The sequence below is a fragment of the Agrobacterium sp. OT33 genome (assembly GCF_017313365.1).
In the GTDB taxonomy this organism is placed as follows: domain Bacteria; phylum Pseudomonadota; class Alphaproteobacteria; order Rhizobiales; family Rhizobiaceae; genus Agrobacterium; species Agrobacterium rhizogenes_A.
In genome coordinates this window covers 1-55,702 of the sequence record NZ_JAFLMZ010000002.1, presented here as the reverse complement: position 1 = coordinate 55,702, position 55,702 = coordinate 1, and the positions used below count along the sequence as shown (strand labels likewise).

The window sequence follows — 55,702 nt, the reverse complement described above, 5'->3', positions numbered from 1 at the left end:
ATTCAAGGCCGGGCGGGCGGAAAAGGTCTTCCACCGTGTCCGCATCAGCTTTTCCGGGCCTTCCAGCCGCGAGGAACTGACACACGCCTTCGGCATTCTTCGCCATCTGCTCGATAATGGTTCAGCCGGCTATGAAAGCGTGGCCTGATACCGGCCCCGGCCCTGCGGGCACCGCCCGCAGGTCGCCAATATCGGCATAAACCGCCAATTAGCGGACAAAGCGGCGCATTTTCCTGTCGCACCATTGAGCCTCTTGCGCTAAAGAACCGGAAACTTTCCTCGGCTCGAACCGCGTGAGACCTATGTCGATTCCAAACTCCATCAAGATCACCCCGGAACTCGTTGCATCCCACGGGCTGAAGCCCGACGAATACCAGCGTATCCTCGACCTGATCGGACGGGAGCCGAGCTTTACCGAGCTTGGCATCTTCTCGGCCATGTGGAACGAGCACTGCTCCTACAAGTCCTCCAAGAAGTGGCTGAAGACCCTGCCGACCAAGGGCCCACGCGTCATTCAGGGCCCCGGTGAAAATGCCGGCGTGGTCGATATCGACGATGGCGACTGCGTCGTCTTCAAGATGGAGAGCCACAACCACCCGTCCTACATCGAACCCTATCAGGGTGCGGCAACCGGCGTCGGCGGCATTCTGCGTGACGTCTTCACCATGGGTGCGCGGCCCATCGCGGCCATGAACGCCCTGCGCTTCGGCGCGCCTGACCACCCGAAGACCCGCCACCTGGTGGCCGGCGTCGTCGCCGGTGTCGGCGGTTACGGCAATTCCTTCGGCGTGCCGACGGTTGGCGGCGAAGTGGAATTCGACCCGCGTTATAACGGCAACATCCTCGTCAACGCCTTTGCCGCCGGCCTTGCCAAGTCCAATGCGATCTTCCTTTCGGAAGCCAAGGGCGTCGGCCTGCCGGTCGTTTATCTCGGCGCGAAGACCGGCCGCGACGGCGTCGGCGGCGCGACCATGGCTTCTGCCGAATTTGACGAGTCCATAGAAGAAAAGCGCCCCACCGTTCAGGTCGGCGACCCCTTCACCGAAAAGTGCCTGCTGGAAGCCTGCCTCGAGCTGATGAAGACCGGCGCGGTCATCGCCATTCAGGACATGGGTGCCGCCGGCCTCACCTGCTCGGCCGTCGAAATGGGCGCCAAGGGCGACCTCGGCATCGAACTCGACTTGAACGCCGTGCCGGTGCGCGAAGAGCGCATGACGGCTTACGAAATGATGCTGTCCGAAAGCCAAGAGCGCATGCTCATGGTTCTCGAGCCCTCCAAGGAAGAGGTCGCCAAGGCGATCTTCGTCAAGTGGGGTCTGGACTTCGCCATCGTCGGTAAGACCACCGATGATCTGCGTTTCCGCGTGCTGCACAATGGCGAGGAAGTCGCCAACCTGCCGATCAAGGAACTGGGCGATCAGGCCCCGGAATATGACCGTCCGTGGACGCCCGCCAAGGTGCCCGCACCGCTTTCGGAAAACGACGTCCCCGCCGCCGATATCGCCGATGCGCTGGTGTCGCTGGTCGGTTCGGCCAACAATTCCTCGCGCCGCTGGGTCTACGAACAGTATGACACGCTGATCCAGGGCAATTCACTGCAGCTTCCCGGCGGCGATGCCGGTGTGGTTCGCGTCGAAGGCCATGACAAGAAGGCGCTCGCCTTTTCCTCCGACGTCACACCGCGTTATGTCGAGGCCGATCCCTTCGAAGGCGGCAAGCAGGCTGTGGCCGAATGCTGGCGCAACATCACCGCAACCGGCGCTCTGCCGCTGGCGGCCACCGACAACCTCAATTTCGGCAATCCGGAAAAGCCGGAGATCATGAGCCAGCTGGTCCATGCCATCAAGGGCATCGGCGAAGCCTGCCGCGTCTTGGAATTCCCCATCGTTTCCGGCAACGTCTCGCTCTATAACGAGACCAACGGTCAGGCGATCCTGCCCACCCCCACCATCGGCGGCGTTGGCCTCCTGAAGGATTGGGGCCGCATGGCGCGCATCCGTTTCGCCGCCGCTGACGACGTGGTGCTGCTCGTCGGCGCCCCTGCCGGCCTCGGCACGCATATCGCCCAGTCGGTTTACATGCGTGACATTCATGGCCGCATCGATGGTCCGGCGCCACATGTCGATCTGGCCGCTGAAAAGAACAACGGCGATTTCGTCCGCAGCCTCATCAACGATGGTCTTACCACCGCCGTTCACGATTGCTCCTCGGGCGGTCTGGCACTTGCGGTTGCCGAAATGGCGATTTCGTCGGGCATCGGCGCAACCATCGACGCGGTCGAAGGCCACAACCCGGTACTCACCTTCTATGGCGAAGATCAGGGCCGTTACGTTCTGACGATCAAAAAGGACGATCTCGACGAGGTACAGGCAGCGGCGAAGGCGGCGGGCGTTTCCTGCCCGGTCATCGGCGTTACCGGCGGTTCCACCGTAAAGCTGGGCACGGCGCGCGCCGTCGAGATTAAAGAATTGCACTTGGCCTATGAATCGTGGTTCCCTCAATTCATGGACGGCGAAACTTTGCTCGCCGCAGAATGAATTAAGGAGAAACACCATGCCCATGAAACCCGGCGACATTGAAGACATGATTAAGGCGGGAATTCCCGGGGCAAAGGTCACGATCCGCGATCTGGCCGGTGATGGCGATCATTACGCGGCGGAAGTCGTCGCGGAAGCATTCAAGGGCAAGACCCGCGTGCAGCAGCACCAGATGGTCTATGACGCGCTGAAGGGCAATATGGGCGGCGTTCTGCATGCCCTTGCCCTGCAGACCTCGGCTCCCGAATGATTGCGCCCGTGACGGCGATGCCGGCGAGACAGCTTCACTGTCCCGCCGACGCATAAAGGCTCAGGACTAAATCAAAGGCCCGCGTGACACTCTCACGCGGGCCTTTCCATGTCAGGCAAAGGGGAAAACGCCGCTTACAAGGCAGGCGGCGTCTGTGAATCCAGATCGGCGAAAGACGCGACCGGCAAAGGCCCCGCCGTCAGCAGCGTAAAATCGTAACCGGACCTGCGATCCGGGCCTAGAACATATTGCCGGTGCATGCGCAGGAAGTTGCGCTTGTTCTTTTTATAACGCTCCGGCGAAAGCGAATGCTTGAAGCGGATCGGCACGATCTTCGGCTGCGGCGCATCCGCGTGACCGGTCAGGGCCACGGTATTGCACCGGTAAAGATGGATTGGATCGGTCAGACACTGGATGTCGAACCATGTCACCTGCCGGTGATGCGCGATCGTGCCGACGCTCTCACGAAGCCTGTCCGCACTCGACAGGAATGCACATTGCAGCGCCGCCCCACCCAATGTCGCAAAGGACAGTTTCCGGCCGTCCAGCGCGTCCGGTTTCAGCTCCAGCACGCGGCCGATAGTGGCGAGCGCAAGACTGGCGCCCATACTGTGCGAAACCACCAGAACCTCGTCCGAGGGCTGTTCGAGCGCCGTCAGGACAAGCGCCGCCCTCTCCTCGATCCAGTCACGCGCAATCGGCTCATCGCGGCCGACCGCAAGCGCGAACCGCCAGTCCGCATAAAGATGCAGGGTGTGAAACCGCTCGGCAAACGGCAGAAACGCCTTCACGAAAAACAGCGCGGCGACGGGAAGGCTGATCGCAAACAGCCAGAGTGGCAAGCCGAACAGCCACGGCGACAAGGCGATACCCGCAGCAAGCGCACCACCGGCAAGCATCAGCAGGAACGGAAAGATGAAGAACAGGCCGAAACGCCAGGCATGGCGAAAGTAGCGCGCCGCGCCGCCTTCGGCGATGATGCCCACCCCGGCCCTGAACCCGAGCCAGATCTGCCGCCAGACCGGTTCATCCCGCAGCTCGGAGATGACCCCATTATGATCATAGACAAAAATCTCCGAACGGGTTCGCCAGTCGCCCGCCGAGGCCTCCACCGTGAATGTTTCACCTCCCGGCGCATTCTCCAGCGGCCCCACCGCATAATCCACATCCCAGGTCTTGCCGGCCAGTGCCGCCGCCCGCTGGTAACGCAGATGATGGGCGGCCGCATCGAGCGGATCGAAACCGGGGAAATAAAGAACAAGTCGTGACTTGACGGTCGGCATGCACAAACCTTCGGGCGGGAGCATTTCCAGTAAAAGCGGGACCGCTTTTACGTCAGGACAATGCGTAAAAACAAATAGATAGAGCATTTCCGCGTTTCAGAGAAACGCGGAAATGCTCTACAGCCACCCGAAAGGATCGCTTGATACAGTGGGCGATGCACGTATAGTAAAAATCACGACGGAAATATGATTTATTTATCGGTGAGGGAAATTTGTCTGGCATCGTCGATCAAGTGCTCAACGGCGTCGTCAAGGGCGCGCTGTCTGAAATCCTCACCAAGACCGGTATCCGCAAAACCCGCCGCACGCGCCGGACGAAAGGCACCGGCTCGCTGGCCGGCGGCATTGTCGGCTCCGTTCTGGAAGCCGCGATCAACGCCGCCATCAAACCGAAGTCGGCCAAGAAGCAGGTGAGCAAAAGGCGCACCGCCGCCGCCCGCAGCCGGCAGAGATATAAATGATGGGCCGTCTCCGCCTGCTCCCCATTTTTTTGCTGCTGGCGATTTCGGGACCGCTGCGAGGCACCGCAGAAGTTGAGGACGGCAAAGACGTCAAGGTCGGCTTCATCGTCACGCTCGCTGGTGCTGACAGGATATCTGGCACAGCCTTCTGCAAAACCGGCAAAACTTGCCGGCTCGTAGAACAGGAAAGCCCAAAATTAATTATCGATCTTAAAGCGGGTCGCTCCTATAGCGAGATCAAAATCCATTGCGAGAATGACTGCTCGTTTAACAGCGACCACGAAACCGTGATATTCGAGAACAAACAGGAACTTGATTTCTACAACGGTAAAACAGGTCCGATAGTGAAGTCAGTCTGGAGGCGACGGGAGCCGATTGGAAAGATCATGCTCAACTTTTCTGATCCGTCTGGGATGACGCGCTGGTAGCCAGAGCTTCGAGCTGCAATCAGCAATGCCACATCAGTACATTTTTTACGCTTTCCAGGTGGAAATCGCGCCGCGACATGTTATCTAGGAACAAACAGAAAGCAGCGGCCTTGAACCGCATGTGAAAGGAATAAGCCTATGAGCGGCATTAACGACATGATCGACAGTGAAGTGAAGAGCAACGACATCGTTCTTTTCATGAAGGGCACCCCGCAATTTCCGCAGTGCGGTTTTTCCGGCCAGGTGGTACAGATTCTCGATTATCTCGGCGTCGACTACAAAGGCATCAACGTGCTTGCCGATGCTGACATCCGTCAGGGTATCAAGGACTATTCCAACTGGCCAACCATTCCGCAGCTCTACGTCAAGGGCGAATTCGTCGGCGGCTGTGACATCGTAAGAGAGATGTTCCAGTCCGGCGAACTGCAGAATCACTTCCAAGAACAGGGTATCAGCGTCCGCGGCGCGGCCTGATTTCGGCCGGTTCATCCGGCCCACCCTGATTGTCAGAAATGTATGCCAGGCGTTGCTTCATGCAACGCCTTTGCCGTTCTTTTTGGGGCAATCCTGTGACAAATCTTTCACAATCCACCGCTTCGCGCGCAGGCTCGATGGGGCGCACGGAATTTATTGCGCTGGCCGCAATGCTGATGGCGCTGAACGCGCTTGCCATCGACATCATGCTGCCCGGTCTTCAGGAAATCGGTGCCTCGCTGGGCGTCGAGAACGAAAATCACCGCCAATACGTGATTTCCACCTATCTTCTCGGCTTCGGCATCGCCCAGCTTCTGTATGGACCGATCTCGGACCGTTTCGGCCGCCGCAAGCCGATGCTCGTCGGTCTGGCCATCTATATCATCTCCGCCATTGCCGTGGTCTTCGTACCGTCATTCTCCGGCCTCTTGGTCCTGCGCTTCATCCAGGGCATCGGTTCGGCGGCGACGCGTGTCATCACCATCTCGATCGTCCGTGACATCTATGGCGGCCGTCAGATGGCGGAAGTCATGTCGCTGATCATGATGGTCTTCATGGTCGTTCCGGTCATCGCGCCCGGCACCGGCCAGATCGTGCTTTTCTTCGGCAACTGGCATCTGATCTTTGCCTTCATGGCCGGCATCGCCGCCGTCGTGACGGCCTGGATGTATTTCCGCCTGCCGGAAACCCTGCATCCGGACGATGTCCGCCCTTTCACTGCCCGTTCGGTGCTCGGCGGCTTCAAGATCGTGCTCACCAATCGTATCGCGCTCTGTTATACGCTTTCGAGCACCTTCATCTTCGGCGCGCTGTTCGGCTTCATCAACTCGGCTGAACAGGTCTATAAGGGCATTTATGGCCTCGGCGCATGGTTTGCGGCGGCCTTTGCCGGCGTTGCGCTGTTCATGGCCTTCTCGTCCTTCATCAATGCAAGGCTGGTCGGCAGGTTCGGCATGCGCAAGCTGTCGCACGGATCGCTGCTTGGCTTCATCGCCATCACCTTTATCTGGCTGGTGGTGCAGATGCTGGGACCGGAGCCGATGCCCTTTGCCATCTTCATCGTGTTCTTTGCACTGGCCATGTTCCAGTTCGGCTGGATCGGCTCGAACTTCAACTCGCTTGCCATGGAGCCGCTCGGCCATGTCGCCGGCACCGCTTCCTCCGTCATCGGTTTCATGGGAACCGTCGGCGGTTCGCTGATCGGCGCCGGCATCGGCCAGGCTTTCGACGGCACGGCGCTGCCGATGGTGGCCGGCTTCTTCGTCGTCTCCATCATCGGCCTGATATTCGTGTTGATCGGCGAAAAGGGCATGCTGTTTCAGGCTCACAACAAGCCGACACGGTGAGAGCCATTGGAAAAAGGAAAGGGCGCGGAATTCTGTTCCGCGCCCTTTTTGTTTGGTACAAGCTGACCTCATCCGCCCGCCGTCACCCCGGACCTGGTCCGGGGTCCAGCCAGCCCAAGCCCCTGGGCTGAGAAAAGTCTTTCCACCGCGCAGACGCGCCGCGGCTGGATGCCGCATCAAGTCCGACATGACTGTGGAGGGTGTTGCCGCCCATCCCCACGAATCCGAAGATTCACACCGTAAAAATCTTCTCGCGCAGCAATTCCCACGTCTCCTGATCCGGCGCCAGCAGCAGCCCGCCATCCACATGGCGCGGCAGATAGGGCGAGCCATCGAGACGGGCAGCATAGGCGCCCGATTCCTGCGAGATCAGCGTACCGGCCAGATGGTCCCACGGCATCAGCTTGTTATACATCAGGAAGTGCATGTGGCCGCCGCAGAACAGGCGATATTCATGCGCCGCGCAGCGATAGCTGGTGAAGAGCCGCACATCCGCAAGGTTCAGCAGCACCTTGCGGCGGGTCTCTATGTCGAAATAGCCGGTATTGGCAATGCCGACCATCTGCGACAGTTCCGGCGCCGGCACGACCGACATCTGCGTCTGCGCGCCATCGGCGCTGCAAAGCCATGCGCCGGAGCCTTTTTCAGCAATCGCCCAGTCATTGCCCATCGGATCGAAGATCAGGCCGGCAACGGTCTCGCCCTTGGAGATGACGCTCATCATCACGCCGAAGAGCGGCAGGCCGGACGCGAAATTATAGGTGCCGTCGATCGGATCGACCACCACGGCCAGATCGGCATCGGCAAGCTTGCCGAGCAGCGAGGCATCCGCCGCCACCGCCTCTTCGCCGATGAACAGCGCATCGGGCATGATGTCCTGTACGCGGGTGCGGATCAACCGCTCGGCGGCCTCGTCGGCCTCGGTGACGAGATCGATCGCCTCGGACTTTATCCTGATGTCGCCATCGCCCAGATTGCGGAACCGCGGCAGGATTTCCACTGCCGCCGCCTCCTGAAGCGCGTTGGCGAGAGAGGCGATGTCGAGTTCGAGGGCCATGGGCGATATCCTTCTTTCTGAGCGCAACGACTATAATGCGACGATTTCCCGTCGCAGCATCTTCCAGCTTTCCTTGTCGGGGGCAGACAGGATGCCACCCGCCATTTGTCCCGGCCGATAGGGCGTATTGTCGAAACGGGCCGTATAACCGCCCGCCTCCTGATGAATGAGCACGCCGGCGAGGTGATCCCAAGGCATCAGCTTTTCATGGCCGATAAAATGCAGCTTGCCGGCCGAGACGAGCCAATATTCGTGCGCCGAACAATTCAGCGAAAACGCCATCCTGGTCTTCGCCATATTGGCGGCAATCACCGGACGGCGATCCTGATGGCTGTGGCCCCAGGAAAAGATGCCGACCATTTCGGACAACGGCACGGGATCGGCAACCCGGAGCTTCGCCTGCGAGCCGTTCCTGCGATTGAGAAACGCACCCTCGCCCTTCAGTGCAAGGATGGTATCGCCCATGACAGGATCGTGGATGATGCCCGCCACCGTTTCGCCCTTGACGGTGACCGCAAGCAGCGTACCGAAAGCGGGAAAACCGGAAGCATAGTTGAAAGTGCCATCGATGGGATCGATCACGAAGGCGAGCGGCGCATCGGCAAGGGCGGGAACGACGGACTGGTCGGCGTCATAGCTTTCCTCACCGACGATATGGGCCGTCGGAAACCGCTGCAACAACGCGGCGGTAATCGCCTTTTCCGCGAGAATATCGGCCTCGGTGACCAGATCGACGGCGGAGGTTTTTTCCGATACGGCGCCGGCGCCCAGGTTTCGGAAGCGGGGCAGGATGACATCGGTACCGGCAGCGGCAACGGTGGAAACGAGGAAGTCGATATCTTTATCGGAAAGGCTCATGGCGCGGGGCACTTCTTCATCAGGGAGGGCTGGCCTCCCTACGCTCTTCAGGTGACGCCCCGGTGACAGCAAGCGCCGAAAAATCAAAAAGCCTGGGATCAAGCAGATGCGAAGGGTTTACATGCGCAAGTGCCCGCAGCATCACATCCTTGCGGCCCGGCATACGCCGTTCGATATCCGCCAGCATCTCTTTCATGGCATTGCGCTGAAGCCCGTCCTGCGAGCCGCAGAGGTCGCAGGGAATGATCGGGAATTCCATCGCCGCCGCGAATTTCGCCATATCCTCTTCGGCGCAATAGGCAAGCGGGCGCATGACCATCAGGTCGCCCTCGTCATTCAAAAGCTTCGCCGGCATGCCGGCAAGACGGCCGCCGTGGAAGAAGTTCATGAAAAAGGTCTCGAGAATATCCTCGCGGTGATGACCGAGCAGCAATGCGTCGCAACCCTCCTCCCGCGCGATGCGGTAGAGATTGCCACGCCGAAGCCGCGAACAGAGCGAACAGTAAGTGCCGCCGGAAGGCACCTTTTCTTTCACCACCGAATAGGTATCACGATATTCGATGCGATGGGCGACACCGATCTTCGCCAGATATTCCGGCAGCACGTGCTTGGGAAAATTCGGCTGGCCCTGATCGAGATTGCAGGCCACCAGTTCCACCGGCAAAAGGCCGCGCCATTTGAGATCGAGCAGCAGCGCCAGAAGACCGTAGCTGTCCTTGCCACCGGAAAGACCGACAAGCCAGCGCTTCTGGCCCTTCAGCATGCCGAAATCTTCAAAGGCCTGGCGCACATTGCGCAGCAGCCGCTTGCGCAGCTTGTTGAACGAGACTGAGCGCGGCGCGTTGTCGAACAGTGGATGCGAGCTGCCGTTTTCCTCGGACGCATCCTGATCCGCCCCGATTGGTGCGGCCCCGGCCTGATCTACAAAGTCATCGATCTTGGTGAGAATGTTCATCATCCGCTCGCTCCGGCACGACTGCCGTTCTTCATGCAGGCAATGCCCCCATCCGCTGGCAATATCAAGCCCCGAATACCGACCAGCCGGTTTTCGTCGCCAGCAATTCCAGCGCCTGTGACCCGAGCGCCGAATTGCCGACCTTGTTGAGACCCGGCGACCAGACCGCAATCGACGCCTTTCCGGGCGCCACCGCCATGATACCGCCGCCGACGCCGCTCTTGCCCGGCAGACCGACATGATAGGCGAAATCGCCCGATCCGTCATAATGGCCGCAGGTCAACATCAGCGCATTGATGCGCCGCGCCCGGCGGTCCGAAACGACCGTGTGGCCGGTCAGCGGATTGCGGCCGCGATTGGCGAGGAAGAGGCCAGCGCGGGAAAGCTGAGCGCAGGTCATGGAAAGCGCGCACTGATGGAAATAAACACCAAGCGTATATTCCACCGGGTGGTGCAGATTGCCGAAGGAGCGCATGAAATTGGCGAGTGCGAAATTGCGGAAACCCGTCGCCTGCTCGGATTTCGCCACCGTATCGTCAATGCTGATCGTATCGTCGTCAGCGAGATAACGAACGAAGCGCAGAAGCTCGCCGATCGCCTCACGCGGCTGGTGGCCGGCAAGCACGATATCGGTCACCACGATGGCGCCCGCGTTCACAAAGGGATTGCGCGGGATTCCGTGCTCATGTTCCAGCTGGACGATGGAGTTGAAGGAAGAGCCTGAAGGTTCGCGCCCCACCCGGTTCCACACCGTCTCACCGGCCTTGCCGAGCGCCAGCGTCAGCATGAAGACCTTGGAGATACTCTGGATCGAAAACGGCACAAGCGCATTGCCGGCCGTATAGGTGGTTCCATCGACGGTGGTGATGGCGATGCCGAACTGGTTGGGATCGACCTTGGCGAGTTCGGGAATGTAATCCGCAACCTTCCCCTCGCCCAGTCTTGGCAGCATGCTGTCATAGATGGAATCGACGATACCCTGAATGTCCTGCATGCACAGCCTTCCCCAGCAAACAAAAAAGCCGCCCCGAAGGGCGGCTTTCTGAATACTGAAACGCGTCGATTAACGCGAGTAGAATTCGACGACCAGATGCGGTTCCATGACGACCGGGTACGGAACGTCGGAGAGAGCCGGAACGCGGGCGTAGGTCGCAACCATCTTGTTGTGATCAACTTCGATGTAGTCCGGAACGTCGCGCTCAGCGAGCTGAACGGCTTCCAGAACGGTTACGAGCTGCTTGGACTTCTGGCGAACTTCGATGACGTCGCCCGGCTTGCAGCGGTAAGAACCGATGTTGACGCGAACGCCGTTAACCGTGACGTGGCCATGGTTGATGAACTGGCGCGATGCGAAAACGGTCGGAACGAACTTGGCGCGGTAGACGATGGCGTCCAGACGCGACTCGAGCAGGCCGATGAGGTTTTCGGAAGTATCACCCTTGCGACGGTTTGCTTCGTCGAAAGTGGCGCGGAACTGCTTTTCGCGCAGTTCGCCGTAGTAGCCCTTGAGCTTCTGCTTGGCGCGCAGCTGCGTGCCGAAGTCGCTCATCTTGCCCTTGCGGCGCTGGCCGTGCTGGCCCGGGCCGTATTCGCGGCGGTTAACCGGGGACTTCGGACGACCCCAGATGTTTTCGCCCATGCGGCGGTCAATTTTGTACTTAGCCGATTCGCGCTTGCTCATCGTATTTCCTTCTCAAAAGGTTATGCCGGTCCGTTGCCAAACCGGTTTAAGGAAACACGCCCTCCTCTGAAGCCCGTTTCAGGGCCTCTGACAGGCTTCTCACATGCAAATGGAGAAACCACGGGACATGTCGGTGATATTGACCGCCGAACGTCAGCCTTTAAACTGCAAGGCAGTCAACAAAACACACCGGACATCACTGCCCGGCGTTGGGGCGGCTTCTATAGTCGTTTTACAAATTTGTCAAACAGCGCCTGCCGATTTTTTCTCGGCCCTGCCCTTGAAAAGATCGAGGGGCCACCCATTTACCCATCGTGATCAGAACTCGGGCCCCTCTGACGTGTTACCGGACAACACGTGATGTCGAGTTTCTTTAGGTTGGGGCCCACGTATATTCTTGACACACGTTCCCCATCCGCAAAGCCAACCTCGTCCGGCTAAAGGTTGACTGATGGAGTTTCTCCTCAACGATTTTCTCGGTACCCCCACATGGATGTGGGCGGTCTTCATTTCTCTCGTCCTTAGCCTCTTGGCGCTCGATCTCGGCGTGCTGCACAAGAATTCCAAGGAAATCGGCATTCGCGAAAGCCTGCTGATGTCCGGCTTTTACATCGCCATCGGTTTGGCCTTCGGCGGCTGGATCTGGTATCAGTCCGGCCAGCAATCGGCGATGGAATATGTCACCGGCTTCGTAGTCGAAAAAAGCCTGGCGATGGACAATATCTTCATCATCGCCATGATCTTTTCCTATTTCGCCATTCCCCGTCAGTACCAGCACCGCGTCCTGCTCTGGGGTATCCTCGGCGTCATCATCCTGCGCGGCATCATGATTGCCGGCGGTGCGGCCATCGTCGAAAACTTCCACTGGGTGCTTTATCTCTTTGCGGCCTTCCTCGTCTTCACGGGCCTCAAGATGCTGTTCTCGTCCGACCATGACGAGGCCGATATCGGCAATAACCGCATCCTGAAATTCCTGCGCAGCCGCCTGCCGGTGACGGAGAAGCTGCATGGCGAGAAATTCTTCGTCAAGGAAACGGATGCGACCACCGGCAAGCTCAAGACCTTCGTGACACCGCTCTTCCTGGCGCTCATCATGGTTGAAATCGCCGATCTGATCTTCGCGGTCGATTCGATCCCGGCGATCTTCGCGATCACCACCGATCCGTTTATCGTCTACACCTCGAACATCTTCGCGATTCTTGGCCTGCGCGCCCTCTATTTTGCGCTCGCCGCCCTGATCCACCGCTTCGCTTATCTGAAATATGCGCTGGCTGCGGTTCTGGTCTTCGTCGGTTCGAAAATCTTCGTCGCCGATATGCTCGGCATCGCCAAGATCCCGCCCGCCGTCTCACTCGGCGTCACGGTCACCATCCTCGCAACCGGCATCATCGGTTCGCTGATCGCGACGCGAAAGGAAGTGAAGGCAGTCGAGTAATGATGAGCAAGGAGGAGGCGGTGACGCCTCCTCTTTCTTTTTTGATAGTGAAAATATAAACTTCGTACTATTGCTGCCGAGACGAAAATCTATTTGCTCCGATATAAGAAACTCATTGCGTTAAAATGACCTTTGAACCCGTAGATCAGGCCATTTCCGAACAGAAATTCTGGCGCGCGAAGGAAATCCTTCAAGGCAGGCTCAGCCATCCTGAAGTCAATCTGGCGCTGTTTCAAAAATATGGCGAAGTGCTGCTTGAGATGAATGATCTCATCGAAGCGGGGCGTATGTTGTTCTGCTCGGGCGCAAGGGACGAGCGCTTCCGGGAAGCGATTGATATCTTCCTCTCAAGAAATGACAGGCGCGAACCGCAACGCTTTCTGGCGCGGTTGCCCTCTTCCATGAGACGGCAACGGCATCTGGCGGAGTTTATCGCTTCGCCGGAATTCGAACGCAGCGGATGGACCGCGGCGCAGCTCTCCCACATCCTTCCAATACAAACGGATATCGGCGCTCGTCCCTATCAACGGTCGCATCGCATGACCTCGATATTGGTGATCGTCTCTTTGGTTTGCGTCCTGGCCCTCAGCCTTGTCGGCCTCTACGCGACAATCGGCTCCGCAATGCGGCTTTTTGCAGAATAGCGATTACTCCGCCGCAAGCCGCGCATCATCCTCAGCCGCATCCGCATCGCCGGGTGCGGTTTTTGCGTCGAGATCGGGAAACGCCACGATGCGCTTGCCGGAGAAATCGGCATGCACCACCACGAGCTCCTTCTCCTCGAAATAACCGAGGAGACGCCGCGCGCGGCGGGCGGAATGGGTGCCATAGGCGCGGGCAATGCGGGCATCCGACGGGCAAGGCTCTTCACCCAGCGCTGCCTTGACGAGCAGCAGGAAAACGCCCTGCAGATCGTCGGAAACCGACATGGACAATTCCAGCGCCTTTTCCCAGCCTTCGCTTGCCGCCATCGCCGCATCCACGCCGGAGCGGGCAATCGCCACCTGCCGGCGGAATTCCGCCAGTGTCATCGGCGTGCCGGGAATGCGACGCATACGGGCGCGCACCAGAAAATCCTGATAAAGCACGGCATCCGTGCGATAGGCTGATTGCGGATCGTCGAGAATTTCAACGAGAACCGCACCGATCTTTTCCTCGCGCTCTTCCGGCGTCAGTTCCGGCTGACCTGCACGCGGCGATTGCTCCGGTGTAGGGCCGACGGCGGCGGGAGTGGAACGGGAGAGCTCTGCCAGAATATCCGTGGTCGGACGCGGCGCGGGCGGCGTGCGGCGCACGGCGGCGCGCGTGAATTCTTCCGGGTCCGGCGTGAAGATCAGGTCTTCCACATCCTGGGGCGCATCTGGCAGCGGCATCAGCTTCGGCGAGGATGAGCGCGCCGAGGTTTCCACCGCCCCGATGACGATGGGCAGCGGGCGACGTGAGAGCGCCGGGCCGAGCGCCACGAAATTGCCGCGCTGCAGATCGCGGAACATTTCCGCCTGTCGCCGGTCCATGCCGAGCAGGTCCGCAGCGCGCGCCATGTCGATATCGAGGAAAGTACGGCCCATCAGGAAGTTCGAGGCTTCAGCCGCCACGTTCTTGGCGAGCTTCGCAAGACGCTGCGTGGCGATGACGCCGGCAAGACCGCGCTTGCGGCCACGACACATCAGATTGGTCATGGCGCCCAGCGACGCCTTGCGGGCGTCCTCCGTCACTTCACCGGCAACGGAGGGCGCAAACATCTGCGCCTCATCCACCACCACAAGCACCGGATACCAGAATTCGCGGTCGGCATCGAACAGGCCGTTGAGGAAGGCGGCCGCGGCCCGCATCTGCTGCTCGATATCGAGACCTTCCAGCGTCAACACGCAGGAAACGCGGTGCTGGCGAATGCGGTTGGCAATGCCGGCAAGCTCGGCTTCGGTGCGCTCGCCATCCACCACCACATGACCGAACCTGTCGGAAAGCGTGACGAAATCACCCTCGGGATCGATGATGACCTGCTGCACCCATGGCGCCGATTGCTCCAGCAGCCGGCGCAGCAGATGCGACTTGCCGGAACCGGAATTGCCCTGCACCAGCAAACGTGTCGCAAGCAATTCCTCGATATCGAGCTTGGCCTGCTGCCCGCCCGATAGGGTTCCCATGTCGATGCCGACCTGCAATGTTTAATTCCTCGTGCTGTATCCGATCCGGCCGATTCCCCTGGCGGCGGCCGAACATGCTCTTTACCAAAAAATCGCCGGTTGCGTCTGCCCCGTGCCGATAATGCACAGGCAATTGCACCGCCTCTAGGCAGCCCCGGACGAGACCCGCAAAAATGCAAGCCGCCTGCCGAACACATTCAGCATCAGCCCGATGATGACCAATGCGGCGCCGACCACTTCAAAGACGGTGATATGCTCCGCAAAAGCGAGATAGGCGCTGACGAAACCGACAATCGGCACCAGCAGCGAAAACGGCGCCACCGTTCCGGCCGGATAACGCAGAAGCAGGTAACTCCAGATGCCCGCACCGACAATCGTCGCACCATAGGCCATGTAGATCACCACGAGAGCCATCGTCGGCGTCGCATTGAGCACGCCTTCCGCAATCGCATCAGGTCCCTCCACCACCAGCGAAAGCAGGATCAACGGCAGAACCGGCACAAGGCTCGTCCATGCGACAAAGGAAACCGCATTCACCTGGCCGATGCGGCGATTGACGATGTTGCCGCAGGCCCAGGCAATTGCCGAGCCGACCCCCATCAGAAGCGGCACCAGGGCAGCGACCGTCATGCGTTCCACGCCGATGACCGCCAGCCCGCCAAAGGCAATGATCGCGCCGACGATCTGTGAAGGCAACGGCCGCTCGCCGAGAAACACCACGGCAAGCGCCAGCGTGAAAAAAGCCTGCGACTGCATGACGAGCGAAGCAAGCCCCGCCGGCAGGCCGAGCTTGATGGCCGGATAAAGCAGGCCAAACTGCACGAAACCCATCGCCATGCCGTACACGATCATATGCCGCCACGGCACATTGGGTTTCGGCAGGAAAAACACCAGCGGCACGGCAGCGAAGAAATAACGCACACCCGTCAGAAACAAAGGCGGCATGTCGGTGACGCCGACCTTGATGGCGACGAAATTGAAGCCCCACAAAAACACGGTGATCAGGGCGAGAAGTATATGCGGCAATGCCATTTTGTTATGTCCGAATTTCAGGCGATAGAGAGGTGCCTTACGGCGCGACCGCCCTCTTCCAGCCAAAGGCAATGAGACCGGCGCCGATCAGGAGACCGCCACCCGTGCGGTTGACGATGCGCTGAACCTTCGGCTTGCGGATCGTATTGCGGGCGGCACTTGCCAGAAGTCCATAAAGCGCCGCATTCACGGTGGCAAGCACCAGGAACGTTACCTCGAAAATCAACACCTGTGGCCAAAACGGCAATGTCGGCACGAGAAACTGCGGCAGGAAAGCCACGAAAAACACGATGCTCTTCGGGTTCAGCGCAGTAACGATATAAGCGTGCAGGAAAATCTTGAGCGGCCTTTCACGGCCGGTCACGCCCGTCCCTTCGGCGCCTTCTCCGCCAACCGGCGAACGCCACAGCTTGATGCCGAGATAGATGAGATAAGCCGCACCGATCCATTTAAGCCCGGTGAAAAGCGCCGCCGATGTCGCAAGCAACGCCCCGAGCCCCAGCATCGACGCCGTCATCGCGGTGAAATCCCCCAGCGCCACGCCCGTCACCGTCGCAGTGCTCGCCTTGCGGCCATGGCCAAGCGCGTAGGAAATCACCAGCAGGATCGTCGGTCCCGGAATGGCGAGCATGATGGCGGATGCGGCCACGAAGGCCAGCCAGTTCTCCAGCGGCATGATGAGTCTCCTTTGTCCGATTTTTGGGAGCAAGCCACGGAAATATTACTCTGGCAAGAGCTCCGTTTCCTGCTGGGCAAGACGGGCAAGTGCAGCCTCGTCGAAGCGAAGGACGACGCACTCCACCTCGCCCGCCCCAACGCGGCTGTAGAACCGTTGCGCGCCACTATTGTCGCGGCCGGTGGTGAAATCGAGCCGTGAACCGCCCTGTTCGACGACGATTTTTGCCGCCTCGCGGATCAGCGCTTCGCCGATGCCACGGCTTCTCGCCCGTTCGGCGACATAAAGCTCTTTCATGAACCAGACCGGGCGCAGCGCCACGCCGGGAAACATCTCGAACATTGAGAGAATGCCCAGAGCGCCATCGTCGACAGCAACAAGCATGATGCCGTGGCCGGAACGCAAAAATCGCCCGAGACGGGCACGCACCTCCGCCTCGCCAATCGCGCCCGCCCCCTCGTAATGCCGCTCCATGTCGACAAACACAGGGCAAAGCAGCCCGATATCGGCCGTCGTGACTTTTCGGATTCGCATGGAACTCCACTCCAAAAATACGATGAAAGCACGGGATCGCGACGGTTTCATAAAACAGATAGACAGCGTCGCCGGACCTTGCGGACCGGCGAAGCGCGGTTGCCCCAATCAAAACCGCGGTGCCCAGTAAGGCACCTCCCAGTCCTGACGCCGCTTCCGCTCGGAGGGCGCAAGACCGATATCGTCCAGCAGGCGTTCCGGCAGATCGGTAACATCTGCCGGCGGAGCACGCGGCACCATGGCCGCAACAAGCACCGTCTTCAGGGTTTTCCAGACGCCGAATGTGACGATCAGACGGTCGACCGCATCCGGCAGCGAATATGCTACCAATGGTTGATCATTTTGCATGAGAAATCCATCCCGGCGCGGCAAAGCGACCGGGTCCTTTATCGATGGAAAACGACATGCCGGAACGACGGACGCAGCAGACGGGCCACGCTAACGCACAATTCAGATGTCGAACGAAGTGAAAATGCCAAACGGCAAGGAAATCAGGCAATAAGCCTTATCGGAGGGTAATGCCTCGGAACATGTAACCACCGATGACCATGCCGGAAATGCCAGACATGCCGTTAAGGCGCATATTAAAATCGTCAGTCATTTCGCGCCTCCTTTTATAGCGGTTACACACGAGGAGCATCTTACACGAGATGCCAAGCGCGACAAGTGGTCGCAATCTCGAATTGTAAAAGTCAAATGGGATAGATGCAAAAATACAACAGAACTCAGGCTGCCGAAACGCTGAGCCCAAACCCCTGCATCAGCCGCCGCGTGGCGAAGTCCGGCTTGCCCGATGTGAAGACGGCGAAGTCGAAACCATCGGGATGTTCCGCATCCTGCGGCAGCGGCACCAGATGGCGCGCCCGCCGGGCGATCGCCTCGGCGGGGTCGAGCCAGTCCACCGGCCAGGGCGCCAGCCGGCGAAACACATTGGCCATGAAGGGATAGTGGGTACAGGCCAACACGACGATATCGGTGCGTTTGCCCTCACTCTCGATGAAGCAGGGTTCGATTTCGGCCAGCACCGTCTCGTCCGAAACCGGCTCGCCCCTGATCCAGCTTTCCGCCATGCGCGCCAGATTTTCCGAGCCCACGAGACGGACATGGCATTGCGTCGCGAAGGACTGGATGAGATCACGCGTATAAGCGCGCTTGACGGTGCCCGGCGTCGCCAGCACGGAGACGAGGCCGGAGCGGGTGCGCTCCGCAGCCGGCTTGATGGCGGGAACGGTGCCGACGAACGTCATGTCCGGAAACCGGGCGCGAAGATCGGCCCCGGCCAGCGTGAAGGCGGTGTTGCAGGCGATAATGCAGACTTCCGGGCTGTAGTCCTGTAGCAGTGTTTCGAAGAGCGAGAGAATACGCGTCTTCAGCGCCTCCTCTTCCCATCCGCCATAGGGAAAACCCGCATCGTCGGCCACATAGATGAAACCGCGCTCGGGCATCAGCACGCGCGCTTCGCGCAGCACGGTCAGCCCGCCAATGCCGGAATCAAATACCAGCACCGGTTTCAGCACATCGGCCGCGGCCTCACTCGTCTTCAGCATTCTCCCCGGTCCTCTCCGAATTGGCGCCCTCAGCCGACGGCACCGCCCGGCCTGACTGCTTTGGCCACTGCCGGGGGAAACGGTCGAGCGAATTGATCACGCCGCGGACAACGCTGATTTCCTGCTCGGAAAAACCCCGTCTCGACAGCACGGCACGCAGATTGTCGACCATTTTCGGCTTTTTTTCAGCAGGATGAAAATAACCGCGCGCGTCCAGCGCTTCCTCGATATGTTCGAACAGGCCGAAAACCTGCTCCTTGGTCGAAGGACGCTGCTCGACGGACTGGAAAAGCGTTTCCCCCAGATCGTCCATACCTGACTTCATCCATTCATAGGACATCAGCAGCACCGCCTGCGCAATGTTCAGCGAGGCAAAGGCGGGGTTGACCGGGAAGGTCACGATCTCGTCGGCCAGCGCCACTTCCTCGTTGGTCAGCCCCCAGCGCTCCCGCCCGAACAGGATACCGGTCTTTTCGCCAGCCTTGAATTTTGCCCTGAGCGTATCGGCCGCGGTGACAGGCGCCCGCACCGGCTTGAAACCGTAACGCTCGCGCGCCGTCGTGGCGTAAACAAAATTGAGATCCTTGATCGCCTCTTCCAGCGTCTCGAATACCCTGGTGCCGTCAATGACATGATCGGCCTTGGAAGCGGCAGCACGCGCCTTCTCGCTTGGCCAGCCATCACGCGGATTGACCAGACGCAGTTCGGAAAGGCCGAAATTGGCCATCGCCCGTGCCACCATGCCGATATTTTCGCCGAGCTGCGGCTCGACCAGAATGATCGCCGGGCCTTCCGCCAGAAGTTCGAGCTCGCTGTTAGTGCCTGCCATCGTCGTTTCCAGTCTTTTGAAGCGTCGCATCGATTTTCAGCCCGACGCGCTAAAGCGCGCTTCACTGGCACAGATCCGCGTCAAAATCAAAGCCGGCGCGGGGAAAGCCTGGACCAGCCTGCTGGCGAGACGCCCCTATTGCTCTCCCTTGATGATCGTCGCCATTTCTTCGCGCAGCGAATCCCTGCCCTCATCGCCAACCCGGTGAATATCGCTGATGACCGGCCGGCCGTCTTCCTCGATGACATCGAAATGCACCTCATCGACGGTTGCCTTCATTTCCGCCTCGTCCATGCAGGCCCAGAGCTTGAACTTCGCCGTCACGTCGGTCACGCCGTCCTTCACCGCGCCCGGCGTTACCGAGACATCCGCCAGCGGGCAGCCATCCTGCGAGTTCGTCACGACATCGTAACCGAAGGGATCGCCGGTCTCGCCGCTTTCCGCCTCGTAAGCCGGCTTCTTGGATGCTTCGCGATATTGGGCGACGAAGTCCTTGCTGAACAGGCTGGTCAGCATGTCCTCATCGAAAATATATTTCCAGTTTTCCGCATCGCCGGACCAGTTCTTCACGGTGATATCCATCACCTTCTGGACGGGATCGGCAGGCCCTGCCGCAAGGGCACTGTGCGAAAAGAGGACGGCGGCAGTCAAAAGCAGAATATTCCGCATGATGTGATCCCGGGATTGGCCCGACGGCGGGCGAAGCGATTCGCCTGACTGTATTCCGGCATTATGGTTTGGCAATGCGCAAAGCGTTATTGCGCTGCGCCAAAAAAGCGCCCCCCATGGCTTTGCCTCAGGCGCGTGCGATGCTATAGCCGCACCGGATATTTTTCCGACTATTGGCGTCAACAGGCGCCACAGCTTCGAAGGTGAGGAATTCATGGCAAAGATCAAGGTAGCCAATCCGGTCGTCGATCTCGACGGCGACGAAATGACCCGTATTATCTGGCAGCTCATCAAGGACAAGCTGATCCTGCCTTACCTCGATCTCGATATCGAATATTACGACCTCTCGGTTGAAAACCGCGATGCCACCAACGACCAGGTCACCGTCGATGCGGCACACGCCATCAAGAAGCACGGCGTCGGCATCAAATGCGCCACGATCACCCCGGATGAAGCCCGCGTCGAGGAATTCGGCCTGAAGCAGATGTGGAAGAGCCCGAACGGCACGATCCGCAACATTCTGGGCGGCGTCATCTTCCGCGAGCCGATCATCTGCAAGAACGTTCCGCGCCTCGTTCCCGGCTGGACCAAGCCGATCGTCGTCGGCCGCCACGCTTTCGGCGACCAGTACAAGGCAACCGATTTCAAGTTCCCCGGCAAGGGCAAGCTGACGATCAAGTTCGTCGGTGAAGACGGCCAGGTCATCGAGAAGGACGTCTTCGACGCACCGAGCGCCGGCGTGGCACTGGCCATGTACAACCTCGACGAATCCATCCGCGAATTCGCCCGCGCATCCATGAACTACGGCCTGATGCGCAAGTGGCCGGTTTACCTCTCCACGAAGAACACCATCCTCAAGGCCTATGACGGCCGCTTCAAGGATATCTTCGAAGAAGTCTACCAGAACGAATTCAAGAAGCAGTTCGACGAAATCGGCATCACCTATGAGCACCGCCTGATCGACGACATGGTCGCTTCCGCGCTGAAGTGGTCCGGCGGCTACATCTGGGCCTGCAAGAACTACGACGGCGACGTGCAGTCCGACACGGTTGCCCAGGGCTTCGGCTCGCTCGGTCTGATGACTTCCGTTCTCCTGTCTCCCGATGGCCGCACGGTCGAAGCCGAAGCCGCACACGGCACGGTGACGCGCCACTACCGCCAGCACCAGAAGGGTCAGGAAACCTCGACCAACTCGATCGCCTCGATCTTCGCCTGGACCCGTGGCCTCGCCCACCGCGCCAAGCTGGACGACAATGCCGAACTCGCAAAGTTCGCGACAACACTCGAAACCGTCTGCGTCGACACCGTCGAAAGCGGCTTCATGACCAAGGATCTGGCCCTGCTCATCGGTCCGGACCAGCCCTGGCTCTCCACCACCGCGTTCCTCGACAAGATCGACGAAAACCTCAAGAAGGCGATGGCGGCTTAAGCCTCGTTCTTTGGCAATGTCAAAACCCGGCCTCAGCGCCGGGTTTTTTCTTTGCGCCGTAAAGCTGAAACATCGGCATGGCCGCACGGGCCGACCGCGCCACCGTCTCCTCCAGTGCCGGCAGATCGCAGCGCACCCGTCGCACGCCGGATCTGCAAATCGCGGACCAGAAGCGAGAGCCATGTTTCAGCCAGCCCTTCCGGCATTCCCGCACATGCCCCCCCCCGGTCCCGCAGCACCTGAAAATACGCCTCAAGCTTCGGCATGATATGGTCCCTGCCGCCGTCGTCATTCAGACGAGAATGGTCAATGGTCCCATCAGCGAGCTTTTCAAGACGGTTTCCACGCAGCTGCCACAGGACTGGCAGGAAATGCGCGATCGTTGGGCGATGTTCAATATCATCCGAAGCCTGCTCACCACGCTCGCGTTCTTCTCGCGATATTTGCCGCAACAGAAAACACCGGCAGAGATGCGGCCGTCCAGCCAGAGCCGCAGCACGCGGAAAGCAACGAAAACCCGGGATGCAATGCCGGATTTTCTTTTTTTGTTCACAGTATCTTGATTAGATGTTGCACTAGGCGCAGACTCCGCTTCTGCACCGTGCCGTGGCCAGCATAACAATAAGACAAAGCTGAAGCAGCATCTACTTACACATAACTTGCCCGGCGCAGTCAAAACTTTACCGCAGCGTCAGTGCGATCTTTCGAGGAGCGTGAGAATAATGCTGCGGATTATAAAAACACACCGCGCCGGTGAAAAATCCATCCAGGTTTTTCGTGAGGCTGCGGCGATTTTGCTTGGGGAGGCAGAACGATGAGTGAGTTGATCTTCTACACCAATCCCATGTCGCGCGGACGCATCGCGCGCTGGATGCTCGAAGAAGTGGGTGTTCCGTATAAAACGGAAATATTGAGTTTCGAAACCTCGATGAAATCACCCGCTTACCGGCTGATAAACCCAATGGCCAAGGTGCCGGCCATCAAACATGGCGATACCATCGTCACCGAGGCGGCGGCGATCTGTGCTTATCTGGCCGACGCCTTTCCGGGTGCAAATCTTGCTCCGACGCCGAAGGCGCGTGGACTTTATTATCGCTGGATGTTTTTCGCCGCCGGCCCCCTGGAGATGGCGGCCAGCATGAAGGCAATGGGTTTTGAAGTACCGACCGACAAGCTGCGCATGGCAGGCTGCGGCAGCTATGCGGATGTGATGAACACGCTTGAGCGCGCCGTCAGCGAAAACCGCTTCATCGCCGGCGATCTCTTCACCGCGGCCGATGTCTATGTCGGCGCCCATATCGGCTGGGGGCTGCATTTCGGCACGATTGAAAAACGCCCGGCCTTCATCGACTACATGGCCCACCTCACCGACCGCCCGGCTTTCAAACGCGCCGCCCAGCTCGACGAGGAAGCGGCGAAGGATTTGCAGGCGACGGGATAATCGGCTCGCCCGTTTCCGGACGAACCAAGCATAGCCCGTCCGGAAATCGCCCATCGGGTCGATTTTCGCGACGGGTCATTCACCGGGCTGGCCGAGCGGCTCTCCGACCTCTATCGCATGCCCGTCCGGATCGTAAAAACGAAATACTCTCTGGCCCCAGGATTGCCGCTCCAGCGGATGGATAAGCTCCACATGCGGCCCGATATTTCGAAAAGCCGCGTCCACATCCGCATGTTCGAAATAAAGCAGCATGTTGCGTCTGCCATAGGCTTCCTGCGTATCCGGCGAGGTCCGCCAGATCGTTTCCTCAAGCGACCGCCCCTCATGGATTGCAAAGCCGGTTTCAAAGAGGACGAAGTTCCCGAAATCCTCCAATATCGTCAGCCCGAGCCTGTCACGATAAAACGCCCTGGACCGGTTTATATCGCGCACGAAAGGGATGGGATTTACAAAGCGCATCACATTCTCCCTTTCATGTCCCCGGCGCCCGGCCATCCGCGCCTTTCGTTCTTGCCTTTGAAGGTCAAAACAAAAAGGCGGGGTAAAACCCCGCCTTCATGAATTGTTCCGGATCATGCGGCCAGTGCCGCGGCCACCGCTTCGATGGCCTCCTGCGCCCTGGCGCCATCCGGGCCACCGGCCTGCGCCATATCCGGGCGACCGCCGCCGCCCTTGCCGCCAAGGGCTGCGGAAGCGGTACGGACGATATCGACGGCGCTGAAACGGGCTGTCAGATCTTCGGTTACGGCTGCGACAGCGCTTGCCTTGCCGTCTTCGGAAACGGCGATCAGCAGCACGACGCCGGAACCGAGATTGGCCTTGGCCTCATCGGCAAGACCCTTCAGGTCCTTGGCATCGATGCCCGACAGCGATTTCGCGAGGAAATTGACGCCTGCGACCTGCTTGACGTCGCTTGCGCCGGCATCCGATGAACCGCCGCCCATGGCGAGCTTCCTGCGCGCATCCGCAAGCTCGCGCTCCAGCTTCTTGCGCTCGTCGAGCAGACCCTCGACGCGCGACAGAACATCGCCCGGCTGTACCTTCAGCGAAGACGCCAGCGCCTTCACCCGCTCATCCTGCTCGGCGAGATAGGCAAGCGCACCCTGCCCGGTCACGGCCTCGAGACGGCGCACACCTGCACCAACGGCGCTTTCGCCGAGAATGCGGATAAGGCCGATCTGGCCGGTGGCGGCCACATGCGTGCCGCCGCAGAGTTCCACGGAATAGGGACGGTTGGCTTTCGCGCCATGCAGACCCGTGCCCATCGAGACAACACGAACCTCGTCACCATATTTTTCGCCGAACAGCGCCATGGCGCCCTCGGCAATGGCGTCATCGACGCTCATCAGGCGGGTGACAACAGGCGAGTTCTGCAGCACGATCTCGTTTGCCATATCCTCGACGACCTTCAGCTCCTCGGCCGACATCGGCTTCGGATGCGATACGTCGAAACGCAGGCGCTCGGGCGCAACCAGCGAACCCTTCTGTGCCACATGGGTGCCAAGCACTTCACGCAGCGCCTCATGCAGCAGATGGGTGGCGGAATGGTTGGCGCGCAGGCGCGAGCGGCGGTCATGATCGACCGTCAGCTGAACGGCATCGCCAACTTTCAGACCACCCTTGGAGACCGTGCCCAGATGCACGAAGAGGCCTTCGCCCTTCTTCTGGGTATCGGAAACGGCAAAGGCGCCGTTGTCGCCGGAGATCACGCCAGTATCGCCCATCTGGCCGCCGGACTCGCCATAAAACGGCGTCTGGTTGACGACGACCTGCACGGTCTCACCATCGGCAGCGCTTTCCACAGCCTTGCCATCCTTGACGATTGCCTGGATGACGCCTTCGGCGGTTTCGGTGTCGTAACCGAGGAACTCACTCGCGCCGAGCTTCTCCTTCAACTCGAACCAGACGGTTTCGGTCGCCTTGTCGCCGGAACCGGCCCAGTGCGAGCGGGCTTCCGCCTTCTGGCGTTCCATCGCATCGGTGAAGCCGGAGATATCGACGCCGATTTCGCGGGCGCGCAGCGCATCCTGCGTCAGGTCGAGCGGGAAACCATAGGTGTCGTAAAGCTTGAAGGCGGTCTCGCCATCCAGCATGTCGCCCTTGTGCAGGGTCGAGGTGGCGTCGGAGAGCAGCGACAGGCCGCGTTCCAGCGTCTTGCGGAAACGGGTTTCCTCAAGCTTCAGCGTCTCGGAAATCAGCGCCTCGGCGCGGACCAGTTCCGGATAGGCACGGCCCATCTGCTGCACCAGCGCCGGCAGCAGCTTGTAGATCAGCGGCTCGCGCGCGCCGAGAAGTTCGGCATGGCGCATGGCGCGGCGCATGATGCGACGCAGGACATAACCGCGACCTTCGTTCGACGGCAGAACGCCATCGGCAATCAGGAAGGCGGACGAACGCAGATGATCGGCGATGACGCGGTGGCTGGCACGCTTTTCACCTTCCGCCGGAACGCCGGTCGCTTCCACGGAAGCGGCTATCAGCGCACGGAACAGGTCCGTATCGTAATTGTCGTGCTTGCCCTGCAGCAGCGCCGAAATGCGCTCGAGACCCATGCCGGTATCGATCGACGGACGCGGCAGGTCGATGCGCTCTTCTTTCGTCAGCTGCTCATATTGCATGAAGACGAGGTTCCAGATTTCGATGAAACGGTCGCCGTCCTCTTCCGGCGAACCGGGCGGGCCGCCCCAGATATGATCGCCATGATCGTAGAAGATTTCCGAACAGGGACCGCAGGGACCGGTATCGCCCATCGCCCAGAAATTGTCGCTGGTCGGAATGCGGATGATGCGGTCGTCGGAGAAACCGGCGATCTTCTTCCAGAGGTTAAAGGCCTCGTCGTCGGTGTGATAGACCGTGACCAGCAGGCGGTTGCGGTCGATGCCGAATTCTTTGGTGATCAGGTTCCAGGCATGGGTGATCGCCTCTTCCTTGAAATAATCGCCGAAGGAGAAATTGCCGAGCATTTCGAAGAAGGTGTGGTGACGGGCGGTATAACCGACATTGTCGAGGTCGTTATGCTTGCCGCCGGCACGCACGCATTTCTGCGCCGAGGCGGCCGTGGAGTAAGGACGGCTTTCAAGACCGGTGAAGACGTTCTTGAACTGCACCATGCCGGCATTGGTGAACATCAGTGTGGGATCGTTGCGCGGCACCAGCGGGCTGGAGGGCACGATCTCGTGTCCGTTCTTCTTGAAGTAGTCGAGAAAGGTCGACCGAATTTCATTCACACCGCTCATGCCCACACACCGCTCACAGCTGGAGTCCATCATCGCCATCGGAAATGATGGCTATATTGCAAAATCACTGGCTTTTATCGTCCGCATAGTGCCCTGTCCAGCCATGCCGGCCCGCGGAGACGCATCGGCAAACAAAAAGGGCCGTGCGAGGCAAGTCGCAAGGCCCATTTTCATCAACCGTTCCGTCCGGAAATGCAGGCCCGACTTTCAGCATCGGGCTCGCTTCAGGGACAGGGTCAGCCTTCGTCGCCGTCGCCATCACCGGCTTCCGGGCCGCCATTCTGCAGGAAGCGGTCAGCGATCAGACCGGCATTCTGGCGCAGCGCCAGCTCGATCTCATTGGCCGTTTCCGGATTGTCGCGCAGGAAGGTCTTGGCGTTTTCACGCCCCTGCCCCAGACGCTGGCTGTTATAGGAGAACCAGGCACCGGATTTTTCGACGATACCGGCCTTCACGCCGAGATCGACCAGCTCACCGGTCTTGGAAACGCCTTCGCCATACATGATGTCGAATTCCACCTGCTTGAAGGGCGGGGCCATCTTGTTCTTGACGACCTTGACGCGAGTCTGGTTGCCGACAACCTCTTCGCGCTCCTTGACGGAGCCGATACGACGGATGTCGAGACGAACGGAGGCATAAAACTTCAGCGCGTTGCCGCCCGTCGTCGTTTCCGGCGAACCGAACATGACGCCGATCTTCATGCGGATCTGGTTGATGAAGATCACCATGCACTTCGACTTGGAGATCGACGCGGTCAGCTTGCGCAGCGCCTGGCTCATCAAACGCGCTTGAAGGCCCGGCAGGCTGTCGCCCATTTCACCTTCGATTTCCGCCCGTGGCGTCAACGCCGCAACGGAGTCGACGACCAGCACGTCAACCGCGCCGGAACGCACCAGCGTATCGGTGATTTCCAGCGCCTGCTCGCCCGTATCCGGCTGCGAGATCAGAAGGCCCTGCAGATCCACGCCGAGCTTGCGGGCGTAAACCGGATCGAGCGCATGTTCGGCGTCGACGAAGGCGCAGATGCCGCCCTTCTTCTGGGCTTCCGCAATGGTCTGCAACGCCAGCGTCGTCTTACCCGAGCTTTCCGGGCCGTAAATTTCAATGATGCGCCCCTTTGGCAGGCCGCCGATGCCGAGCGCGATATCCAGGCTGAGCGATCCCGTCGAAACGGTCTCCACCTCAACCACGTTTTCATTGGAACCGAGCTTCATGATCGATCCCTTGCCGAACGACCGTTCGATCTGGGAGAGCGCCGCTTCCAGTGCCTTGCTTTTATCCACCGATTTATCCTCTACGAGACGCAAAGAATTTTGTGCCATCCGAACCACCTTTAGGTTATTGAAGCCGCACAGGCAATGAAGCAGTATGGAAATGGTATGTACTCTATTTGTTCTCATTTCGCAAGGCTAAGCCAGCATATTGAAAACAAATAGCGATAAGTGGTTTGTTCTACTTTTGTTTTTTCCGGCTCCAATCGTGACGGCCGGACCGGCGCAAAAGTGATCGACCCGCGGTGAGGCCCGAATCGTCCGGCCTTTCCATGCGCGAAAGAGGGAAACGCAAGCGTGAAGAAAATACTCGTTCTGGGCGGCGCGCATATCGACCGGCGCGGCATGATCGAGACCGAGACGGCGCCGGGTGCCAGCAATCCCGGCTCGTGGATGGAAGAGGCCGGCGGCGGCGGTTTCAACGCCGCGCGCAATCTTTCCCGACTCGGTTTTCATGTCCGCATCATCGCCCCGCGCGGCGGCGACGTGACCGGCGAAGCGGTGGCGGAGGCCGCACGGCAGGCGGGCGTGGAGGATACGCCGTTCACCTTCCTCGACCGCCGCACACCGAGCTACACCGCCATTCTGGAACGCGACGGCAATCTGGTCATCGCACTGGCCGATATGGACCTCTACAAGCTTTTCACCCCCCGCCGCCTGAAGGTGCGTGCCGTGCGCGAGGCGATCACGGCGAGCGATATCCTGCTCTGCGACGCCAATCTGCCCGATGACACGCTGAAGGCGCTCGGCCTTGTCGCCCGCGCCTGCGAAAAGCCGCTCGCGGCCATCGCCATTTCGCCCGCCAAGGCGGTGAAGCTGAAGGAGGCGCTCGGCGATATCGACATTCTCTTCATGAACGAGGCGGAGGCCCGCGCCCTGACCGGCGAGACGGCGGCTGACGTCCGCGAGTGGCCAGGCATTCTGCGCAGGGCCGGGCTTGCCGGCGGCGTCGTCACCCGCGGCGCCAGCGAAGTGGTGGCCTTCAGCGAGACCGAAACGGCGATCCTCCACCCGCCCCTCATCCATGATGTAAAGGACGTGACCGGCGCGGGTGACGCCATGGCTTCCGGTTACCTTGCCGCCATCGCCGAGGGAAAGACGATTGCGGAAGCCCTGAGGCAGGGTGCGGCTGCCGCCGCCATCACCGTGCAATCGCCCTTCGCCACCTCCCAGGACCTATCAAAAGACAGTGTCGAAGCCATGTTGGGGCTTGTTCCCCAGGCCGAAATGCTGGCATGAACCCGCTTGTGTAAATTGGAACAAACGAAATGACCCGCCCCATCTCCCCGCTCCTTCCTATCGTCTATTCCCAGGAGGTCGCCGCCGCCAAGCAGCGCGGCGCGCCGATCGTCGCCCTTGAATCGACCATCATCACCCATGGCATGCCCTATCCCGGCAATATCGAGATGGCGGAAAGCGTCGAGCAGATCATCCGCGATCAGGGTGCGGTTCCGGCCACCATCGCCGTCATTCATGGCACCCTGCATATCGGCCTTGAGAAAGACCAGCTTGAGGCGCTCGCCCAGACCACCGATGCCATGAAGGTCTCGCGCGCCGATATCGCCTTCGCGATCGCCGAGCGCCGCACGGGCGCCACCACGGTTGCCGCCACCATGATCGCCGCCGCCCGCGCCGGCATCCGCGTTTTCGCCACCGGCGGCATCGGCGGGGTGCACAAGGGCGCTGAAGAAACCTTCGACATCTCCGCCGACCTGACCGAGCTGGCCAGGACGGGCGTGATCGTCGTCTGCGCCGGCGCCAAGGCGATCCTCGACATTCCGAAGACGCTGGAAGTTCTCGAAACCAATGGCGTGCCGGTTGTCACCTTCGGTTCTGAAGAATTCCCGGCCTTCTGGTCGCGCTCTTCCGGCCTGCCGAGCCCGCTCTCGCTGAACAGCCCGGCGGCGATCGCCAATTTCCAGGCGACCCGCGAACAGCTCGGCATCGAGGGCGGCATGCTGGTGGCCAATCCCGTGCCGGAAGAAGACGAAATCCCGCGCGAAGAAATGGAAATCTACATCAACCGCGCCATCTCCCATGCCGAGCGCGACGAAGTCACCGGCAAGGCGGTCACACCCTATCTGCTCGGCGATATCTTCCGCCTGACGGACGGCCGCAGCCTGGAGACCAATATCGCGCTGGTGCGCAACAATGCGCGGCTGGCGGCGGAGATCGCCGTGGCGCTGGACTAACCGCCGAGGTTGGGATCATCCTCAAGTTTGTGGGCGATGGTAGGGTTCGAAAACCTCTCATCCGTCATGCCGGACTAGATCCGGGGTGACGGATTGCGGATGATCCTACTTCGTCAAACGCCTCGGCGCTGGGGATATAGTAGTCAACAAAAAAGCCCGGAAAGCTTGCGCTTTCCGGGCCTTTGTTTTCCTGCCAGAACCCGGTCAGTTCTGCGCGACCGGCTTCACCAGCGGTGTCACGCGGCGGATGGTGACGCGGCGGTTCTGCTGCTCTGGGCCGAGCGTCTGGACCTTCAGGTAACGCTCGCCATAGCCCTGCGTCGCGAGGTTTTCCGGCGGGATGCCGTAGACATCGGTCAGCACGTTGGCAACGGAAGCGGCACGCTCGTCGGAAAGAACGAGGTTGCTTTCATCAGAACCCACGGCATCGGTATGGCCTTCGATCAGGAAGGTTTCGGCCGGGTTCTTTTCCAGCGCCTTGTTGATCGCGTCAGCCACCTTGCGCAGCGAACGGGCCTGCGCCATCGGAATTTCGGCGCTGCCGGTGGCAAAGGTGATCGTATCGAGGTCGATACGGCGCACCTTGTCGCGGATACGGGCCGAATACCGCACTTCGTCCAGCGAATAGACCCGCTCCACCGGCTCGACCGGCGGCTGCTCGAGGAAGCGGTAATAATCGCGGTCCGGATCGCTCGAGGTATCGATGATGTAGTCGCGGACGGGGATGCGCAGGCGCATCGGCGGCAGGTCGAGGCCCGGATCACGATAGACATAATCGCGGTCCGGATCGTCCATCAGTTCCGGTGCGTAGAACAGCACATATTCCCGACCGCGATCGTCGATGCGCGAGCGCTGGATCACGTCGCCATAACGGTTGCGGATCGTCACCACCTGCGTACCGTCACGGCGCTCCACGGTTTCGCGGACGCGACCGCCCGGCAGACGCTCGTAATAGGGCTCGCCGCCATCGCGGATGAAGCGCTGGTTGTCATCGCCACGCACCACGACACGGTCGCCGAACTGCAGGATGATCGGCGCATCGCGATCACGATCCCGGTCGCGCGGGCGGCCTTCACGTGGCTGCCATTCGCGCACGCCTTCCGGCCGCTCATATTGCGGACGGCGGTCGATGCGCTCGCCCTGCTGGGAGGTGATCGCCTCCATTTTCACAGGCGGCGGCGGGGTCTTGCCTTCGGCGGCACCGGCGCGCTGCGCCTCGGCGTCGGAAGTCGGAACCTTCACGTCACCGGCCTGTTCGCGCTCGCGGCGGCGTTGCTCACGGGCCTGATTGTTGCCGGAGCGTTCCACTTCCTTATCACTGTCGAGAACGGCTGCGCCCTTGTCGACCGGCAGAATGACGGTATCGGCGGTCTTGGACGGGTCCTTGGCAACCGCCTTGGCCTTGTCCAGTTCTTCCTTCGTCATCGGCGGCGCTTCCGTCTGCGGAACGGCGACCTGATTGGGAACGGGCTCGCCGGCAGGCGCCTGTCCGGTGGCAGCACCGCTCGGCGGAGGTGTCAGAGTACCCGGCAGCGGCGCTGCCGGCTCCGTCCTGCCCTGCCCTTCGGCCGGTTTTTCGGAAGGCTGCTGGCCCGGCGCAGGGTTAGGCTGGGCCTCCGGTGCCGGCGGACGCGCAGGGGTCGGCGCTTCCGTCGGAACAGGGGCTTCCTTCGCAGCGGGCTCGGGGGCTGCGGGCTTCTTCTCCGGAACGGCCTTTTCGGCCGGCTCGGACGCCTTCTCCTCTACCTGCGGCTTTTTCTCCGGCGTCGGTTTGGCGGGCTGTTCGGCATTTTCAGGGCGAGCGGCAGGCTGCTCGGCGGCAGGCTCCTTCGCGCGTTCCTTGCGCGGACGCTGCTCACCCTCGCCTGCTGGCTGCTCTGCACGCTCCGGCTTGCGGGGGCGCTCCTTCGGCTGCTGTTCGGCCGGCGCGGCCTCGGGAGCAGCTTCGGGCGCCGCCTCCGGGCGCTGGCGGGCGGGACGCTGTTCGCCTTCGCCCTGCGGCTCCTGCGCGCGCTCGGCGCGGCGCGGGCGCTCCTGTGGCTGTTCGGCCGGTGCGGGCTCCGGGCGGGCTTCGCGCTGCTGCGGCGCGCGCTGGGGTTCCGGCTGCGCTTCGCGCTGTGGCTCGGGGCGCGGTTCGGCGGGTGCGGCTTCCGGCTTCGGCTCGGGCGGGCGTTCACGCGGCGGTTCCGGTGCCTGCTCCTGTTTCTGCGGCTCGGCCTGGGGCTGCGCCTCCTCAACCTGCTTGCGCTGTTTGCGCAGAAGCTCTTCCGGGTTCTGTTCCTCCACGGCCTGCCCTTCCGGCTGCGCCTGCGCCAGAATCAGCGGGGTCTGGGGCATCTGCGTCTGCGCCCGTGCGGCTCCGGCAAAACCGGCAGCTGCCGGCTCCACCGCAATCGCCAGCGACATGAGGGGGAAAACCACCCCCGTCAGCAATGTGTTCTTCTTCAGCATCGGTGCTTCCTCATCTGCCATTATTGGTCGCTTGTCTCGCGACATCTTGAATCCGGCTGCGCGTGCAGGCGCTGGTCAACGCCTTACACACGCTTCGGTTCCCATGATGGACAAAGCCTTCTGTACTGGAAATGAACAGATCAAGGCGTTTTCGTGAAAGCTCTGCGGCACAATCGCGGTCACTAATATTGCAGTTGCATTTTTTGACCAACCGGACGAATAATTGCCTCGCGCAGAAGCGCCATGGGCAGCAAGAACACCCTGCCGCGCCTGCGCTCATGGCATCCGCACTGAAAATAACAACAGACTGCGGATGAACGACCAAAAGAGAGGATCGAAATGCCTATTTCCACCCGTCTGCTTGCAGCCGTATCGATTGCCGCCATCTCGCTGTTTTCCGGCGCAGCCCTCGCACAGGACAAGATCGTCATCGGCACCGAAGGCGCCTACCCGCCCTTCAACAACCTAGAAGCCGACGGCACGCTGACCGGCTTCGACATCGACATCGCCAAGGCGCTGTGCGAACAGATGAAGGCCGAATGCACCTTCGTCACCAATGACTGGGACGGCATCATCCCCGCCCTGCAGGCCAAGAAGTTCGACGCCATCATCGCGTCCATGTCGATCACGCCCGAGCGTCTCGAGAAGGTCGATTTCTCCAAGAAATATTACAACACCCCACCGGCCATCGCCGTGCCGAAGGATTCGCCGATCAAGTCCCTCGACGATCTGAAAGGCAAGTCGCTCGGCGCCCAGGGTTCCACCACCCACTCCAACTATGCCGAAAAGCACTTCCCCGATGCCGACGTGAAGATGTATCCGACCGCCGATGAATATAAGCTCGATATCGCCAATGGCCGTATCGATGCCGTCATCGACGATATCGTCGTACTTTCGGAATGGCTGAAGACGGATGCCGGCGCCTGCTGCAAGATCCTGACGCCGCTCAAGGTCGATGTCGAAATCAACGGCAATGGCGCGGGCATTGCGGTCCGCAAGGGTGATACGGCGCTCGCCGACAAGTTCACCGCCGCCATCGCCGGTATCCGCGCCAGCGGCAAGTACCAGGAGATCAACAAAAAATACTTCGATTTCGACGTTTACGGCGAGTAAGCCCGTTCGATCTGTTGAAATCTGGTGGCGGAAGGCTTGCCCTTCCGCCATTTTTGTTTGAAAACGTCACCATAACAATCACGGCGGCTTAAGACCGCGGGGGAAAACTGGCATGAGCGGAGCATTTTCCGCCATAGGTGCGTTCTGGACCTATGTCTCGACAATTCTCGACCCCTTCTGCGGTCCGGTCGGTCTCTTCTCGCTTTTCGGAAACGGCACCCTTGTTGCGTGTGGCGATGCGGGCTGGGGCGATGAAATCGCCTTCGGCGTCAAGGTCACGATCTCGCTGGCGCTTGCGACATTGCCTGTCGGGCTTCTGATCGGCTTCCTCATCGCGCTCGCTGCGCAATCGCAGGAAAAGTCGCTGCGGCTGGCGGCCGGCATCTACACCACCATCTTCCGCGGCCTGCCGGAACTGCTGACACTTTTCATCGTCTATTACGGCATCCAGATGCTGCTGCAGTCGGCCGCAGGGTATGTCGGCATTACCGGTCCGGTCGAGATCAACGCCTTCGTGGCCGGCATGGTCGCGCTATCGGTGGTGTTTTCATCCTATGCCTCCGAAGTGCTGCTCTCCGCCTTCAAGGCCATACCCAAGGGACAATATGAGGCGGGCCATGCGCTTGGCCTGTCGCGCGGCCGCACCATGGTGCTCATCATCATCCCGCAACTGGTCAGGATCGCCCTGCCCGGCATGACAAACCTCTGGGTCATCCTGCTGAAGGACACCTCCTACGTCTCGATCATCGGCCTTGCCGATATCGTCCGCCAGACCGGCATCGCCGCCCGCGTCAGCAAGGAAGCCTTCTTCTTCTACGGCATCGCCTGCCTGCTCTATCTCATCCTCGCACTTCTCTCCTCCATCGGGATCGGCTTCATCGATCGCTGGTCGCGCAAGTCGGAGGCACGCCGATGAGCCATATCAAGGAACTTCTTCCGCCGCGCCCGGCACCGGCCATTGCCGACAAGCCGCTCAACATATCGCGCATCGTCGGCATCGCCGTCATCACGCTCTGGCTATTGCTCGCCGCCGGGTTGATCTTCGCCATGATCGAAGGCTGGGACTGGGCGAAATTCGAACGTTACGGCCCACGTTATATAGACGGCCTCATCACCACCATCACGCTGGTCGGCAGTTCGATCATTCTCGGCGCCATTCTTTCGGTGCCGATCGCCTTTGCCCGCATGTCGCAAAATCGCGTCCTCGGCGCGCTGGCCTATGCCTATGTCTACGTCTTCCGCAGCACGCCGCTTCTGGCTCAGCTTTTCCTGATCTATTACGGCCTCGGCAGCTTCCGCCCGCAACTGGAAGCCGTGGGTCTGTGGTGGTTCTTCCGTGAAGCCTGGTATTGCGGCCTCCTGTCGCTGACCCTCAACACCGCCGCCTATCAGGCCGAAATCCTGCGCGGCGCGATCCGCAGCGTGCCGCTCGGCCAGCATGAGGGCGCCGCCTCGCTCGGCATTTCGAAATTCATCACCTTCCGCAAGGTCATCCTGCCGCAGGCGCTGATCGTCGCGCTGCGCCCCTATGGCAACGAGATCATCCTGATGATCAAGGGTTCGGCGGTGGTCTCCATCGTCACGGTCTTCGACCTGATGGGCCAGACCCGCTACGCCTTTTCCCGCACATTCGACTATCAGGCCTATCTCTGGGCCGCGATCTTCTACCTGACGATCGTCGAAACGCTGCGGCATGTCTGGGCATGGCTGGAAGCCCGCCTGACACGCCACCTCAAGCGTTAATCAAAAAGCTGGCAGCACTCATCAACGAAGGCTGCCAACAATTTGAAAAATATAACAAATTTGTGACGCATCCATGACTTTGGCAAGGTTGGATTAACCCTGCCGTGTTCCCATCTCAGATACAGCGGCAATGCTGTGATCGGCAGTCATGGAAACGGGAACCGCCGTCATGAACAAGGACATGGAAATGATGCTGAGAGGCTACGGCCTCACCACCGCCCAGATATTCTATCACCTGCCGGACCACCCGCTGGTTCTGCAGACCTATGTCTGGCAGGACTACGATCTGGCCCCGGACTTCCCCGAAATGCACGGCTTCCTCAAATTCTGGCAGGAAAAGCTGGACGGTCCTTTGCACTCCGTCCGCTACGTGCACCGGCAGGTCATCTCGGCGCAGGAATGGCGCGCGCTCAAAGGGGAGTTCATCATCCACTGAGCTGCCACGCCACATAAACATTGCGCCCGTCCCCGATGCGGCTTACAGCAAACCTCAACTGAAGACGCTGACCGGATAAGGCACGATGACGAAGAACCAGAAAATCGACGAAGAGGCGCTTGCCGAGGCCTATAACCGCGCGCTCGCGCTTGAAAAAGCCGGCGATGTGGACGCGGCGGTGAAGGCCTATGAAGAGGTTCTGGCCATCGATCCGGACGATCACGGCGGCGCGGCCGTGCGCATCGCCGCCATGGGCCGCGGCGAGACCCCGCCGAAAGCGCCGGACGCCTATGTCGAAACCCTGTTCGACCAGCACGCCGAAGCCTTCGAGGATATCCTTGTCGAACAGCTCGGTTATGCCGTGCCGATGATGGTGCGCCAGCGGTTGCAGACGCTGAAACTCGGTCCCTTCAAGCGCCTACTCGATCTCGGCTGCGGCACCGGCCTCACCGGCGAAGCGCTGCGCGACATGGCCGACGATATCACCGGCATCGATATTTCCGAAAACATGGTCGAGATCGCCCATGAGAAGGACCTCTACGAAACGCTCTACGTCGCCGAAGCCGAGGATTTTCTCGAGGACAATGACGACGAACCCTTCGACATCATCACCGCAACCGATGTGCTGCCTTATCTCGGCGCGCTGGAACCGCTGTTTTTCGGCGCCGCCGAAAACCTCAATGCCGGCGGCCTGCTGATCTTCTCATCGGAAACCCTGCCCGAAGCGACCATGGTCGGACGCCCATACATGGTCGGCCCGCATCAGCGTTTCGCCCATGCAGAAACCTATGTTCGCGAAAGACTGGCCGCGACCGGTTTCGAGGTTCTCGAAGTGACCGACATCAATGTGCGCATGCAGGACGGCAATCCGACACCCGGCCACCTGGTGATTGCCAAGCTCAAGGGCTGATGCGACATAGGAGGCTTGTGCCCTCGACGTTTCGGCAGTTTTCTTCTCCCCGCCGGGGAGAAGAAACAAGCGGGACATGCTCGCCCTGCGTTTAAGGAACATTGCTGAATCAACCTCTCAGCAACACCCGCCAGCAGGTTGAAGAGACTCATCTTTCCCGCCCGCTCAACTCGCCTTCGGCCGCCAGACGATATCCGCCACGTTGAGTTTCTTCGGCACGATCTTTAGATCGTAAAACTCATCGGCAAGCGCCTGCTGATAGGCGATGGCCTCATCCTGAACCAGCGAGACCCGCCCGAGATCGGCTCCGGGGCGCGTCAGCGAGACCTTGGTGACATCTTCCGGAACGCCGGTGATGGCCGCCAGTGATTTCGCGGTATCGTCAACAGTCGACTGCGCCCTCGCCCCGACATTCGCCAGTTCCTTGAGGATCAGTGGCACGAGATCCGGATTGGCCTCCACGAAATCGCCATTGGCAAGGAAATAGCTCCAGGGATCGACGATGCCTTCGGCGGTCGAAAGAACCCGCGTCGTCGGCTCCTTTTCCGCCACGGCGAAATAGGGATCCCAGATCGACCAGGCATCGATACTACCGCTGCGGAAGGCGGCCGCCGCATCCGGTGGGGCAAGATCGACGGGCGTGATGTCGTTCAACGTCAGCCCCGCCTTTCGCAGCGCCTTGACGGTGACATTATGGGCGCTGGAACCGCGCTTGAAGGCGACCTTCCTGCCCTTCAAATCCTCCAGCGTTTTCAGCGGTGAATCCTTCTGCACGAGGATTGCCGATCCGCCGGCCGCCGCCTTGTAGGTGCCGACATAACGCAGATTGCCACCGGCCGCCTGCGCAAAAAGCGGCGGCACATCGCCGGTCGGACCGATGTCCAGCGCGCCGGCGCCCAGCGCCTCGAGAAGCGGCGGACCGGAAGAAAACTCCGACCATTTGACCTCGATGCCTCGATCCTTGAGGAGCGCTTCGAGCGCACCCTGGCTTTTTGCGAGCGCGATCACGCCATTCTTCTGCCAGCCGATCCGCAATATGGTTGTCGCAGCACCTGCCCGCCTTATATGCGGTAAAAATACCGCGCCCGCCGCCCCCGCAATCAGTCCCAATGTTCCGCGTCGTGTGAGCATATGGATATCCCTCGCTGTTGCCATGTTTCGACGTCAAAAGCGTAGATATTCGAGAGATTTTATCAAAATCCCGCTTTGCGCGAAGGCGACGCGAAGAGAACTGGATATGCAAATTTACCCCTGCTGGCGGAATAAGATTGTCGCGCCGCATGAAACCGCCCTGACCGCGCCCGCCACGGCGGGAAGCAGGTGGCGGGCCTGTGTGCTCGCACAACCTCGGCCGCAAACGAAAAATGCCCTCCCCGGCAGCGGAAAGGGCATTGCTCAAAGGCATGATGGGGCGGGGATCACTCCTCGCCGGACTTCGGATTATCCAGCAGCATGTAATCGAGTGGCAGTTCCGTCGTATATTTGATCTGCTCCATCGCGAAGGCGGAGGACACATCGCGAATTTCGATCTTGGCGATCATCCGCTTGTAGAAAGCGTCATAGGCCGCAATGTCAGGCACGACGACGCGCAGCAGATAATCGACATCACCACTCATGCGGTAAAATTCGACGACTTCCGGAAATTCGGAAACCACCTCGGAGAAACGCTTCAGCCACTCGATGGAATGGGAGGCGGTGCGGATGGAGACGAAAACCGTGACCTTGGTGTTGACCTTGCCCGGATCAAGCAACGCCACGCGCCGGCGGATGACGCCGTCCTCCTCCATCTTCTGGATACGCCGCCAACAGGGCGTGGTGGAAAGGCCGACCTTTTTCGCCAGATCAGCGACAGCCAGCGTGGAATCCTCTTGCAGAATGCGCAAAATCTTACGGTCAAGGCGATCCAATGCGTCTATCCTCCTGAATTAATTTCCTTTCAATACACTAATTTTCACAAAAAAACAGAAAATTGTTTCACTAAAGCCGCATTTCCACATGTTGTCGCAGAACCGGAAGCAGCTCCTGCGTGAACCACGGGTTCTTTTTCAGCCAGCCGGTATTGCGCCAGCTTGGATGCGGCAGGGGAAAAATGCCGGGGCCGGAATTGGCATGCAGATAGCTGCGCCAGTCCTGCACGGTCGCGGTCATGGTCCCGCGCCGCCTTTCGCCCAGGTGAAACGCCTGCGCATATTGGCCGACGGCAAGGATAAGCTCCACCTGCGGCATCGCCGCCATCACCCGCTCACGCCATGAAGGCGCACATTCGCGCCGTGGCGGCAGATCGCTGCCCTTGTCGTCATAACCGGGAAAACAGAACCCCATGGGCACGATGGCGAAACGGTTCGGATCGTAAAACGTCTCCCGGTCGACATTCAGCCATTGCCGCAGCCTGTCGCCGGAAGCGTCGTTGAAGGGCAATCCGGTTTCATGAACGCGCAGCCCCGGCGCCTGACCGGCAATCAGGATGCGGGCCTTTCCCGACAGGATGACCACGGGCCGCGGTTCATGCGGCAATCGGTCGGCCATTCCCCTGAACGGCATGTCGCGACAGATGCGACAGCGGGCAATCTCGCCCCGCAGCGCGTCCAGCCCATCATCGGAAGCCGGCATGGATCGATCCGCCTCAGCCATGCGACCATCCCAGAAGATGGCGGATGATGGTCAGGAAGCCCGCCGCCGGTGTTTCGATATCCGCCGCGCGGTGCTCACGCCGCCATTCGGAAGGCTTCTCGAACTCTCCCGCCCATATGCCGCGCGCTTCCCGCCGCGCCGCCGCCTGTTCCGCGGAAAACTGGAAATAACCCGAGGCAACGGCAAAGCCTGACGACACCATTTCGGCCGAAACATCCCTGCCCCCGGCGGAACAATAAACGAGCAGCCGACCGTAGCGGTCCCTCGAACTGCCGGAACAGGAGAAATTCCCGGACGCGACCAGCCGTTGCAGAACCTGGCGGGCTTCCTGCCCGCAGGGCCAGGTTTCGGCCCCCCGCAGGCATGTCTGCGACAGTTCCGGCGCATCAATGCCGAGCAGGCGGAATCTGTCCTCGCCCTTTGACAGCGTATCGCCGTCGATCACAAAGAAGCGGCCATCATAAGTCTCGCTATTGATCTGGTCGAGCTTGGCGGCAATGAGGATGCCCAGGAAAACCGCAGCAAGGAAAAGCCCGCCGTCGCGGAACCCGGAAAAACCCCTGCGCCTGCCTCCGTTTCGTCCCATGTAACAACAAACCCTTGTCAGAAATGGCAAACAAATCCTTTCACGGCAGCATCTTCTTAAGATTTTACGCGTAGCCTGCAAGCGTTCATGTCACCCCGCGTTGTAACAATGAGTAAAAGCGTCAGCACGTCCACCGACAAGATCATCGTCGACCGGTCGAAGAAACATCGCAACAAGGCGGTTTTCGACACGGTGAAGACGACGCGGGAACGCCTGCAGCAAGGTGCGGGCGCAAGCGACGCCTATGAACGCGAAATGCTGACCATGCACATCGCCGAAGCCCTTCAGGGCGCGATGATCATGCCGCTCTTCATTGTACTTGCCTCCATCATCGGTCTCTATATCACCCGTGACATAGGGCTGATCATCTGGTCGCTGATCGCGCTAAGCTTCCACGCCATGTCGCTGGTGCTGGCCAAACGGGCCGCAAAGCAGGACATCACGGCCGAAAATCTCCAGCACTGGAAAAACCTCTTCCTTGGCATGCAGATCCTCATCGGCTGCGCCTGGGCCATGTTCGCACTGGCGGAACCGGCCCGCAACGACCCGACGCTCGTGCTTTTCTTCAAGGGTGCGACGCTGCTGATCGCACTTTCGCTCACCGCCATGGCCAATTTCATGCTGCGCCGGGCGACATTCATGACCTTTCTGCCGGTGCTGGCAGCGCTCTGCGTCACCTCCGCCTTTTCGCGTGACCCCTTCGATGTCGGTCTGGCGCTGATGTTCGGCATGGCGATCCTCTTCTGTCATCGCATCACCAGCCGGCTTTACCAGACCAGTATCAAGCTCCTGTCCTCCCAGACGGAAAAGGACGACCTGATCGCCGAACTCGAAGTCGCCAACTCGGTTTCGGACGAGGCGCGGCGGCGGGCGGAAGAGGCCAATCTGGCCAAATCACGCTTTCTCGCCTCCATGTCGCACGAGCTGCGCACGCCGCTCAACGCCATTCTCGGTTTCTCCGAGGTCATGTCGTCGGAGGTGCTCGGCCCGCTCAACAATCCGCTCTACAAGGAATATTCCGGCGATATCCACCGCTCCGGCCAGCATCTGCTCGATCTCATCAACGAAATCCTCGACCTTTCGCGCATCGAGGCCGGCCGTTACGACCTGAACGAAGAAGCGATCTCGATGCTGGAAATCGCCGAGGATTGCATCGGCATGATCCAGCTTCGCGCCCGCGCCAAGAATATCAGGATTGCCCAGCAGTTCGAAAACAGCCTGCCGCAGGTCTGGGCTGACGAAAAATCGATCCGCCAGGTCATTCTCAACCTTCTCTCAAATGCCGTCAAATTCACGCCGCAGGGCGGTGAAATCCTTGTGAAAGCCGGCTGGACGGCGGGCGGCGGACAATATGTGTCGATCAAGGATAACGGTCCCGGCATTCCCGAAGACGAAATTCCCGTGGTGCTGTCGGCCTTCGGTCAGGGATCGATCGCCATCAAGAGCGCCGAACAGGGAACCGGGCTTGGCCTGCCCATCGTTCAGGCCATTCTCGCCAAACATGACGGCCAGTTCATCCTGAAATCGAAGCTGCGCGAAGGCACCGAAGGCATCGCCATCCTGCCGGCAAAACGTGTGTTGCAGAGCCTGCCGGCCGTGGAGGAAACCCACGCGATCCAGCCGCGCCGCCGGTCCTTCGCATAAGGGCTCAAAGCCTCAGAAGAACAGCGTCGTTACCAGCGAATAAAGCACGAAAAATCCGTTCGCCATCAACAGGCAGAACACGGCGAAAGAGCCGAGGTCCTTGGCATGTCGCCCGACCGAGGAAATTTCCGGCGAAATGCGGTCCACCAGCTCCTCGATCGCGGTATTGAGCGCCTCGACCGCAAACAGCAGCAACATCAGCACAGTGAAGACGAGAAGATGCACAAAGGGCGCAGCGACGATGAGAAGCAGGCCAAGCCCGACGCCGAAAGCCAGAACCTCATGCCGGAACGCCGCTTCCTGCCACAGTCGGCCAAGCCCCTGCACCGAATAGCGGGCAGCGGCGAAAAGATGCCGCCAGCCTTTTTCCTTGCGAAAGGCGGGCTCGTTCTGCTTCTTTTCCGGCATCGCGTCCATCTTCGGCCTCAATGATCGGTGCGTTGGCTGATGCGGGTGTCCACACCCGCCGCTTCAAAAGTTGCCATGCCGGAATGGCAGGCGGCCGCAGCCTTGACGATGCCGGCGGCAAGCGCTGCCCCGGTACCCTCGCCCAGCCGCATGCCAAGTGCCAGAAGCGGCGTCTTGCCAAGCTTTTCGACAGCGGCCAGATGACCGGGCTCACCCGAGACATGGCCGATCAGGCAATGATCGAGCGCCGAAGGATTGGCGGCTTTCAGGAGAGCCGCAGCGGCGGTTGCCACATAACCGTCGATCAGCACGGGAATACGCTGCACGCGCGCCGCGAGGATAGCACCGGCAATTGCCGCAATCTCGCGTCCGCCAAGGCGGCGCATGATTTCCAGCGGATCGGACAGGTGGTCCTTGTGGAACTCGACAGCGGCCTTCACCGCCGCGATCTTGCGGGCCATGACCTCGCCTTCCGAACCGGTGCCGGGACCGGTCCATTCTTCCGCCGTGCCGCCGTAAAGCGCCAGATTGATCGCCGCCGCAATCGTGGTGTTGCCAATGCCCATTTCACCGACGCAGAGAAGATCGGTTCCACCGGCAATCGCTTCCATGCCGAAGGCCATGGTCGCCGCACAGTCGCGCTCCGAAAGCGCCGGCTCGCAGGTTATGTCGCCAGTTGGATAATCAAGCGCCAGATCGAATATCTTCAGGCCGAGATCATTGGCGACGCAGATCTGGTTGATCGCCGCCCCACCGGCCGCGAAATTCTCCACCATCTGCTGGGTCACGGAAGTCGGATAGGGCGTAACACCATGACGGGTGACACCATGATTGCCGGCAAAAATCGCCACCAGCGGACGGGTGACGGCGGGCGAACGGCCGGACCACGCAGCCAGCCACATGGCGATTTCCTCAAGGCGGCCGAGCGAACCGGCAGGCTTGGTCAGCTGCGCATTACGCTCCTTGGCCGCCACCAGCGCATGCGTATCCGGGCCGGGAAGCTCACGCAACAGCGCGCGAAAATCGTCGAAGGGCAATCCGCTCATGCTCATGGTGTCGGTCTCTTTCATAGCCGGGTTGGCTTTCGCATCGGCTCATGCGTCCGGAAACTTGTGTTTTCCGGCAAATCGGTCTTTGTTGCGCCTCTCATAATCGCGGATGCGCCGCGGAACAACCGGAAATGCAGCGACTGCAACGGAGAGAGCATGAAGGCCGGGGATTTTATAACAGATGTCATGCATTCCGTTGCCTTTCTCAGCCGCCTGCCCGTCCCTTCACGGTTTTTCAAGGATGCCGATGGCGTGTCGATGCGCCGCACCGCCCGCGCCTTTCCCGCCGCCGGCCTGCTGATCGCCCTGCCCGCGGCTTTTCTGGTGGTGATTTTCGCCTCCTTCGATGCCTCGCCGCAACTCACCGGCTGGCTCGCCATCGCCCTCACGGCGCTTTTGACGGGTGCGCTGCATGAGGATGGACTGGCCGATATGGCCGATGGTTTCGGCGCAGGCAAGGACAAGGCACGCACGCTGGAGATCATGAAGGACAGCCGCATCGGCAGCTATGGCACCATCGCCATGGTGCTGTCCTTTGCGCTGCGCGCCACCGCACTCGCATCGCTGATCGAGACACTTCCCGCAAAAACTGCCGCCGCCGGCGTTATCGCCGCACTTGTCCTGAGCCGTGCGCTGATGGTGTGGCACTGGCAGACCCTGCCCGCCGCCAAAACCTCCGGCATTGCCGCCGGCGCCGGCCAGCCCGGCGAAACCGAGCGCAATATTGCCCTGGCGATCGGGCTACTGGTCTTCATCCTCTTCACGCTGCACGCTTTGCCTCTTCTGTCGATTGCACTTGTGCTCGCGGCAGCCATTCTGGCGACGGTTCTGTTCGGCCGGCTGTGCGACAGGAAGATCGGTGGCCACACCGGCGACACCATCGGCGCCTGCCAGCAGATCACGGAGATCGTTACTCTCGTCGCCCTTGCCCTTGCGGCGTAACGGCCTGATATAGATCATCATGGAAACACCCTGCATCCATATCTGCCGCCTCGATGCGACCAACAGCCTCTGTATCGGCTGCGGCCGCACGCTGGATGAAATCGGCGGCTGGGCAGGCTATAGCGACGAGAAGCGCCGCGCGCTCATGCAGGCGCTGCCGCAAAGACTGGAAAATTTGAGAAAGACCGCCAAGGAGACGCATACCGCATGAACAGGCTGACCATCGTTCTCCTTGTCCTCGCCGTGGGCCTCGGCCTGCTTCTCATCAATCACGATGGTGGCCGCACACTCGGTATCGATAATGACCAGTTCGCCCACGTTCTTTATCTTCTGCCCATCGCCGGCCTCCTGTCCGCAGGCATTCTGGCGGGAAGACGCGGCAGCTTCGGCACCGTCATCCGCCAGCTCGCCGTCTGGCTCGTCATCATCCTCGGCCTCGTCTCGCTCTATCTCTATCGCTACGACCTGCAATCCTTCGGCGACAGGCTGCTCGGCGGCCTGATGCCCGGCCGCGCCGTGGTGGTGACGACGGCTGGCGGCGAACAGGAAATCGTGCTGCATAAATCGATGAGCGGCCATTTCGAGGCAAATGTGAGCGTCGAAGGCAAAACGATCCACATGCTGGTCGATACCGGCGCAAGCTCGGTGGTGCTCGCCAACGCGGATGCGGCCGCAATCGGCATCGACACGACAGGCCTGCGTTATACCGTACCGGTCATGACCGCAAACGGCCGCACGGCGGCAGCGCCAGTCACCCTGTCGGAAATCGGCATAGGCCCAATCGTGCGCCGCAACATCCCCGCCCTTGTCGCCCAGGACGGCCAATTGGGCCAGAGCCTGCTCGGCATGAGCTTCCTGTCGACGCTCGGTTCGCTGCAGATGCAGACGGACGAATTGCGGTTGCGGGATCGATAGACCCCAGGGATCAGGACCCTGCCGTGGCACTCTCGCACTGCTCACCGGCGCCGGAAAGGAAATACCCCATTCCGGGCGCAACCGGGATGTTCTTTTCACGCCGACCGGTCGTCGCAGAGCGTTGCCCCCTTGATTCCTTCCCATTTGATAATTTATGTTGGTGCTGTTCTCAGGGCGGGGTGCAATTCCCCACCGGCGGTATCGGGACTTGTCCCGGAGCCCGCGAGCGCTTCCGGTCTCCAAAGCCGGAAGGTCAGCAGATCCGGTGAGAGGCCGGAGCCGACGGTATAGTCCGGATGGAAGAGGACAAGGCATAAGACGCCCGCGCGTGAGCGGGCTTCGCATTGCATTGTTCGCCCAAGGGATATTTGGCGCTTCTTGAAGCGCGAAAATGCCGCAAAACGGCATAACCCCTTGAAAGGCTTGAAATAGAATGACCATTGCTAAAATTGAAGACGCGATCGACGCCATTTCCCGTGGCGAGATGGTGATTGTGGTTGACGATGAAGACCGCGAAAACGAAGGCGATATCATCGCCGCTTCCGACAGCATCACGCCGCAACAGATCGCTTTCATGATGAACCATGCGCGCGGGCTGGTCTGCGTCGCCATGCCCGGTGAGCGCCTGGATGCGCTCGACATTCCGCTGATGGTGTCGCGTAACACCGAATCCCTCAAGACGGCCTTCACCGTCTCGGTGGACTATATTCCGGGCACCACGACAGGCATTTCCGCCGCCGACCGGGCAGAGACAGTGCGTGCGCTGGTGTCGGAGGGTTCGCGCCCGGAAGACTTCGCCCGTCCCGGCCATATCTTCCCGCTGCGCGCCAATCCGCAGGGCGTTCTCGGCCGCACCGGCCACACGGAAGCCGCCGTGGACCTTTGCCGCCTTGCCGGGAAATTCCCGTCCGGCACCATCTGCGAAGTGGCCAATGACGACGGCACCATGGCCCGCCTGCCCCAGCTCGAAGTCTTCGCCGAACGCCACGGCCTGCTCGTCGTGACGATCAAGGACCTCGTTGCTTACCTCAAGGGCGAGGTTGTCGAGGACGTGGTGCAGAAGCAGGTTGCGTGAGCTGCTGCTTGTGGTGTGAATACAAAAACGCCCGGCGCAAGCCGGGCGTGATGCTTGTGAAACCGTCTGGCTTCTCCTCTTCCGTCATGCCGGACTTGATCCGGCATCCAGCCACGGCGCGTCTGCGCCGTGAGAAGAGTCTTTAGCGATCAAAGACTTGATCGCACTGGACCCCGGATCAAGTCCAGGGTGACGGAGGGAAAAAGCCGCGTCAACCTGACCCATAGGTCTGGCGCGCCCTATCATCCATCTCAGCGCTAACGCGCCAAAACCCTACCAGCAGCAGAAACCGCCATCCACCAGCAGATCCACGCCCGTCACGAAGCTCGCCGCATCTGACAGCAGGAAGATCGCCGGACCGACCATCTCATCCACGCCTGCCATGCGCTGCATCGGCGTCTGCTCTTCGAACAACTTGGTCTGGTGCACCATTTCCGGCCGCGTATTCATCGGCGTTGCCGTGTAACCCGGCGAGATGGTGTTGACGCGAATGCCGCGCCCCACCCACTCCATCGCCATGGATTTCGACATGTGGATGACGCCGGCCTTCGAGGCGTTGTAATGGCACTGCATCAGACCCCGATTGACGATGACGCCAGACATGGAGGCGATGTTGACGATTGCACCACGGCCGTTCTTCAGCATGGCACTGGCTTCCGCCTGGCAGGAGAGGAAAACGCCCTTCAGGTTGATGTCCATCATCGTCTGGAACTGGCTTTCCTCCATCTCCTCGGCCGGATTGGCATTGGCGATACCAGCCGCATTGACGGCAAGTGAAAGCGTACCAAGCTCGGCCTCAGTACGCGCAACCGCTTCAGTCAATGCCTGCTTGCTGGTGACGTCAGCTGCAATCTGGATCGACTTGCGCCCGGCCTTTGCAATAAAATCAGCCGTCTGCGCCAGACCGTCATCGGTGCGGCGATCAAGCAGCGCGACATTGGCGCCGGACTGAGCAAGCCCCATGGCGATGCGCTGGCCGATACCGGAGCCGGCACCGGTGACAAGTGCCACCTGGCCGGAAAGATCGAACAGTTTCGGCGCGTTGAGCGTGATGGTGGACATCGGTATTTCCTTCTTCAGATGGTAGCCAGTTCCATGACCGAAACGTCGTTTGCTTCGTCACGGTTGAGGATGCCGGCCTGTTTTCCCTGCGCGAGCACGAGGATGCGGTTCGATACGCCCAGCACTTCCTCGAGATCGGAACTGACGACGATGACGGCCACGCCGCTTTTCGCCAATCCGACGATGATATCGTAAATGCCCGCGCGTGCGCCGACATCGATGCCGCGGGTCGGCTCGTCCAGCACCACCACGCGCGGATTGCGGGCAAGCCATTTGGCAATGACCACCTTCTGCTGGTTGCCACCGGAAAGATCGGACGCCGGCTGTTCGCTGCGGCCCTTCACCCCGAATTTGGCGATGGCTTCCCTGGTAAAGGCGCGCTTGATGCGCGGCGTGATCCAGCCGGTGCCGACGCGGTCGAGATTGGCATAGATCAGGTTTTCACCGATCTCGTGCTCCACCACCAGCCCCTGCAATTTGCGGTCTTCCGGCACCATGACGATGCCCTTCTCTATCGCGTCCGCCGGGCTTTTCAGCGTCAGCACCTTGCCATCCAGCAGCACCTCTCCCGCACTCGTCGGGTCGGCACCGGAAATCGCCCGCACCAGTTCGGTGCGTCCCGCGCCGATAAGACCGGCGATACCAAGGATTTCACCGGCGCGAACGCCGAAGCTGATGTCGCGGAAGGCATCGGTCGCGCCGGTCAGCCCCTTGACCTCCAGCACCACCTTGTCCTGCGGTTCCGGTAACGCCGGGAACAGGCGCTCCAGCGAGCGGCCGACCATGCTTTCGACGATGGTACGCACCGGCGTCGCGCTATCGGCAAATTCATGCACCCGCTCGCCATCGCGCAACACGACGATGCGGTCGGTGATCTGTTTGATCTCTTCCATGCGGTGGGAAATATAGATGATGCCGACGCCCTCGGCGCGCAGCTTGCGCACCTGCTCGAACAGTGCCTGCGTTTCCGCGCCGCCAAGCGCCGCCGTCGGCTCATCGAGGATCAGAAGTTTCGCATCCAGCGCCAGCGCCTTGGCGATTTCGATCAGCTGCTGGTTGGCTGTCGAAAGACCGGCCACCTTGCGGGTGGCGGGAATGTGGAGATTGAGGCGCGCCAGCTGCTGCTGGGCTCTGCGCACCATCTCGGCGCGGTCGATAACGCCGTTCTTCATCAGCCAGCGGCCGATGAAGACATTTTCAGCGATGGAAAGCTCCGGCAAAAGCTTCAGCTCCTGATGGATGAGCACGATGCCCTTGTCGATCGCCTCGCGCGGCGATGCAGGCGCGTAAGGCTGTCCAAGCCATGTCATTTTACCTTCGGACGGCTCACGCGAACCGGCGATGATACCTGACAGCGTGGATTTGCCCGCGCCGTTTTCACCCAGCAACGCCACCACTTCGCCCGGATAGACATCGAGATCGACGGCTTTCAGAACCTCAAGCGGACCATAACGTTTGCTGATGCCACGGAGCGAAAGAACCGGCTCGCGCATGACGGGACCTCCCAGGACACATAAGCAGCGGGAATGCCCAAGCCTTGCGTCCGAAATAATCTAAAGACAAACCAGTGAATGCCCCGCGCATCCCATGGGTCGCGCGGGGCAGCAGGATCAGGGATGGTTGGCGATGAAGCCCTCGACATTTTCCTTTGTCGTCAGCGTCGCATCGGAGAGCTGCACGGCCGGAACCTTCTCACCGCCGACGATCTTGACGGCCATTTCGACAGCCATGCGGCCCATCTTCTGGGTCTGCTGCGTCGCGGTCACGTCGAACACGCCGTTCTTCAGCGCCTCAAGGGCTGCCGTATCACCATCGAAGCCGCCAACGACGATCTTCTGCGAAGGGTTGGCAACCTTGATCGCCTGCGCCGCGCCGAGCGCCAGACCGTCGGCCTGTGCAAAGACGATTGAAACATCCGGATTGGCCTGCAGCATGTTCTGCATGATCTGGAAGCCTTCATCCTGGCTCCACATGTTGGACCACTGTTCGGCGACGATCTTCACGCCGGAATTGGCGTTTACCGATTCCATGCAGCCCTTGGTGCGGTCCACCTCCGGTGTCGTGCCCTTCTGGCCATGGATGATGACCATCTTGCCCGAACCACCGGCCTGCTTGATGATGTAATCGCAAACCGCCTTGGCGGAGGCGACGGAATCGGTGGCAAGGAAGGTATCGCCCGGCGCGCCATCGGCATTGCGGTCGATGTTGATGACCGGAACGCCGGCAGCCTTGGCAAGCTTTACCGGAACGGTCGCGGCGGCGGCACCGGCCGGAATGTAGATCAGCGCATCGATATTCTGGGTCAACAGATCCTGGATCTGGTTCACCTGCGTCGGGCCATCGCCCTTGGCGTCAACGGTGACGACGGCAATGCCGCGCGTCTTGGCTTCGGCTTCAACGGCCTGCTTGATCTGGTTGAAGAAGTTCGCCTGAAGATTGGCGACGGCAAGGCCGATCTTCTTGACTTCGGCGGCATTGGCCTGGCCGAGCGACATGGCGAGAAGGGCGGCGGATGTCAGCAGAATGCGTGAAAATTTCATGATTATTCCTCCATTTGTTGATTGTTGACCTTCGGGCAGATCGAACCTCCTCCCCTCCGGCCGTTTTTCACGCCTCCCATGCCGGGAGGGTCGTTTATTGCGCGGACGGCTCTTCGCCATCCGCAGGCAAATTCAGCTTCTGCGGCGACGCAAGGTTTCAGCGCCCACGGCCAGCACGATGACCACACCGATGATGACCTGCTGCAAAAAGGGAGAAACGTTGAGCAGATTGAGGCCATTGCGCAGCACGCCGATGATCAGCACGCCGATAAGTGTTCCGCCAATGCCGCCCGCACCGCCCGAAAGCGAGGTTCCGCCGATGACGACAGCCGCAATCGTATCCAGCTCGTAACCGAAGCCGCTGGAGGGCTGCACCGAGTCGAGACGTGCTGCAAGAACGATGCCGGCCAGACCGGCCAGAACCGCACAGGCGACATAAACGCAGATCGTCACCAGCGGCACGTTGATGCCGGCAAGACGCGCCACTTCCGGGTTGCCGCCAACAGCATAAACCGTGCGGCCTTCGGAGCGGAAACGCAGGAAAATCCAGGTAACAAGCACCACGACCAGCATCAGCAGCACGGTTGCGGTCAACACGCCGAAATGGCGCTCAATCGCCAGCATCATGAACCAGTCGGGAAAACCGACGATCTGCTGTCCATCGGTGATCATATTGGCGAGACCGCGCGCCACCGACATCATCGCCAGCGTGGCAATGAAAGCAGGCACCCGGAAGGCCGTCACCAGAATACCGACCACGAGGCCGCAGGCGGCAGAGGCGACAAGCGCCAGCACGATGGCCATGCCCATCGGCATGCCCGCGACATTGGCCGTCCAGCCCATGATCATCATCGACAGCGCCAGCACCGAGCCGACGGACAGATCGATGCCGCCAAGCAGGATCACGAAGGTCATGCCGACGGCCATGATGCCGAGCACGGTGATCTGGTCGAGAATGTTGAGCCCGTTTCGGAGCGACAGGAAGTTCTCGCTGGCGAAAGTCAAAAAGACACACAGCAGCAGCAGGCCCAAAAGCGGTCCGGTCGCACCACTCAGCCAGGCAAGCGGGCTCCTGGTGTGCGTGACCCCCTCATTGCGTTCAAGCGCGGACATGGCTCCTCCCGATGACTGTCTTGCATTTTTTAAACCGATTAGAATAATTATTCATCGTCGGCGAAACATGCATAAGCCAGTTGAGAGAAGCTTGTCAATAGGGCTTTGACGGCAATGCCGATACCGCCGGACGATAAACAATCCGCAATTCCATCTTGACAGAAACGCCATCTCTGCAATTATATAAATAGATGCATAAATATTCACACGCATGTTTTGAAGAGGATCCCATGCAGTCCCAGGAGCTAGAGCGCATTGCGCGCCAGATTCGCCTTCGCGACGTACAGGCTGTTTTTGAAGCGGGTGCTGGCCATGTCGGCGGCGAAATGTCGGCTATCGACATCATGACGGCCCTTTACTTCCGCGTCCTGCGCATCTGGCCGGATGATCCGAAGAACCCTGCCCGCGACCGCTTCGTGCTTTCCAAGGGCCATACGGCCTGCGCGCTTTATGTGACGCTGGCCAAGCGCGGTTTCATCCCGGAAGAGGAAATCTCGACCTTCCTGCAGCCGAATTCGCGCCTCAACGGCCATCCGAACTGTAACAAGGTGCCGGGTGTGGAAACCAACACCGGCCCGCTCGGTCACGGACTGCCTGTTGCCGTCGGCATGGCCAAGGCGGCCAAGCTTTCCGGCGCGGACTACCACACCTATGTCATGACCGGCGACGGCGAGATGCAGGAAGGCTCCAACTGGGAAGCCATCATGTCCGCCGCGCAATTCGGCCTCAACAATCTGACGCTGATCGTCGATCACAACCGCTTCCAGCAGGGTGCGGCGCTTTCGGAAACCAACGATGTCGCGCCGCTTCGCCCGAAGCTCGAGGCTTTCGGCTGGGAAGTCAGCGAAATCAACGGCAACGCCATGGCGGAAGTCGTGCCGGCGCTGGAGCATCGCGGCGACCGCCCGCATTGCATCGTCGCCCACACCAACAAGGGTCACGGCATTTCCTTCATGCAGGACCGCGTTGACTGGCACCATAAGGTTCCGAGCAGGGAACAATATGAAATCGCCGTCAAAGAACTTTCGGAGACATTGTAATGAACGCGCCCGTAACCGCCGCCAAGCTTTATGACTGCCGCGACGCCTTCGCCGAAACGCTGGAAGCGCTGGCCGCCGGCAATGACAGGGTCGTCGCCGTCTGCAACGATTCGGTCGGCTCCTCGAAGCTCGGCGGCTTCAAGTCGAAATTCCCCGAGCGTCTCGTCAATGTCGGCATTGCCGAACAGAATATGGTCGGCGTTGGCGCGGGCCTTGCCAATGGCGGCCAATTGCCCTTCGTCTGCGGCGCATCCTGCTTCCTCACCGGCCGCGCGCTGGAGCAGATCAAGGCCGACCTTGCTTATTCCAACGCCAATGTGAAGCTGATCGGCATATCCTCGGGCATGGCCTATGGCGAACTCGGCCCGACGCATCATTCCATCGAAGATTTCGCCTGGACCCGCGTTCTGCCGAACCTGCCGGTCATCGCTCCCTGCGACCGTATCGAAACGGCCGCCGCCGTCAAATGGGCGGCGGACTATGCCGGCCCCTGCTTCCTGCGCCTGTCACGCGTCGGCGTGCCTGATCTGCTGCCGGAAGGCCATGTCTTCGAACTCGGCCGCGCCAACCTGCTGCGTGAAGGTTCCGACCTGACTCTGATCGCCAATGGCACGCTGACCCACCGCATCGTCAAGGCCGCCGATATTCTGGCCAGCCGTGGCGTCAAGGCGCGTGTGCTGAACATGGCGACTGTGCGCCCCATCGATGAGGTGGCGATCGTCGCCGCTGCGAAGGAAACCGGCGCGATCCTGACGGCTGAAGAACATTCGATCTTCGGCGGCCTTGGTTCGGCCATTGCCGAAGTCGTGGTCGAGCAGGCCCCGGTGCCGATGAAACGTCTCGGCGTTCCCGGCGTCTTCGCCCACACCGGTTCCGCCGAATGGCTGCTGGATGAATTCGGCATGGCGCCGGCCGCCATTGCGGATGCGGCCGAAGCGCTGATCAAGAGAAAATAAAGTCTCCTCCCAGAGTCGTCGCGTGTCTTCGGATGCGCGGCGACACCCTTTCTGCAATATCGTCGTTTAATCGCCGCAAGGCCGAAACGAAAAACTGCCGACGAAAGACTCCCATGATGCGCGCCATTCTGTCCATCGATCAGGGCACCACCAATTCCAAGGCCATACTCGTCTCGGAAAGCGGAGAGCTGCTGGCGCGCGGCTCATCTCCCGTCGGCATCGCCTATCCGCAGCCCGGTTGGGTGGAGCAGGATCCGAACCGCATCTGGGCCTCGGTCCGTGAAGCGATCTCCGCCTGCCTCGCCGCCGCCCCCTCTGACATCGATGTCGCGGCCATCGCCATTTCCAACCAGCGCGAATCCGTCACCATCTGGGATGGCGAAACCGGCGAGCCGCTCGGCCCGGTGCTCAGCTGGCAGTGCCGAAGAACGGCGCAAGACTGTGCTGAGCTGATCGAGAAAGGCCATTCCGAGCGCGTCATGGCGCTGACCGGCCTGCCGATCGACCCAATGTTTCCCGGCGCAAAAATGCGCTGGCTGCTGGAGTGCGCGCCGAAGGGGCGCAGGCTCCGTGTCGGCACCATCGATAGCTGGCTCATCCATTGCTTCACCGGCGGTAAAGTCCATGCATGCGACGCCTCCAACGCCGCCCGCAGCCAGGTGCTCGATCTAAACCGGCAGGTGTGGAGCGAGGAGCTTTGTGAGCTCTTTGGCATCGATATCAACACCCTGCCTGATCTGCGCGACAGCAGCGGCGATTTCGGCACCACATCAGGCGTTCCCGGTATCAAGGACGGCACACCGATCCTCGCCGCCATCGGCGACAGCCACGCAGCCCTCTTCGGCCACGGCGCCTTCAACCCCGGCGACGGCAAGGTCACTTTCGGCACCGGCTCATCTGTGATGACGACGCTGCCGCATTTCATCGCGCCCGAACGCGGCATCACCACCACGGTCGCATGGCGGCTCGGCGGCAAGCCGACCTTTGCCTTTGAAGGCAATATTCTCGTTTCGGCAGCCTCCCTGCCCTGGATGACGGAGATTCTCGGCCTGCCGGATGTCGCCGCGCTGGTGGAACTCGCCGCCACTGCCGAGCCAAACGGCCCCGGTTTCGTGCCGGCCTTCGTTGGCCTCGGTGCGCCCCATTGGGATACCAATGCACGTGCATTGTTCTCGCAGATCAATTTCAGCACCACGCGTGCCCAGATGGCCCGCGCCGTCACTGACTCGATTGCCTTTCAGGTCCATGACGTCTTCGCCGCCATGCGCGCGCAGTCGCCTTCGAGCTTTGGACGCCTGTTCGTGGATGGCGGCCCGAGCCAGAACCGTTTCCTGATGCAATGCGTTGCCGACATGCTGCAACACCCCGTCATCCAACGCGACGCGCCGGAAGCCTCGGCACTGGGTGCCGCCTATCTCGCCGGCCTCGCCCTCGGTGTCTGGAGCGATCTCGATGCCATCGCGGCGTTGAACAGCAACGGCAACACCATCGCGCCGTCCGCGAGCGAAAACAGCCAGCGGCCCAGCGTCTGGCGCGATGCGATTGCCCGCTCGACCTTGCCTGTAACCTCGGGTAATGGTGAATAAAAATTCACCCTGGAGGGCTTATGGGCAGGCTAAACGAACTTCGAATGATATCCCGCGTGGCGCAGATGTATTTCAGCGAGCACAAAAGGCAGGCGGAAATTGCGCAGCATCTCAACCTGTCGCAGGCCACCGTCTCGCGCATGTTGAAGCGTGCCGAGGCGGAAGGCATCGTCCGCACCAGCATCATTCCGCCGCCCGGCACCTATAGCGATCTGGAAGCGCAGCTGCGCGAACGTTTCGACCTGCCGGAAGCCATCGTTGTCGATTGCAGCGAGGATCGCGACGGCGCGATCATGGCCCGCATCGGCGAGGCAGCGGCCCATTTCCTCGAGGTGACGCTGTCGCAGAACGAGATCATCGGCGTTTCCAGCTGGAGCCAGACGATCTTCAAGATGGTGGAAAACATCCACCCGCTTAAAGGTGCCAAGGCGCGTTATATCGTCCAGACGCTGGGCGGCATGGGCGATCCTTCCGTGCAGACGCATGCCACCCAGATCACCACCCGGCTGGCGCGGCTGACGGAGGCCGAACCGAAACTGCTGCCGGTGCCGGGCGTCGCCACCTCGCGCGAAGCCAAGCTCTTGATGCTCGCCGATCCCTTCGTGCGCGAAACCATCGATCTTTTCGGGTCGATCACGCTCGCCATCGTCGGCGTCGGCGCCGTCGAACCATCGGAGCTTCTCGCCCGTTCCGGCAACATCTTTTCCGCCAAGGAACTGGCCGATCTCGCGCAGGCGGGTGCGGTGGGCGACATCTCGCTGCGCTTCTTCGACAGGCAAGGCAAGCCGGTGAAGACGCCGCTCGACGACCGGGTCATCGGCCTGCCGCTGGAAAACCTCTCCAATGTCGACCGCGTCATTGCGCTGGCCGGCGGCTCGAAAAAGACCGAGGCGATTGCAGGCGCACTCAGAACCGGTGTGATCGACGTGCTCGTCACCGATAAATTCACCGCCGAACGACTGGTCGGCAAGGAAACATAGCCAAAATCCCATAAAGGAGGAGACATGAGGCGCTTTGAAGGTCAATCCGTATTCGTGACCGGAGGCAATAAGGGCATCGGATACGGCATAGCTCGCCGTTTTGCCGAGGAAGGCGCGAAAGTCGCCATCGCCTCTGTCGACAGGGACACCCATGACGCCGCCAGAAAACTGGCGGACGAAACCGGCGCCGTCACACACGGCGTCATCCTCGATGTGCGTGATGCGGCAGCGGTGCGCGAGGCCTATGGTGCCGCCGAAGAAGCGATCGGCCCGCTGTCCATCTCCGTCCAGAATGCCGGCGTCATCACCATTTCCAAGATCGAGGAACTGACGCAGGAACAGTGGGATTTCAATCTCGACGTCAATACCAAGGGCGCGTTCCTCTGCTGCCAGGAGGCGATCCGCCGCTTCCGCGAAAGCGGCATCAAAGGTCGTCTCGTCAACACCGCTTCCGGCCAGGCGCGGCAGGGCTTCATCTATACCCCGCATTATGCCGCCTCGAAATTCGGCGTTATCGGCCTGACGCAAAGCCTTGCCAAGGAACTGGCGCCTGAGGGCATCACCGTCAACGCCATTTGCCCGGGCATCATCCACACCGAAATGTGGGACTATAACGACCGCGTCTGGGGCCAGATGCTGGGCGATTACAAGCCGGGCGAACTAATGGCCGAATGGGTACGCAACATCCCCATGCGCCGCGCTGGAACGCCCGCCGAAGTGGCCGCACTGGTGGCGTTTCTGGCCTCCGAGGATG

Annotated in this window: 57 protein-coding genes and 1 riboswitch (1 of these 58 cut by a window edge); of the genes, 29 read left to right on the top strand and 28 right to left on the bottom strand. The window is 60.6% G+C overall.

What is annotated here, in order from left to right; genetic code table 11:
• The 3 genes from JZX88_RS04275 to JZX88_RS04265 all read left to right on the top strand — a co-directional run.
• Window positions 1-148: the final stretch of a PLP-dependent aminotransferase family protein gene (locus tag JZX88_RS04275; protein WP_110756948.1), read on the top strand. It extends 1,271 nt beyond the left edge of the window; only the last 148 of its 1,419 coding nucleotides appear in the window; its start codon lies off the left edge, out of view; the stop codon is at window positions 146-148.
• 154 nt (window positions 149-302) lie between these two features.
• On the top strand, window positions 303-2,537 hold the full coding sequence (gene purL, locus JZX88_RS04270; protein WP_110756947.1) for a phosphoribosylformylglycinamidine synthase subunit PurL: 2,235 nt from the start codon (window positions 303-305) through the stop codon (window positions 2,535-2,537).
• A 16-nt stretch (window positions 2,538-2,553) separates the two neighbouring features.
• On the top strand, window positions 2,554-2,787 hold the full coding sequence (locus tag JZX88_RS04265; protein WP_003507909.1) for a BolA/IbaG family iron-sulfur metabolism protein: 234 nt from the start codon (window positions 2,554-2,556) through the stop codon (window positions 2,785-2,787).
• Window positions 2,788-2,921: 134 nt separating this feature from the next.
• On the opposite strand, the gene JZX88_RS04260 is transcribed toward JZX88_RS04265, so the two are convergent.
• The gene (locus tag JZX88_RS04260; protein ID WP_206912670.1) at window positions 2,922-4,070 is read right to left on the bottom strand and encodes a hypothetical protein; all 1,149 of its coding nucleotides are present in this window, start codon (window positions 4,068-4,070) and stop codon (window positions 2,922-2,924) included.
• 212 nt (window positions 4,071-4,282) lie between these two features.
• On the opposite strand from JZX88_RS04260, the gene JZX88_RS04255 reads away from it, so the two are divergent.
• The 4 genes from JZX88_RS04255 to JZX88_RS04240 all read left to right on the top strand — a co-directional run bounded on the left by JZX88_RS04255 (window position 4,283) and on the right by JZX88_RS04240 (window position 6,779).
• On the top strand, window positions 4,283-4,531 hold the full coding sequence (locus JZX88_RS04255; protein ID WP_174029656.1) for a hypothetical protein: 249 nt from the start codon (window positions 4,283-4,285) through the stop codon (window positions 4,529-4,531).
• The gene (locus JZX88_RS04250; protein WP_206912668.1) at window positions 4,528-4,959 is read left to right on the top strand and encodes a hypothetical protein; all 432 of its coding nucleotides are present in this window, start codon (window positions 4,528-4,530) and stop codon (window positions 4,957-4,959) included. The genes JZX88_RS04255 and JZX88_RS04250 overlap by 4 nt, the downstream gene beginning before the upstream one ends.
• Window positions 4,960-5,097: 138 nt before the next feature.
• Window positions 5,098-5,433 (top strand): Grx4 family monothiol glutaredoxin, encoded by a 336-nt coding sequence (gene grxD, locus JZX88_RS04245; RefSeq protein WP_046798227.1) that lies wholly within the window; start codon window positions 5,098-5,100, stop codon window positions 5,431-5,433.
• A gap of 137 nt (window positions 5,434-5,570) precedes the next feature.
• Entirely contained in the window at window positions 5,571-6,779 is a 1,209-nt protein-coding gene (locus JZX88_RS04240; RefSeq protein ID WP_110756942.1) for a multidrug effflux MFS transporter, read from the top strand.
• A 232-nt stretch (window positions 6,780-7,011) separates the two neighbouring features.
• Here JZX88_RS04240 and JZX88_RS04235 read toward each other — a convergent pair whose 3' ends face one another.
• From JZX88_RS04235 to rpsD, 5 genes are all read right to left on the bottom strand, one after another.
• Window positions 7,012-7,836: an inositol monophosphatase family protein gene (locus JZX88_RS04235; RefSeq protein WP_142856822.1), complete on the bottom strand. Its 825-nt coding sequence runs from the start codon at window positions 7,834-7,836 to the stop codon at window positions 7,012-7,014.
• 30 nt (window positions 7,837-7,866) lie between these two features.
• The gene (locus JZX88_RS04230; RefSeq protein WP_206912666.1) at window positions 7,867-8,694 is read right to left on the bottom strand and encodes an inositol monophosphatase family protein; all 828 of its coding nucleotides are present in this window, start codon (window positions 8,692-8,694) and stop codon (window positions 7,867-7,869) included.
• Between the two features lie 19 nt (window positions 8,695-8,713).
• A complete protein-coding gene (gene ttcA / locus JZX88_RS04225; protein WP_371741104.1) occupies window positions 8,714-9,649 on the bottom strand; it encodes a tRNA 2-thiocytidine(32) synthetase TtcA in 936 nt (311 codons plus the stop codon).
• A 64-nt stretch (window positions 9,650-9,713) separates the two neighbouring features.
• Window positions 9,714-10,643 (bottom strand): glutaminase, encoded by a 930-nt coding sequence (locus JZX88_RS04220; protein WP_174031779.1) that lies wholly within the window; start codon window positions 10,641-10,643, stop codon window positions 9,714-9,716.
• A gap of 69 nt (window positions 10,644-10,712) precedes the next feature.
• Window positions 10,713-11,330, bottom strand: coding sequence for a 30S ribosomal protein S4 (rpsD, locus tag JZX88_RS04215; RefSeq protein ID WP_003520423.1), 618 nt, complete (start codon window positions 11,328-11,330; stop codon window positions 10,713-10,715).
• Window positions 11,331-11,781: 451 nt separating this feature from the next.
• Here rpsD and JZX88_RS04210 point away from each other — a divergent pair, with 451 nt between their 5' ends.
• The gene (locus JZX88_RS04210; protein ID WP_206912663.1) at window positions 11,782-12,765 is read left to right on the top strand and encodes a TerC family protein; all 984 of its coding nucleotides are present in this window, start codon (window positions 11,782-11,784) and stop codon (window positions 12,763-12,765) included.
• Window positions 12,766-12,890: 125 nt separating this feature from the next.
• Complete coding sequence (locus JZX88_RS04205) at window positions 12,891-13,409, top strand: hypothetical protein (protein ID WP_206912662.1); 519 nt, start codon at window positions 12,891-12,893, stop codon at window positions 13,407-13,409.
• A gap of 3 nt (window positions 13,410-13,412) precedes the next feature.
• On the opposite strand, the gene JZX88_RS04200 is transcribed toward JZX88_RS04205, so the two are convergent.
• The 8 genes from JZX88_RS04200 to JZX88_RS04165 all read right to left on the bottom strand — a co-directional run bounded on the left by JZX88_RS04200 (window position 13,413) and on the right by JZX88_RS04165 (window position 20,199).
• A complete protein-coding gene (locus JZX88_RS04200; RefSeq protein ID WP_110756936.1) occupies window positions 13,413-14,930 on the bottom strand; it encodes an ATP-binding protein in 1,518 nt (505 codons plus the stop codon).
• A 126-nt stretch (window positions 14,931-15,056) separates the two neighbouring features.
• On the bottom strand, window positions 15,057-15,944 hold the full coding sequence (locus JZX88_RS04195; RefSeq protein ID WP_174031782.1) for an EamA family transporter: 888 nt from the start codon (window positions 15,942-15,944) through the stop codon (window positions 15,057-15,059).
• 37 nt (window positions 15,945-15,981) lie between these two features.
• A complete protein-coding gene (locus JZX88_RS04190; RefSeq protein ID WP_065115960.1) occupies window positions 15,982-16,620 on the bottom strand; it encodes a LysE family translocator in 639 nt (212 codons plus the stop codon).
• A 45-nt stretch (window positions 16,621-16,665) separates the two neighbouring features.
• Complete coding sequence (locus JZX88_RS04185; RefSeq protein ID WP_206912660.1) at window positions 16,666-17,154, bottom strand: GNAT family N-acetyltransferase; 489 nt, start codon at window positions 17,152-17,154, stop codon at window positions 16,666-16,668.
• Between the two features lie 108 nt (window positions 17,155-17,262).
• Window positions 17,263-17,502, bottom strand: coding sequence for a hypothetical protein (locus JZX88_RS04180; RefSeq protein ID WP_206912655.1), 240 nt, complete (start codon window positions 17,500-17,502; stop codon window positions 17,263-17,265).
• A gap of 377 nt (window positions 17,503-17,879) precedes the next feature.
• Window positions 17,880-18,701, bottom strand: a complete 822-nt coding sequence (gene murI / locus JZX88_RS04175) for a glutamate racemase (protein ID WP_174029668.1) — start codon at window positions 18,699-18,701, stop codon at window positions 17,880-17,882.
• Window positions 18,685-19,530, bottom strand: coding sequence for an RNA methyltransferase (locus tag JZX88_RS04170; protein WP_174031788.1), 846 nt, complete (start codon window positions 19,528-19,530; stop codon window positions 18,685-18,687). Before JZX88_RS04170 ends, murI begins: the two co-directional genes overlap by 17 nt.
• A gap of 135 nt (window positions 19,531-19,665) precedes the next feature.
• A complete protein-coding gene (locus JZX88_RS04165; RefSeq protein WP_065115964.1) occupies window positions 19,666-20,199 on the bottom strand; it encodes a hypothetical protein in 534 nt (177 codons plus the stop codon).
• A 214-nt stretch (window positions 20,200-20,413) separates the two neighbouring features.
• On the opposite strand from JZX88_RS04165, the gene JZX88_RS04160 reads away from it, so the two are divergent.
• The 3 genes from JZX88_RS04160 (at window position 20,414) to JZX88_RS04150 (ending at window position 23,069) form a co-directional block, all read left to right on the top strand.
• Window positions 20,414-21,628 (top strand): NADP-dependent isocitrate dehydrogenase, encoded by a 1,215-nt coding sequence (locus JZX88_RS04160; RefSeq protein WP_110757195.1) that lies wholly within the window; start codon window positions 20,414-20,416, stop codon window positions 21,626-21,628.
• A 77-nt stretch (window positions 21,629-21,705) separates the two neighbouring features.
• On the top strand, window positions 21,706-22,191 hold the full coding sequence (locus tag JZX88_RS04155) for a DUF1772 domain-containing protein (RefSeq protein ID WP_206912653.1): 486 nt from the start codon (window positions 21,706-21,708) through the stop codon (window positions 22,189-22,191).
• A 251-nt stretch (window positions 22,192-22,442) separates the two neighbouring features.
• On the top strand, window positions 22,443-23,069 hold the full coding sequence (locus tag JZX88_RS04150) for a glutathione S-transferase family protein (protein ID WP_065115968.1): 627 nt from the start codon (window positions 22,443-22,445) through the stop codon (window positions 23,067-23,069).
• Window positions 23,070-23,144: 75 nt separating this feature from the next.
• Here JZX88_RS04150 and JZX88_RS04145 read toward each other — a convergent pair whose 3' ends face one another.
• The 3 genes from JZX88_RS04145 to recA form a co-directional block, all read right to left on the bottom strand.
• Entirely contained in the window at window positions 23,145-23,528 is a 384-nt protein-coding gene (locus JZX88_RS04145; RefSeq protein ID WP_110757194.1) for a VOC family protein, read from the bottom strand.
• Between the two features lie 113 nt (window positions 23,529-23,641).
• Window positions 23,642-26,305 (bottom strand): alanine--tRNA ligase, encoded by a 2,664-nt coding sequence (gene alaS, locus JZX88_RS04140; RefSeq protein WP_206912651.1) that lies wholly within the window; start codon window positions 26,303-26,305, stop codon window positions 23,642-23,644.
• A gap of 236 nt (window positions 26,306-26,541) precedes the next feature.
• Window positions 26,542-27,627, bottom strand: a complete 1,086-nt coding sequence (gene recA / locus JZX88_RS04135) for a recombinase RecA (protein WP_065115971.1) — start codon at window positions 27,625-27,627, stop codon at window positions 26,542-26,544.
• Between the two features lie 246 nt (window positions 27,628-27,873).
• Between recA and JZX88_RS04130 the strand changes: the two genes are divergently transcribed.
• Together JZX88_RS04130 and JZX88_RS04125 are read left to right on the top strand one after the other, a co-directional pair.
• Window positions 27,874-28,815 (top strand): carbohydrate kinase family protein, encoded by a 942-nt coding sequence (locus JZX88_RS04130; protein ID WP_110756926.1) that lies wholly within the window; start codon window positions 27,874-27,876, stop codon window positions 28,813-28,815.
• 29 nt (window positions 28,816-28,844) lie between these two features.
• The gene (locus tag JZX88_RS04125) at window positions 28,845-29,768 is read left to right on the top strand and encodes a pseudouridine-5'-phosphate glycosidase (RefSeq protein WP_206912648.1); all 924 of its coding nucleotides are present in this window, start codon (window positions 28,845-28,847) and stop codon (window positions 29,766-29,768) included.
• A 204-nt stretch (window positions 29,769-29,972) separates the two neighbouring features.
• Here the strand turns inward: JZX88_RS04125 and JZX88_RS04120 are convergent, their stop codons facing one another.
• Entirely contained in the window at window positions 29,973-32,219 is a 2,247-nt protein-coding gene (locus tag JZX88_RS04120) for an OmpA family protein (RefSeq protein WP_206912644.1), read from the bottom strand.
• A 339-nt stretch (window positions 32,220-32,558) separates the two neighbouring features.
• Between JZX88_RS04120 and JZX88_RS04115 the strand changes: the two genes are divergently transcribed.
• From JZX88_RS04115 to JZX88_RS04095, 5 genes are all read left to right on the top strand, one after another.
• Window positions 32,559-33,332 carry an ABC transporter substrate-binding protein gene (locus tag JZX88_RS04115; protein WP_065115973.1) on the top strand — a complete coding sequence of 258 codons (774 nt, stop codon included), beginning with the start codon at window positions 32,559-32,561 and terminating at the stop codon, window positions 33,330-33,332.
• A 112-nt stretch (window positions 33,333-33,444) separates the two neighbouring features.
• Window positions 33,445-34,248, top strand: a complete 804-nt coding sequence (locus tag JZX88_RS04110) for an ABC transporter permease (protein WP_174029683.1) — start codon at window positions 33,445-33,447, stop codon at window positions 34,246-34,248.
• Window positions 34,245-35,075: an ABC transporter permease gene (locus tag JZX88_RS04105; protein ID WP_065115975.1), complete on the top strand. Its 831-nt coding sequence runs from the start codon at window positions 34,245-34,247 to the stop codon at window positions 35,073-35,075. The genes JZX88_RS04110 and JZX88_RS04105 overlap by 4 nt, the downstream gene beginning before the upstream one ends.
• A gap of 169 nt (window positions 35,076-35,244) precedes the next feature.
• Window positions 35,245-35,511: an usg protein gene (locus tag JZX88_RS04100; protein WP_065116240.1), complete on the top strand. Its 267-nt coding sequence runs from the start codon at window positions 35,245-35,247 to the stop codon at window positions 35,509-35,511.
• Window positions 35,512-35,596: 85 nt separating this feature from the next.
• Complete coding sequence (locus tag JZX88_RS04095) at window positions 35,597-36,421, top strand: class I SAM-dependent methyltransferase (RefSeq protein WP_206912642.1); 825 nt, start codon at window positions 35,597-35,599, stop codon at window positions 36,419-36,421.
• Between the two features lie 165 nt (window positions 36,422-36,586).
• On the opposite strand, the gene JZX88_RS04090 is transcribed toward JZX88_RS04095, so the two are convergent.
• From JZX88_RS04090 to JZX88_RS04075, 4 genes are all read right to left on the bottom strand, one after another.
• On the bottom strand, window positions 36,587-37,552 hold the full coding sequence (locus JZX88_RS04090) for an aliphatic sulfonate ABC transporter substrate-binding protein (protein WP_206912640.1): 966 nt from the start codon (window positions 37,550-37,552) through the stop codon (window positions 36,587-36,589).
• 287 nt (window positions 37,553-37,839) lie between these two features.
• Window positions 37,840-38,328: an Lrp/AsnC family transcriptional regulator gene (locus tag JZX88_RS04085; protein ID WP_065115978.1), complete on the bottom strand. Its 489-nt coding sequence runs from the start codon at window positions 38,326-38,328 to the stop codon at window positions 37,840-37,842.
• Window positions 38,329-38,398: 70 nt separating this feature from the next.
• Window positions 38,399-39,052, bottom strand: coding sequence for a uracil-DNA glycosylase family protein (locus JZX88_RS04080; protein WP_206912639.1), 654 nt, complete (start codon window positions 39,050-39,052; stop codon window positions 38,399-38,401).
• Complete coding sequence (locus JZX88_RS04075; protein WP_065115980.1) at window positions 39,045-39,638, bottom strand: thermonuclease family protein; 594 nt, start codon at window positions 39,636-39,638, stop codon at window positions 39,045-39,047. Before JZX88_RS04075 ends, JZX88_RS04080 begins: the two co-directional genes overlap by 8 nt.
• A 108-nt stretch (window positions 39,639-39,746) precedes the next feature.
• Between JZX88_RS04075 and pdhS2 the strand changes: the two genes are divergently transcribed.
• Window positions 39,747-41,282, top strand: coding sequence for a two-component system sensor histidine kinase PdhS2 (pdhS2, locus tag JZX88_RS04070; RefSeq protein ID WP_110756919.1), 1,536 nt, complete (start codon window positions 39,747-39,749; stop codon window positions 41,280-41,282).
• Between the two features lie 12 nt (window positions 41,283-41,294).
• On the opposite strand, the gene JZX88_RS04065 is transcribed toward pdhS2, so the two are convergent.
• Together JZX88_RS04065 and cobT are read right to left on the bottom strand one after the other, a co-directional pair.
• Window positions 41,295-41,699 carry a diacylglycerol kinase gene (locus JZX88_RS04065; protein ID WP_206912637.1) on the bottom strand — a complete coding sequence of 135 codons (405 nt, stop codon included), beginning with the start codon at window positions 41,697-41,699 and terminating at the stop codon, window positions 41,295-41,297.
• Window positions 41,700-41,707: 8 nt separating this feature from the next.
• Entirely contained in the window at window positions 41,708-42,742 is a 1,035-nt protein-coding gene (gene cobT, locus JZX88_RS04060) for a nicotinate-nucleotide--dimethylbenzimidazole phosphoribosyltransferase (protein WP_142856852.1), read from the bottom strand.
• A 153-nt stretch (window positions 42,743-42,895) separates the two neighbouring features.
• Between cobT and JZX88_RS04055 the strand changes: the two genes are divergently transcribed.
• The 4 genes from JZX88_RS04055 (at window position 42,896) to ribB (ending at window position 45,671) form a co-directional block, all read left to right on the top strand.
• Window positions 42,896-43,681 carry an adenosylcobinamide-GDP ribazoletransferase gene (locus JZX88_RS04055; protein ID WP_210347396.1) on the top strand — a complete coding sequence of 262 codons (786 nt, stop codon included), beginning with the start codon at window positions 42,896-42,898 and terminating at the stop codon, window positions 43,679-43,681.
• A gap of 19 nt (window positions 43,682-43,700) precedes the next feature.
• The gene (locus JZX88_RS04050) at window positions 43,701-43,892 is read left to right on the top strand and encodes a DUF1289 domain-containing protein (RefSeq protein WP_206912634.1); all 192 of its coding nucleotides are present in this window, start codon (window positions 43,701-43,703) and stop codon (window positions 43,890-43,892) included.
• Entirely contained in the window at window positions 43,889-44,596 is a 708-nt protein-coding gene (locus JZX88_RS04045) for a TIGR02281 family clan AA aspartic protease (RefSeq protein WP_065115985.1), read from the top strand. Before JZX88_RS04050 ends, JZX88_RS04045 begins: the two co-directional genes overlap by 4 nt.
• A 161-nt stretch (window positions 44,597-44,757) precedes the next feature.
• Window positions 44,758-44,908: riboswitch (FMN riboswitch) on the top strand.
• A gap of 121 nt (window positions 44,909-45,029) precedes the next feature.
• Window positions 45,030-45,671: a 3,4-dihydroxy-2-butanone-4-phosphate synthase gene (gene ribB, locus JZX88_RS04040; RefSeq protein WP_080816685.1), complete on the top strand. Its 642-nt coding sequence runs from the start codon at window positions 45,030-45,032 to the stop codon at window positions 45,669-45,671.
• A 273-nt stretch (window positions 45,672-45,944) separates the two neighbouring features.
• Here ribB and JZX88_RS04035 read toward each other — a convergent pair whose 3' ends face one another.
• The 4 genes from JZX88_RS04035 to JZX88_RS04020 form a co-directional block, all read right to left on the bottom strand.
• A complete protein-coding gene (locus JZX88_RS04035) occupies window positions 45,945-46,733 on the bottom strand; it encodes an SDR family oxidoreductase (protein WP_206912633.1) in 789 nt (262 codons plus the stop codon).
• 14 nt (window positions 46,734-46,747) lie between these two features.
• The gene (locus JZX88_RS04030) at window positions 46,748-48,226 is read right to left on the bottom strand and encodes a sugar ABC transporter ATP-binding protein (RefSeq protein ID WP_206912632.1); all 1,479 of its coding nucleotides are present in this window, start codon (window positions 48,224-48,226) and stop codon (window positions 46,748-46,750) included.
• A gap of 117 nt (window positions 48,227-48,343) precedes the next feature.
• Complete coding sequence (locus JZX88_RS04025; protein ID WP_065115989.1) at window positions 48,344-49,273, bottom strand: sugar ABC transporter substrate-binding protein; 930 nt, start codon at window positions 49,271-49,273, stop codon at window positions 48,344-48,346.
• A gap of 132 nt (window positions 49,274-49,405) precedes the next feature.
• A complete protein-coding gene (locus JZX88_RS04020; RefSeq protein ID WP_127758017.1) occupies window positions 49,406-50,386 on the bottom strand; it encodes an ABC transporter permease in 981 nt (326 codons plus the stop codon).
• Window positions 50,387-50,616: 230 nt separating this feature from the next.
• Between JZX88_RS04020 and JZX88_RS04015 the strand changes: the two genes are divergently transcribed.
• From JZX88_RS04015 to JZX88_RS03995, 5 genes are all read left to right on the top strand, one after another.
• The gene (locus JZX88_RS04015) at window positions 50,617-51,426 is read left to right on the top strand and encodes a transketolase (protein ID WP_078052753.1); all 810 of its coding nucleotides are present in this window, start codon (window positions 50,617-50,619) and stop codon (window positions 51,424-51,426) included.
• Entirely contained in the window at window positions 51,426-52,382 is a 957-nt protein-coding gene (locus JZX88_RS04010) for a transketolase family protein (RefSeq protein WP_206912631.1), read from the top strand. The genes JZX88_RS04015 and JZX88_RS04010 overlap by 1 nt, the downstream gene beginning before the upstream one ends.
• A 116-nt stretch (window positions 52,383-52,498) precedes the next feature.
• On the top strand, window positions 52,499-53,968 hold the full coding sequence (locus JZX88_RS04005) for an FGGY family carbohydrate kinase (RefSeq protein WP_206913138.1): 1,470 nt from the start codon (window positions 52,499-52,501) through the stop codon (window positions 53,966-53,968).
• Window positions 53,969-53,988: 20 nt separating this feature from the next.
• The gene (locus JZX88_RS04000) at window positions 53,989-54,948 is read left to right on the top strand and encodes a sugar-binding transcriptional regulator (protein ID WP_003520399.1); all 960 of its coding nucleotides are present in this window, start codon (window positions 53,989-53,991) and stop codon (window positions 54,946-54,948) included.
• Window positions 54,949-54,972: 24 nt separating this feature from the next.
• Window positions 54,973-55,702, top strand: a 730-nt coding sequence (locus tag JZX88_RS03995) for an SDR family oxidoreductase (RefSeq protein WP_206912629.1), incomplete at its 3' end; no start/stop codon positions are given.

What these genes read in the sequence shown, in the direction of transcription:
- JZX88_RS04055 (WP_210347396.1), top strand. Translation starts at nt 42,896, where the DNA reads ATGAAGGCCGGGGATTTTATAACAGATGTCATGCATTCCGTTGCCTTT.
- JZX88_RS04120 (WP_206912644.1), bottom strand. Translation starts at nt 32,219, where the DNA reads ATGCTGAAGAAGAACACATTGCTGACGGGGGTGGTTTTCCCCCTCATG.
- JZX88_RS04190 (WP_065115960.1), bottom strand. Translation starts at nt 16,620, where the DNA reads ATGCCGCTGGAGAACTGGCTGGCCTTCGTGGCCGCATCCGCCATCATG.
- pdhS2 (WP_110756919.1), top strand. Translation starts at nt 39,747, where the DNA reads ATGAGTAAAAGCGTCAGCACGTCCACCGACAAGATCATCGTCGACCGG.
- ribB (WP_080816685.1), top strand. Translation starts at nt 45,030, where the DNA reads ATGACCATTGCTAAAATTGAAGACGCGATCGACGCCATTTCCCGTGGC.
- JZX88_RS04005 (WP_206913138.1), top strand. Translation starts at nt 52,499, where the DNA reads ATGCGCGCCATTCTGTCCATCGATCAGGGCACCACCAATTCCAAGGCC.
- JZX88_RS04150 (WP_065115968.1), top strand. Translation starts at nt 22,443, where the DNA reads ATGAGTGAGTTGATCTTCTACACCAATCCCATGTCGCGCGGACGCATC.
- JZX88_RS04185 (WP_206912660.1), bottom strand. Translation starts at nt 17,154, where the DNA reads ATGCGAATCCGAAAAGTCACGACGGCCGATATCGGGCTGCTTTGCCCT.
- purL (WP_110756947.1), top strand. Translation starts at nt 303, where the DNA reads ATGTCGATTCCAAACTCCATCAAGATCACCCCGGAACTCGTTGCATCC.
- JZX88_RS04010 (WP_206912631.1), top strand. Translation starts at nt 51,426, where the DNA reads ATGAACGCGCCCGTAACCGCCGCCAAGCTTTATGACTGCCGCGACGCC.
- JZX88_RS04035 (WP_206912633.1), bottom strand. Translation starts at nt 46,733, where the DNA reads ATGTCCACCATCACGCTCAACGCGCCGAAACTGTTCGATCTTTCCGGC.
- JZX88_RS04105 (WP_065115975.1), top strand. Translation starts at nt 34,245, where the DNA reads ATGAGCCATATCAAGGAACTTCTTCCGCCGCGCCCGGCACCGGCCATT.
- JZX88_RS04155 (WP_206912653.1), top strand. Translation starts at nt 21,706, where the DNA reads ATGGCCGCACGGGCCGACCGCGCCACCGTCTCCTCCAGTGCCGGCAGA.
- JZX88_RS04210 (WP_206912663.1), top strand. Translation starts at nt 11,782, where the DNA reads ATGGAGTTTCTCCTCAACGATTTTCTCGGTACCCCCACATGGATGTGG.
- rpsD (WP_003520423.1), bottom strand. Translation starts at nt 11,330, where the DNA reads ATGAGCAAGCGCGAATCGGCTAAGTACAAAATTGACCGCCGCATGGGC.
- JZX88_RS04065 (WP_206912637.1), bottom strand. Translation starts at nt 41,699, where the DNA reads ATGGACGCGATGCCGGAAAAGAAGCAGAACGAGCCCGCCTTTCGCAAG.
- ttcA (WP_371741104.1), bottom strand. Translation starts at nt 9,649, where the DNA reads ATGAACATTCTCACCAAGATCGATGACTTTGTAGATCAGGCCGGGGCC.
- murI (WP_174029668.1), bottom strand. Translation starts at nt 18,701, where the DNA reads ATGCTGAAGACGAGTGAGGCCGCGGCCGATGTGCTGAAACCGGTGCTG.
- JZX88_RS04000 (WP_003520399.1), top strand. Translation starts at nt 53,989, where the DNA reads ATGGGCAGGCTAAACGAACTTCGAATGATATCCCGCGTGGCGCAGATG.
- JZX88_RS04125 (WP_206912648.1), top strand. Translation starts at nt 28,845, where the DNA reads ATGACCCGCCCCATCTCCCCGCTCCTTCCTATCGTCTATTCCCAGGAG.
- JZX88_RS04075 (WP_065115980.1), bottom strand. Translation starts at nt 39,638, where the DNA reads ATGGGACGAAACGGAGGCAGGCGCAGGGGTTTTTCCGGGTTCCGCGAC.
- JZX88_RS04015 (WP_078052753.1), top strand. Translation starts at nt 50,617, where the DNA reads ATGCAGTCCCAGGAGCTAGAGCGCATTGCGCGCCAGATTCGCCTTCGC.
- JZX88_RS04260 (WP_206912670.1), bottom strand. Translation starts at nt 4,070, where the DNA reads ATGCCGACCGTCAAGTCACGACTTGTTCTTTATTTCCCCGGTTTCGAT.
- cobT (WP_142856852.1), bottom strand. Translation starts at nt 42,742, where the DNA reads ATGAGCATGAGCGGATTGCCCTTCGACGATTTTCGCGCGCTGTTGCGT.
- JZX88_RS04240 (WP_110756942.1), top strand. Translation starts at nt 5,571, where the DNA reads ATGGGGCGCACGGAATTTATTGCGCTGGCCGCAATGCTGATGGCGCTG.
- JZX88_RS04165 (WP_065115964.1), bottom strand. Translation starts at nt 20,199, where the DNA reads ATGCGGAATATTCTGCTTTTGACTGCCGCCGTCCTCTTTTCGCACAGT.
- JZX88_RS04160 (WP_110757195.1), top strand. Translation starts at nt 20,414, where the DNA reads ATGGCAAAGATCAAGGTAGCCAATCCGGTCGTCGATCTCGACGGCGAC.
- JZX88_RS04230 (WP_206912666.1), bottom strand. Translation starts at nt 8,694, where the DNA reads ATGAGCCTTTCCGATAAAGATATCGACTTCCTCGTTTCCACCGTTGCC.
- JZX88_RS04095 (WP_206912642.1), top strand. Translation starts at nt 35,597, where the DNA reads ATGACGAAGAACCAGAAAATCGACGAAGAGGCGCTTGCCGAGGCCTAT.
- JZX88_RS04025 (WP_065115989.1), bottom strand. Translation starts at nt 49,273, where the DNA reads ATGAAATTTTCACGCATTCTGCTGACATCCGCCGCCCTTCTCGCCATG.
- alaS (WP_206912651.1), bottom strand. Translation starts at nt 26,305, where the DNA reads ATGAGCGGTGTGAATGAAATTCGGTCGACCTTTCTCGACTACTTCAAG.
- JZX88_RS04020 (WP_127758017.1), bottom strand. Translation starts at nt 50,386, where the DNA reads ATGTCCGCGCTTGAACGCAATGAGGGGGTCACGCACACCAGGAGCCCG.
- JZX88_RS04145 (WP_110757194.1), bottom strand. Translation starts at nt 23,528, where the DNA reads ATGCGCTTTGTAAATCCCATCCCTTTCGTGCGCGATATAAACCGGTCC.
- JZX88_RS04205 (WP_206912662.1), top strand. Translation starts at nt 12,891, where the DNA reads ATGACCTTTGAACCCGTAGATCAGGCCATTTCCGAACAGAAATTCTGG.
- grxD (WP_046798227.1), top strand. Translation starts at nt 5,098, where the DNA reads ATGAGCGGCATTAACGACATGATCGACAGTGAAGTGAAGAGCAACGAC.
- recA (WP_065115971.1), bottom strand. Translation starts at nt 27,627, where the DNA reads ATGGCACAAAATTCTTTGCGTCTCGTAGAGGATAAATCGGTGGATAAA.
- JZX88_RS04090 (WP_206912640.1), bottom strand. Translation starts at nt 37,552, where the DNA reads ATGCTCACACGACGCGGAACATTGGGACTGATTGCGGGGGCGGCGGGC.
- JZX88_RS04170 (WP_174031788.1), bottom strand. Translation starts at nt 19,530, where the DNA reads ATGGCAGGCACTAACAGCGAGCTCGAACTTCTGGCGGAAGGCCCGGCG.
- JZX88_RS04115 (WP_065115973.1), top strand. Translation starts at nt 32,559, where the DNA reads ATGCCTATTTCCACCCGTCTGCTTGCAGCCGTATCGATTGCCGCCATC.
- JZX88_RS04100 (WP_065116240.1), top strand. Translation starts at nt 35,245, where the DNA reads ATGAACAAGGACATGGAAATGATGCTGAGAGGCTACGGCCTCACCACC.
- JZX88_RS04030 (WP_206912632.1), bottom strand. Translation starts at nt 48,226, where the DNA reads ATGCGCGAGCCGGTTCTTTCGCTCCGTGGCATCAGCAAACGTTATGGT.
- JZX88_RS04110 (WP_174029683.1), top strand. Translation starts at nt 33,445, where the DNA reads ATGAGCGGAGCATTTTCCGCCATAGGTGCGTTCTGGACCTATGTCTCG.
- JZX88_RS04080 (WP_206912639.1), bottom strand. Translation starts at nt 39,052, where the DNA reads ATGGCTGAGGCGGATCGATCCATGCCGGCTTCCGATGATGGGCTGGAC.
- JZX88_RS04045 (WP_065115985.1), top strand. Translation starts at nt 43,889, where the DNA reads ATGAACAGGCTGACCATCGTTCTCCTTGTCCTCGCCGTGGGCCTCGGC.
- JZX88_RS04220 (WP_174031779.1), bottom strand. Translation starts at nt 10,643, where the DNA reads ATGCAGGACATTCAGGGTATCGTCGATTCCATCTATGACAGCATGCTG.
- JZX88_RS04180 (WP_206912655.1), bottom strand. Translation starts at nt 17,502, where the DNA reads ATGCAAAATGATCAACCATTGGTAGCATATTCGCTGCCGGATGCGGTC.
- JZX88_RS04265 (WP_003507909.1), top strand. Translation starts at nt 2,554, where the DNA reads ATGCCCATGAAACCCGGCGACATTGAAGACATGATTAAGGCGGGAATT.
- JZX88_RS04250 (WP_206912668.1), top strand. Translation starts at nt 4,528, where the DNA reads ATGATGGGCCGTCTCCGCCTGCTCCCCATTTTTTTGCTGCTGGCGATT.
- JZX88_RS04235 (WP_142856822.1), bottom strand. Translation starts at nt 7,836, where the DNA reads ATGGCCCTCGAACTCGACATCGCCTCTCTCGCCAACGCGCTTCAGGAG.
- JZX88_RS04195 (WP_174031782.1), bottom strand. Translation starts at nt 15,944, where the DNA reads ATGGCATTGCCGCATATACTTCTCGCCCTGATCACCGTGTTTTTGTGG.
- JZX88_RS04050 (WP_206912634.1), top strand. Translation starts at nt 43,701, where the DNA reads ATGGAAACACCCTGCATCCATATCTGCCGCCTCGATGCGACCAACAGC.